General features: G+C 49.6%; 46 protein-coding genes and 5 pseudogenes (2 of these 51 running past the window's edge). 43 read left to right on the top strand and 8 right to left on the bottom strand.

Going from position 1 to position 57,671, the window contains the following annotated elements; all coding sequences use genetic code 11:
* Positions 1-1,448 carry the 3' portion of a peptide MFS transporter gene (locus tag GA003_14725; protein QXD27259.1) on the top strand. 43 nt of this gene lie to the left of the window's left edge, so the window shows 1,448 of its 1,491 coding nt (coding positions 44-1,491); its start codon lies off the left edge, out of view; the stop codon is at positions 1,446-1,448.
* A 292-nt stretch (positions 1,449-1,740) separates the two neighbouring features.
* On the opposite strand, the pseudogene GA003_14720 reads toward GA003_14725, so the two are convergent.
* Positions 1,741-3,516: pseudogene (locus tag GA003_14720) on the bottom strand (DUF885 domain-containing protein).
* 70 nt (positions 3,517-3,586) lie between these two features.
* Between GA003_14720 and GA003_14715 the strand changes: the two are divergent.
* From GA003_14715 to GA003_14665, 11 genes and pseudogenes are all read left to right on the top strand, one after another.
* Positions 3,587-4,315, top strand: a complete 729-nt coding sequence (locus tag GA003_14715) for a zinc-dependent peptidase (GenBank protein ID QXD27258.1) — start codon at positions 3,587-3,589, stop codon at positions 4,313-4,315.
* 43 nt (positions 4,316-4,358) lie between these two features.
* On the top strand, positions 4,359-5,429 hold the full coding sequence (locus tag GA003_14710; GenBank protein QXD27257.1) for a DUF4432 family protein: 1,071 nt from the start codon (positions 4,359-4,361) through the stop codon (positions 5,427-5,429).
* A gap of 13 nt (positions 5,430-5,442) precedes the next feature.
* A complete protein-coding gene (locus GA003_14705) occupies positions 5,443-6,747 on the top strand; it encodes an arylsulfatase (protein ID QXD30452.1) in 1,305 nt (434 codons plus the stop codon).
* 356 nt (positions 6,748-7,103) lie between these two features.
* Entirely contained in the window at positions 7,104-8,273 is a 1,170-nt protein-coding gene (locus GA003_14700) for an alkaline phosphatase D family protein (protein ID QXD30451.1), read from the top strand.
* A 14-nt stretch (positions 8,274-8,287) separates the two neighbouring features.
* Positions 8,288-9,052: pseudogene (locus tag GA003_14695) on the top strand (SDR family oxidoreductase).
* A 247-nt stretch (positions 9,053-9,299) separates the two neighbouring features.
* Positions 9,300-9,950: an energy transducer TonB gene (locus GA003_14690; protein QXD27256.1), complete on the top strand. Its 651-nt coding sequence runs from the start codon at positions 9,300-9,302 to the stop codon at positions 9,948-9,950.
* A gap of 273 nt (positions 9,951-10,223) precedes the next feature.
* On the top strand, positions 10,224-11,585 hold the full coding sequence (locus GA003_14685; protein ID QXD27255.1) for a twin-arginine translocation signal domain-containing protein: 1,362 nt from the start codon (positions 10,224-10,226) through the stop codon (positions 11,583-11,585).
* A 156-nt stretch (positions 11,586-11,741) separates the two neighbouring features.
* Positions 11,742-12,203: a DUF1585 domain-containing protein gene (locus tag GA003_14680; protein ID QXD27254.1), complete on the top strand. Its 462-nt coding sequence runs from the start codon at positions 11,742-11,744 to the stop codon at positions 12,201-12,203.
* A gap of 49 nt (positions 12,204-12,252) precedes the next feature.
* Positions 12,253-12,453: a twin-arginine translocation signal domain-containing protein gene (locus tag GA003_14675; protein QXD27253.1), complete on the top strand. Its 201-nt coding sequence runs from the start codon at positions 12,253-12,255 to the stop codon at positions 12,451-12,453.
* A gap of 227 nt (positions 12,454-12,680) precedes the next feature.
* A complete protein-coding gene (locus GA003_14670; GenBank protein ID QXD27252.1) occupies positions 12,681-13,391 on the top strand; it encodes a hypothetical protein in 711 nt (236 codons plus the stop codon).
* Between the two features lie 120 nt (positions 13,392-13,511).
* Positions 13,512-14,723: an epoxide hydrolase gene (locus tag GA003_14665; GenBank protein QXD30450.1), complete on the top strand. Its 1,212-nt coding sequence runs from the start codon at positions 13,512-13,514 to the stop codon at positions 14,721-14,723.
* 100 nt (positions 14,724-14,823) lie between these two features.
* On the opposite strand, the gene GA003_14660 is transcribed toward GA003_14665, so the two are convergent.
* Positions 14,824-15,828, bottom strand: coding sequence for a dihydrodipicolinate synthase family protein (locus tag GA003_14660; protein QXD27251.1), 1,005 nt, complete (start codon positions 15,826-15,828; stop codon positions 14,824-14,826).
* A gap of 821 nt (positions 15,829-16,649) precedes the next feature.
* Between GA003_14660 and GA003_14655 the strand changes: the two genes are divergently transcribed.
* The 5 genes from GA003_14655 to GA003_14635 all read left to right on the top strand — a co-directional run bounded on the left by GA003_14655 (position 16,650) and on the right by GA003_14635 (position 22,199).
* Entirely contained in the window at positions 16,650-18,395 is a 1,746-nt protein-coding gene (locus tag GA003_14655; protein QXD27250.1) for an arylsulfatase, read from the top strand.
* A 140-nt stretch (positions 18,396-18,535) separates the two neighbouring features.
* The gene (locus GA003_14650; protein QXD27249.1) at positions 18,536-19,306 is read left to right on the top strand and encodes an NIPSNAP family protein; all 771 of its coding nucleotides are present in this window, start codon (positions 18,536-18,538) and stop codon (positions 19,304-19,306) included.
* Between the two features lie 198 nt (positions 19,307-19,504).
* Positions 19,505-20,050 carry an ORF6N domain-containing protein gene (locus GA003_14645; GenBank protein ID QXD30449.1) on the top strand — a complete coding sequence of 182 codons (546 nt, stop codon included), beginning with the start codon at positions 19,505-19,507 and terminating at the stop codon, positions 20,048-20,050.
* Between the two features lie 195 nt (positions 20,051-20,245).
* Positions 20,246-20,446 (top strand): hypothetical protein, encoded by a 201-nt coding sequence (locus GA003_14640; GenBank protein ID QXD27248.1) that lies wholly within the window; start codon positions 20,246-20,248, stop codon positions 20,444-20,446.
* Between the two features lie 46 nt (positions 20,447-20,492).
* A complete protein-coding gene (locus tag GA003_14635) occupies positions 20,493-22,199 on the top strand; it encodes a sulfatase-like hydrolase/transferase (protein QXD27247.1) in 1,707 nt (568 codons plus the stop codon).
* Positions 22,200-22,261: 62 nt separating this feature from the next.
* On the opposite strand, the gene GA003_14630 is transcribed toward GA003_14635, so the two are convergent.
* Entirely contained in the window at positions 22,262-23,617 is a 1,356-nt protein-coding gene (locus tag GA003_14630; protein QXD27246.1) for an immunoglobulin domain-containing protein, read from the bottom strand.
* Positions 23,618-23,869: 252 nt separating this feature from the next.
* On the opposite strand from GA003_14630, the gene GA003_14625 reads away from it, so the two are divergent.
* From GA003_14625 to GA003_14585, 9 genes and pseudogenes are all read left to right on the top strand, one after another.
* Entirely contained in the window at positions 23,870-25,474 is a 1,605-nt protein-coding gene (locus tag GA003_14625) for a sulfatase (protein ID QXD27245.1), read from the top strand.
* Between the two features lie 18 nt (positions 25,475-25,492).
* Positions 25,493-26,272, top strand: a complete 780-nt coding sequence (locus GA003_14620) for a triose-phosphate isomerase (protein ID QXD27244.1) — start codon at positions 25,493-25,495, stop codon at positions 26,270-26,272.
* 211 nt (positions 26,273-26,483) lie between these two features.
* Positions 26,484-26,732 carry a DUF4032 domain-containing protein gene (locus tag GA003_14615; protein QXD27243.1) on the top strand — a complete coding sequence of 83 codons (249 nt, stop codon included), beginning with the start codon at positions 26,484-26,486 and terminating at the stop codon, positions 26,730-26,732.
* Between the two features lie 193 nt (positions 26,733-26,925).
* A pseudogene (locus GA003_14610) lies at positions 26,926-28,725 on the top strand (sulfatase).
* Positions 28,726-28,743: 18 nt separating this feature from the next.
* Entirely contained in the window at positions 28,744-30,117 is a 1,374-nt protein-coding gene (locus GA003_14605; GenBank protein QXD27242.1) for an FAD-dependent oxidoreductase, read from the top strand.
* 24 nt (positions 30,118-30,141) lie between these two features.
* Entirely contained in the window at positions 30,142-31,053 is a 912-nt protein-coding gene (locus tag GA003_14600) for a hypothetical protein (protein ID QXD27241.1), read from the top strand.
* 263 nt (positions 31,054-31,316) lie between these two features.
* Complete coding sequence (locus GA003_14595; protein ID QXD27240.1) at positions 31,317-31,481, top strand: hypothetical protein; 165 nt, start codon at positions 31,317-31,319, stop codon at positions 31,479-31,481.
* A 9-nt stretch (positions 31,482-31,490) separates the two neighbouring features.
* Positions 31,491-32,162 carry a Gfo/Idh/MocA family oxidoreductase gene (locus GA003_14590; protein QXD27239.1) on the top strand — a complete coding sequence of 224 codons (672 nt, stop codon included), beginning with the start codon at positions 31,491-31,493 and terminating at the stop codon, positions 32,160-32,162.
* A complete protein-coding gene (locus GA003_14585) occupies positions 32,065-32,784 on the top strand; it encodes a dienelactone hydrolase family protein (GenBank protein ID QXD27238.1) in 720 nt (239 codons plus the stop codon). Before GA003_14590 ends, GA003_14585 begins: the two co-directional genes overlap by 98 nt.
* Before the next feature lie 50 nt (positions 32,785-32,834).
* Here the strand turns inward: GA003_14585 and GA003_14580 are convergent, their stop codons facing one another.
* Entirely contained in the window at positions 32,835-33,614 is a 780-nt protein-coding gene (locus tag GA003_14580; GenBank protein QXD27237.1) for an SDR family oxidoreductase, read from the bottom strand.
* Between the two features lie 174 nt (positions 33,615-33,788).
* On the opposite strand from GA003_14580, the gene GA003_14575 reads away from it, so the two are divergent.
* Positions 33,789-35,393, top strand: a complete 1,605-nt coding sequence (locus GA003_14575; protein ID QXD27236.1) for a solute:sodium symporter family transporter — start codon at positions 33,789-33,791, stop codon at positions 35,391-35,393.
* A gap of 24 nt (positions 35,394-35,417) precedes the next feature.
* On the opposite strand, the gene GA003_14570 is transcribed toward GA003_14575, so the two are convergent.
* Entirely contained in the window at positions 35,418-36,800 is a 1,383-nt protein-coding gene (locus tag GA003_14570; protein QXD27235.1) for an amidohydrolase family protein, read from the bottom strand.
* A 168-nt stretch (positions 36,801-36,968) separates the two neighbouring features.
* On the opposite strand from GA003_14570, the gene GA003_14565 reads away from it, so the two are divergent.
* Entirely contained in the window at positions 36,969-37,574 is a 606-nt protein-coding gene (locus GA003_14565; GenBank protein ID QXD27234.1) for a methyltransferase domain-containing protein, read from the top strand.
* Positions 37,575-37,645: 71 nt separating this feature from the next.
* Positions 37,646-38,941, top strand: coding sequence for a Gfo/Idh/MocA family oxidoreductase (locus GA003_14560; protein QXD27233.1), 1,296 nt, complete (start codon positions 37,646-37,648; stop codon positions 38,939-38,941).
* Between the two features lie 224 nt (positions 38,942-39,165).
* On the opposite strand, the gene GA003_14555 is transcribed toward GA003_14560, so the two are convergent.
* Positions 39,166-40,083: a hypothetical protein gene (locus GA003_14555; protein QXD27232.1), complete on the bottom strand. Its 918-nt coding sequence runs from the start codon at positions 40,081-40,083 to the stop codon at positions 39,166-39,168.
* A gap of 81 nt (positions 40,084-40,164) precedes the next feature.
* The gene (locus GA003_14550; protein ID QXD27231.1) at positions 40,165-41,271 is read right to left on the bottom strand and encodes an aminotransferase class I/II-fold pyridoxal phosphate-dependent enzyme; all 1,107 of its coding nucleotides are present in this window, start codon (positions 41,269-41,271) and stop codon (positions 40,165-40,167) included.
* Positions 41,272-41,418: 147 nt separating this feature from the next.
* Here GA003_14550 and GA003_14545 point away from each other — a divergent pair.
* From GA003_14545 to GA003_14510, 8 genes and pseudogenes are all read left to right on the top strand, one after another.
* Positions 41,419-42,900 (top strand): annotated as a pseudogene (locus tag GA003_14545) (sulfatase).
* Positions 42,901-42,931: 31 nt separating this feature from the next.
* Positions 42,932-43,315, top strand: a complete 384-nt coding sequence (locus GA003_14540) for a hypothetical protein (GenBank protein ID QXD27230.1) — start codon at positions 42,932-42,934, stop codon at positions 43,313-43,315.
* A 147-nt stretch (positions 43,316-43,462) separates the two neighbouring features.
* A complete protein-coding gene (locus tag GA003_14535) occupies positions 43,463-43,951 on the top strand; it encodes a hypothetical protein (protein QXD27229.1) in 489 nt (162 codons plus the stop codon).
* A gap of 186 nt (positions 43,952-44,137) precedes the next feature.
* Positions 44,138-44,521, top strand: a complete 384-nt coding sequence (locus GA003_14530) for an SRPBCC domain-containing protein (protein QXD30448.1) — start codon at positions 44,138-44,140, stop codon at positions 44,519-44,521.
* Positions 44,522-44,559: 38 nt separating this feature from the next.
* Positions 44,560-45,969, top strand: coding sequence for a sulfatase (locus GA003_14525; GenBank protein ID QXD27228.1), 1,410 nt, complete (start codon positions 44,560-44,562; stop codon positions 45,967-45,969).
* Positions 45,970-46,022: 53 nt separating this feature from the next.
* Positions 46,023-48,251, top strand: coding sequence for a sulfatase-like hydrolase/transferase (locus GA003_14520; protein QXD27227.1), 2,229 nt, complete (start codon positions 46,023-46,025; stop codon positions 48,249-48,251).
* Between the two features lie 55 nt (positions 48,252-48,306).
* Positions 48,307-48,648, top strand: a pseudogene (locus tag GA003_14515) (peptidylprolyl isomerase).
* Positions 48,649-48,831: 183 nt separating this feature from the next.
* Positions 48,832-49,371, top strand: coding sequence for a peptidylprolyl isomerase (locus tag GA003_14510; GenBank protein ID QXD30447.1), 540 nt, complete (start codon positions 48,832-48,834; stop codon positions 49,369-49,371).
* Between the two features lie 361 nt (positions 49,372-49,732).
* On the opposite strand, the gene GA003_14505 is transcribed toward GA003_14510, so the two are convergent.
* Positions 49,733-51,220 (bottom strand): alpha/beta hydrolase, encoded by a 1,488-nt coding sequence (locus GA003_14505; protein QXD27226.1) that lies wholly within the window; start codon positions 51,218-51,220, stop codon positions 49,733-49,735.
* A 115-nt stretch (positions 51,221-51,335) separates the two neighbouring features.
* Here GA003_14505 and GA003_14500 point away from each other — a divergent pair, with 115 nt between their 5' ends.
* From GA003_14500 to GA003_14475, 6 genes are all read left to right on the top strand, one after another.
* A complete protein-coding gene (locus GA003_14500; GenBank protein ID QXD27225.1) occupies positions 51,336-52,445 on the top strand; it encodes a PHP domain-containing protein in 1,110 nt (369 codons plus the stop codon).
* 15 nt (positions 52,446-52,460) lie between these two features.
* The gene (locus tag GA003_14495; GenBank protein ID QXD27224.1) at positions 52,461-53,879 is read left to right on the top strand and encodes a sulfatase; all 1,419 of its coding nucleotides are present in this window, start codon (positions 52,461-52,463) and stop codon (positions 53,877-53,879) included.
* Positions 53,880-53,882: 3 nt separating this feature from the next.
* Positions 53,883-54,305 (top strand): GNAT family N-acetyltransferase, encoded by a 423-nt coding sequence (locus GA003_14490; GenBank protein QXD27223.1) that lies wholly within the window; start codon positions 53,883-53,885, stop codon positions 54,303-54,305.
* A 47-nt stretch (positions 54,306-54,352) separates the two neighbouring features.
* Positions 54,353-54,805, top strand: a complete 453-nt coding sequence (locus GA003_14485) for a cupin domain-containing protein (protein QXD27222.1) — start codon at positions 54,353-54,355, stop codon at positions 54,803-54,805.
* Between the two features lie 249 nt (positions 54,806-55,054).
* Positions 55,055-56,422, top strand: coding sequence for a Gfo/Idh/MocA family oxidoreductase (locus tag GA003_14480; protein ID QXD27221.1), 1,368 nt, complete (start codon positions 55,055-55,057; stop codon positions 56,420-56,422).
* An 18-nt stretch (positions 56,423-56,440) separates the two neighbouring features.
* On the top strand, positions 56,441-57,671 hold the 5' portion of the coding sequence (locus GA003_14475; GenBank protein ID QXD27220.1) for a glycosyl hydrolase 115 family protein. Its footprint extends 731 nt past the window's final position; the window shows 1,231 of its 1,962 coding nt (coding positions 1-1,231); it begins with the start codon at positions 56,441-56,443; its stop codon lies beyond the right edge, outside the window.

The raw sequence follows: 57,671 nt of genomic DNA, 5'->3' as shown, positions 1-57,671 counted from the left end.
CGAGCGGACTATCGACTTTATTTTTTACCGAACTGTGGGAGCGCTTCAGTTACTACGGCATGCGGGCACTGCTCGTGCTCTTTATGGTCGATGCGGTGCAGAATGGAGGCATGGGGCTCGATGACAAAACTGCCAGCTCTATTTACGGTTTGTATGCCGCTTTTGTCTATATGGCGGCTTTGCCCGGTGGTTGGATCGCCGATCGACTTCTGGGTGCCCAACGTTCTGTTTGGGTAGGAGGTTTAATTATTGCCGCAGGTCACTTTACTTTGGCTGTGCCATCCACACCGACCTTCTTTCTTGGTTTAGTTTTGGTTGTAATTGGAACGGGATTCCTAAAACCAAATATCAGTGCGATCGTTGGGCAGCTTTACCCTGAAGGGGGGGCACGTCGTGATGCCGGGTTCACTATCTTTTACATGGGGATCAATATGGGCGCGTTCTTAGGTCCTTTGATCTGTTCTTACCTCGGTGAACAAGTAAATTGGCACGCAGGTTTTGGTGCAGCTGGAGTAGGCATGGTGTTTGGTGTGATCCAATACAAATACTCAGTCGGGCGATTGGGCGATGCTGGACTCCATCCTTCGAAACCCAAGGGAGCAGCTTCGAGTGGAATGGATAAAGCTTGGTATCCAGTTATCGGTGGGTTTGGTCTTGTATTCATTCTGGTATTACTGGGTATCACCGGTGCCGTTCAATTCAACGCGCTCGCGCTCGCAAAAAATACAACCTACCTGATCGTTGGTTTAGCATTTACGTTTTTTATCTATGTATTTGCTTTTGGAAACCTGACGAAAATCGAACGCAACCACTCCATCGTCATCGTAGTCTTGTTTATTTCATCTGCCTTATTCTGGTCGGGGTTTGAACAGGCGGGATCTTCTCTGAATCTTTTTGCGGATCGTCACACTGACCGGATGTTATTCGGATGGGAAATTCCGGCGGGTTGGTTTCAGTCATTGAATCCATTTTATATCGTGGTGCTGGCTCCGATCTTCGCAGCCTGTTGGGTACGGCTTGCCAAGAAGCAACTCGATCCATCCATGCCAGCTAAGTTCGCCTTGGGACTTGTGATTCTTGGCCTTGGTTTTCTTGTTATGGTCGGAGCAGCCAAGTTAGTCGTAGCTGGCAATCAAGCAGCCCCATACTGGCTCATTCTGACTTACCTGTTACATACCATGGGAGAACTTTGCATCAGCCCGGTTGGGTTAAGCTCAGTGACCAAGCTCGCTCCAAAACGATTCGTCGGTCAGATGATGGGTATCTGGTTTTTGGCGACGTCGCTGGGTAATTTGATGGCCGGTCTGTTGGCAGGCCGTTTCAATCCCGAATCTTTGAATGAGATGCCCGGGTTGTTTATGCAGATTGTCATGACCACGGTGGGCGGTGGAATCATTCTACTTATCTTTACGAAGCCGATTAAGAAACTGATTGGGAAGTTGGAGTAGAGATTTTCTGAGGTTATTCAAAACTGTAGGAGTAGCTTGTTATGCCGGTGTCACTTCGTTCGAAACTGCGCTTCGCTTGTTGAGGTGTCGTCATGATGTTTCTCGGTAACGCCCCGATTTCATCTTTTGGAAATGGTAGGGCTCGATCGCCGTTTCGAGCTAAGCGACACCAACACGAGCCGTTTCATTGTGAAAAGCGGACAGCCCGGCGGTCCGTCCCTACCATTCTAGCTTTTAAAGGTAGTGCCATTCACTGCGTCCCCGCATTGCCGATTTCGAAGTCCAGTTTTTCCTACAACTCCAAATCAAACAACAGCGACCTCACGTACTGCGTTGGGATCGATCCAAACGAGAGTACACGATCTTGATAGGTTTTGAGATCGAAAGCACCTCCCCAACGTTGTTCTGCTTCAGCGCGAAGATCGACGTGTTCAAGGTAACCGACGAAGTAAGTAGACAGCTGTGCGGAGGTAAGTTGAGCGCGGCGCCATTTACCATCCGCTTCCCGCTCTTCCTGGAAGGCATCTTCAACGAGCATCCGCATGCCTTCTTCTTTAGAGATTCCATCGACGTGGACGGCTTGATCAAGGAGGGCATTCGTCACGTCGCGCAGATACCACTTTAATACGATCAGTCGCATCAATAGATCACCTTCCAGGAAGCCTTCCTCGCACATCATCCATTCGGAATAGACGGCCCAGCCTTCAACGAAAACGCCGGATGAAAGAACGGCTCTTAGAGTTCTCGGATTGCGATTGGCATGGGCCAGTTGAACAAAATGTCCGGGCATGGCCTCGTGTACCGTTAGATTGTGCAGCGACCGGTGATTGTATTCTCGCAGGTGCGATTCGACTTGCGCCACCGTCCAGGAAGCGGGTGGGGGAGCCACGGCGTAGAAAGTCTTTAGATTGGTTTCAAGTGGCCCTGGCGAATCGCAATACGCTAACGAGACACCCCGTTGGAATTCCGGCATGATGATCACTTCCATCGGATCCTCGGGCAGTGAAATAATATCTTTCTTCTTCAAAAAGTCGGCGGTCAGTTTCACTGAATGATGGATGGCATCGACGACGCCTTCAGCGGATGGGCGATCCTGGTAAGCCATTTCCAGGCAGGATCGAATGATGGCTTTTTTATAGGCCTTGGATGGTCTTGTTGGAAACTCAGTATAGGGAAAGCGATCCGCGTAAATTTCTTTGGACAGATCTTACATGCGCTCATGCAGATCATTCATGAAGGCCAGACCACGGTCTCGAATTTGCTCTCTTGTCAGTGATGATTGCAGGGTCCAGGCCAGTTTCTGATCAAAGAGATCTTTGCCTATCCGGAATTCGCCTTTTGCTTGAGGCAGCAGGTCATCCTCTAACCAGCGTTGATGTTCCTCCATCGCTGTGGTGGCAGTTTTGATGGCTTTGGTGAGTCGTCCTCTGTCTGCCTGATTCAGCTGATCCATTTCAGGTTCGATGGTGTTTTTAATAATGCTTAAGAGACCACGATTTTGACCGATGGCGGTTTCGGCATGGATCTTTGGTACGCGGTGTGGTTGAAGTTCCGTTCGAGTCTGAGCATAAAGGGTCGGCAGCTTTTCCAAACGAGCCGTGGCGGACCTGAGGCGATCGGGCAGCAGAGCGAAGTCTCGTGCCATCAAACTGTAGATAGATCCACCAGCTAACCCCGAATAAACGAGCGGATTCCAGGCCCACTCCTCCAGCTCTTGCTGGCTCCACAGGGCAGCTTTCAGACGATGCTCGAGAAGCGCTCGATCGATCTGTTCATCTCGTGAGAGTTTAGACGGTTTTAATGAAGCAAGTTCAGTTTGAATCTCTTGGTAGAAGGCGGCTAAACGGTTGCGACCCTCCGCACTCACGTCATTGATTTCGCTATCAAGTCTATGATCTCCTCTTCTAGTGGCACTGACTGGCGAGAGTTGGGCTGATTCTTCAAAGTAGCGATCGACGATACCGGTAAAGCGATGATTCGAATCTTGAGCCATGATCTGTAAGGAGCTCCATAATAGGATTCCGGTTGTGAGTGAGCCTAGTCGAATGGAGGTCTTGATATTTGACATTCCGTGCACAGTATTCCACAGGCTGTAGCATGACGAGTACTATAAAGCAGAACGGTAATTCATATTATTGATGATGAAGATAAAAAATGTGTCGCTGCTGCTTGGTGTAATGGTGGGTGTATTATTACAGTCGTCGAAAAGTGCGCAGGCTGAAGCTCTGCAGGTCGAAGGTTATTCGTCTCAGGTGGTCGAAGGTTGGACGGTCTATGTGAGCGATGAACTCCGAGATCAGCGACCTGAGGAAACGAAGCGCGCGATGGAACTTCTAAAAGGGCAGTGTCGTAAGGTGATCAATGTGGTCCCAGTCGCTACGGTTTCAGAATTACAGAAAGTGCGACTCTGGGTATCCTTGCCAGCTGGCGAACGGCGACCACGTGCAGAATTTCACCCGAGTAAGGATTGGTTGATCGACAATGGTATGCTCCCGGAAAAGGAAAAGGGGGTGGAGTTTACGAACACCGCCATTTTGGAGAAAGAGATTATTCGTATGCCGATGTTGCTGCTGCATGAGTTGTCTCATGCCTATCACAATCTGCTATTAGGTTTTGATCATCCGGGGATTTTGGCGCTCTATGAGAAAGCCAAAGCGAAAGGAAGCTATGATCGAGTCAGGCGCCGCAATCGTGAACCGCAGAAGGCCTACGCCATTACTAATCACAAGGAGTACTTTGCTGAATGCACCGAAGCCTTCTTTGGCGAGAACGACTTCTATCCTTTTAATTCAAGAGAGCTCAAAGAGCACGATCCTGAGATGTATGATCTGTTGACGGAGATCTGGATAGCTTCCAACAATGAGTAGGAGCATGAAAGCGATTGTTGGGATATTAATTAGTATAATTGTAATGAGTATTTCCAGTTCAGGAGATGAAAGCCGCCCTGTTGTAAAAATGGAGAGCGATAAGGCGGAACTTGTAATTGACTTGGGAGGTGGATCGATTTCTGAGTATCGATTAAAGACGAACGTTTTGAATCCGCTGCAGTGGGATTCCTGGTCATTTAGTCCAACGCCTGAGGCAGAACCTCCTATAGAACCTCGCTCTATGGGACACTTCCTTTGTCTGGATCGTTGGGGCTCTGCATCCGATACGGAAAAAGTGCATGGTATGCATCAGCACGGAGAAGCCGCACAAGTCTGGTGGGCAGTGTCGCACGAAATGGAATCGGCGACGGGTAAGTTAAATACGCGTGTGAAGGCTCAACTTCCTATGGCCGGCATCAAAGTGGAACGGTCGATTCACATGCACCAAGGCTCGGCTGTAGTGATGGTTGAAGAATTCGTGACTAACGAGAATCCTATAGGTCGAATCTACAACATAGTCCAGCACCCGACCATCGGTCCTCCTTTTCTCAATAAGGGAACCATTGTAGATTCTAATGGTACCCGTGGTTTCATGCAGGAGCGTCCCTTACCCAATCCCGAAGACCCGGAAGTACGCTGGCCCAAGGCACTTCAAATGAACGGGACAAAAGTTGACCTTCGCTATCTGAAAGATGATCCTTCGCCCAACGTCGTTTCGTTCATCGTCGAGGACGAATACGGCTGGGTCACCGCAACCAGCCCCGATACAGGACTTTTGCTCGGCTACATCTGGAAAACCTCCGACTATCCCTGGCTCAACATCTGGCGACACGTCAAAGATGGAAAGCCTTTTGCTCGTGGCTTGGAATTTGGCACCTCCGGTCTTCACAAACCTGGTCACGACCTGGTAGCCAAAGGCCGCATCTTCGACCAGGCTCTCTACCGCTACATCGACGCCGACGAGACCCAGACCTTTCGCTACGCTATGTTCCTGGCTGAGATCCCAGACCACTTCGCTGGAGTCAAATCAGTGAGTTACTCAGATTCTAAGATTACCGTGGTGGAAACGGCCTCGGAACGGCAGGTTTCTGTGAAAGCCTTCCAGCTCTTTTAATGGAGAATCAAAAATCCCAACACCCCATATTGATCGTCTGGCCCACGAAGGTATTTCTTTTACGGATGCTCATACAGCGGCGGCGGTTTGCGGTCCCAGCCGTTATGGATTGCTAACAGGGCGTTACCCTTGGCGAAGAGGGAAAGGGGGAACCAGTAACGGCGCGAAGTTTCGTGACCTTTATGTGGAAGAAGGGCGACTTACCCTGGCTTCTTTACTGAAGCAAAAGAAGTATAACACGGCTCAACTTGGTAAATGGGGGCTTCGACATAATTACTCGGATGCCGTTCATTCGGGCAGGGAACCGGGAGCCCTCGACGCCTACGATTTTGAGAACAAACGACTACTGGGTTCTCAGTTGGTGGGCTTCGATTATTCGTGGTGTATCACCTATCTGAAAAAAGAAGACAGCAACTTCAAAACCCAATTTGAAAACGGCAGTCCGCTTGACCCAACACTCGCCGATACCGATCCCTACCGGTGGCTCCCTGACAACGCTGAGAAGGTGGTTGAGTATTTGGAAGTCTATGCCGGGGAAAAGGAAAACTCAAAGTTCGGTATCGATGCCGACCAGCCATTCTTTATTTATTGGGATCCTCCCAGTCCGCACGATCCTGTGGTGCCTAACGAAGCCTTTATCGGGAAATCCGGTGCCGCTGCTTATGGCGACTTTGTTTTTGAAATCGATCACTATATCGGTGACATGTTGGATGCACTCGATCGATTCAACCTGGCCGACCAGACCTTGGTCATCTTCGCATCCGATAACGGTCCGGATGTTTCATCCTATGAACGGATTCAAAGCCACAATCACTTCAGCATGGGTAATCGTCGCGGCATCAAAACCGATGTCTTGGAAAGCGGACATCGCTTGCCATTGCTTGTTCGCTGGCCCGGAGTCATCGGACTCGATCAAACAAGTGACCAACTTGTTTCCCTGACCGATTGGTTTGCCACCCTCGCAGAAATTACCGGACAAAAAATTCCCAACAACGCGGGTGAAGATAGTCTTAGTTTCCTTCCGCTCTTGCTCAAGGGGCGCCTCGATAAACCCTACCGCACAAGTGTCATTCATCATACTCCAGGTGGTGAATTTGCCATCCGTCACAACGACTGGGTCTTTGTGGATCATGGGCCTCCCGAGGCCGACGAATCGGAATGGTTTCGGGAGCAACTTAAAGTAGAGTCACATGATTATCCAGGCCAGTTATATAACCTGAAAACCGATCCTACACAGTCGATTGATCTGTATGGAAAATACCTCGAGAAAGCTCGGGAGTTACAGGCGCTTTTGAGAGAGATTAAAGCGAATGGCTAAGAGTTTCTCTGAAAGATAATCTGCCAAGTTAAGTAGGATGTGTTCAACAAAACTTGCTTCGGCAGGCTGATAGATTCAGATATCAGATTATGAAATGCTACCCCGTGTTATTTGCCCTCTCGTTTCTCTCATCGATTACTGCAGTTTATGCCCAACCTTTTTTGGGTAATGGAATCAAGATCGGTGAGACGAGCACTGACTCAACCATCGTTTGGCTGAGGTTAACGGATCGAGCGGAGCCCAAGTGGAATGGGTTGAATTGGATCGGTGTGGATGATCGTGATTTTGACGTCGGCAAATTAGGTGAAAAACAATTCCCTAAAGGGGCTACGATTTCTGATATGGAAGGTAGCCTCATGGGTTTGGAGGGAAGTGTTCGAGTCAGTTGGTGGCCGGAAGGGCAGCAGACGAATATCCGCCGGACAAGCTGGTTACCCGTTGATCCAAACCAAGACTTTACTCGGCAAGTTCTGATCGAAAATCTGGAACCCAATCGTCGCTACGAATTAGCCGTGGAAAGTCGATCAGTCGAAGGAAAGCCAGGCCAGTCTCTTGGTGGTTCGTTTAAGACGGCTTTGGGAGCTTCTGGCGGGGGTGCTTTTCGTTTTGTAATATCGACCTGTCAAAGCTGGAAAACCCGTGACAAAGGAACGGCTGGGCTGCAGATCTATGATCATATGCTGGCGCTTGATCCGGCTTTCTTTGTGCACTTGGGTGACATTGTTTACTACGACAAGCGCAGCGCTGGTGGCGACGTCGATGCCCGGACACCAGAGCTGGCCCGCTTTCATTGGAACCGCTGGTATGGTTGCACCGATGTTTTGGATTTTCACAGGCAGATCCCCAGCTTCTTTATCAAGGACGATCATGATACAGTCACAAACGACAGTGCTCCTGGTAGGCGAGTCGGTGATCTCACATGGAATGCCGGACTTTCTATTTTTCGCGAACAGGCGCCCATGGGTGAGCGCACCTATCGCAGTCGCCGATGGAGCGAAGACTTGCAGTTTTGGATTGTTGAAGGTCGTGATTTTCGTAGCCCCAACGATATGCCGGATGGTAAGGACAAATCCATCTGGGGACCTGAGCAGAAAGCTTGGTTTAAACAAGAGGTGCTTGCATCGGACGCTCCCTTCAAAATCTTGTTCTCACCTACACCGGTGGTTGGACCTGACCGCAAAAACAAAAAGGATAATCATTCCAATGCGAATTGGTCTTTTGAAGGAGATGAAATCCGCCAGTTTTGTGAAGAGAATAATGTAATTGTTATCTGCGGAGATCGTCACTGGCAGTATCACAGTATTGATGATGTCACGGGGGTGCATGAGTTCTCCTCGGGGGCTACTTCCAAAGCGCATGCAGGAGGATTCAGTTTGGATCTGAAAACGGATGAGCATAAATATCTGGCTATCATTGGTGGATTTTTAAGTGGTGAGATTCACTCCGGTCAGGATGGGGATAAATTGACCATGAGGCACCATCGGGTCGATGGAAGTATTGCCTATGAATACAGCTACTCCAATTAAGCTTAAGATTAGACATGGGTAATCGGCTTAAAGATCGCGTCATCATTCTAACAGGTGCAACCAGTGGTATGGGGAAGGACATGGCGCTGAGATTTGCTGCAGAAGGCGCTCAGCTGGTTCTCAATGGGCGAAGTGATGCAAAGGCGAAAAGTGTGATGGAGGAGTTGTCACCTTATTAGGAGCAAATTGCCTGGCACATCGGTGACATCAGCGAATATGAAACCAACGAGTCCTTGGTTGATCTAGCTCTCGAACGATTTGGCAGCTTGGATACGATTGTTTGCAACGCAGGCACCTTGGGCATCGGCTCAGTCACCGAATTGTCTCAGGAAACCTGGCAGAACACCTTGAATTCCAATGTATCAGCTTTGTTCTATTTGAGTAAGTGTGCGATACCTCAGATGGAAAAGAATGTCTCCGGTGTCGTTTTGGCCAATGCATCGCTCGCCGCGTTTAAAGCCTACCCCAAGCACCCTGCCTACTGTGCCTCCAAAGCAGCCCAGGTAGCATTGGTCCGTCAACTGGCGTCGGAATATGGCCCGAGCATACGAGCCAATGCTCTCTGTCCTGGACCCGTTGATACACCTATGATCTGGGACTCGGCAAAAGCCTTTGAAGAAGGGGAGAAGGCCGTGGAAGAGGCTAGGGAAGCCACCGCCTTGAAACGACTTGGACAACCGAAGGACATCTCGGAGTTGGCTCTCTTTCTGATCTCCAACGAATCCTCCTGGATGACCGGTTCAGCGGTGACTATCGATGGAGGCATTTCGATCAACTAAAGGGATCTCTCTCTTAGCTCATCGCATTCCGTTTTCCTGGGGGTTGTTTCATTTTGCTGGTCAGTTTTTTACACGAGACGCCCAAGAGTCGAAGCGCGTAGTCAGTTATTATACAGCTTATGCAACAATTGCGTGACAGAAACCGATAATTCTTGATTCCTACGGTTTTTTTAAGAACGTGGCCTGATTGCTGCTCAACCCCCTCTCAGTTACCCCATGGTCAATCCCAACTTATTGAACATGGAACATGAAAATCATAACTGAAAAACCAACCATCCTCAGCCGGGCTATTCCTTTGATTAGTTCGGTCGCAATTACAGGGGGACTGTTCGTCACCCTTCCGCTTATGCAGTGGGCGAGTGATCTGCGCCAAAATCCTGATCAGGCAAACCTTACAACAATCGCCGTAGCGGTTCCTCCGGCTCCTCCTGAGCTACCTCCTCCACCTGAAGAAGAAATTGAAGAGGAAGAAATAGAATTGGAAGCCGAGGTTCAAAGAATCTCACTCGACCAAATCAACATGGCACTCAATGCCGGTATGGGGGGGATGAGTGCTGGATCGTTGACGACGCAATCGTTTCAGTTGCCGGATAACCTTGACGATATGGTCTTTGAAATCGCTGACCTGGATGAAAAGCCCGAGCCTCTTTATCGCATCGCGCCCAAATATCCATTTAATCTCAAACGTTCGGGTATCCAGGGCCGTGTGTTTCTGCTCTTTGTCGTTAACGAGGATGGCATAGTTGAAAACGCTCGTGTGACCGAGTCGCCTCATCCTGAATTTTCTAAAGCCGCACTCGATGCGATTAAGATCTGGAAATTTCATCCAGGTAAAAAAGGCGGGAAGCCGGTTAAGACTCGGATTCGGATTCCCTTGGCTTTTTCTTTGCGCGGTTAAGCAATACAATAAGTCTTTCTTTCAATAATACCAAATTGAACCTGAGGTCGATGTGGCCTCAGGTTTAATTGTATTCGGGCCTAGCTGCCCTTGGTACTATTGAACTGAACTTCGTATAGTGAAGTGATGTGTTCTGATGTGTATCCATACTCTGGATATGTTAACGGATACTCGATTATATCAACTTGATGGTGAGAATGCTTATTTGATCGGGATCCTTCCTTTTTGGGATTTTTGCTCGGTTTTAGTTTCAGCGTGCCTATAGTATGAATTATGAAATCCCCACATTCTCAATTCGATCGTAGGAGTGCTCTCAAAGCACTAGGTCTTGGCTCCGCCGCAGGGGCTCTTGGAGCTTTTGGAAATCAGGCCCATGCAAACAGTCACGCATCGGAACCTCATCCCAAAGTGGGTGGTATGGATCCCGTTAAAATCACCAAGGTTCGGTCCATCCTAACCGCTCCCTATGGTATCAATTTGGTTATTGTGAAAGTGGAGACCGACCAGCCCGGACTTTATGGGTTAGGTTGCGCCACATTTACGCAACGAGCTCACACCGTGGTTGCTGCGATTGATGAGTACCTGGATCCCTTTTTTAAAGGCAAAAGGGTGAACACCATCGAGGACAATTGGCAGATGGCTTACCAGAGTTCCTATTGGAGAAATGGGCCCGTGCTGAACAATGCATTGAGTGGGGTCGACCAGGCGCTTTGGGATATCAAGGGCAAGATGGCCGGGATGCCGGTCTACGAATTGTTGGGAGGTAAATGCCGTTTTGCGGTCGACGCCTATGGTCATGCGTCCGGCGATACACCGGAGGCCGTGGTAGATCGCGTTCAGTGGTTTAAAGAAAAAGGCTACCGGAATATTCGCATCCAGTTGGGCGGATACGGATCAACCCATCTTTCCGATAATCCCCCTTATAAGAAGGCAGGCTTTGGAGATCCCGATGATAGAACTATAACGCCCCAGGTATATAAGAGAGGCACCATCGAGATCTTTAAGAAAGCCCGAGAGCGCTTTGGTGATGATGTGGAATTACTCCACGATATGCACGAGCGTCTTCAGCCCATGGAGGCCATCGACATGATCCGGAGGGTAGAAGAATATCGACCTTTCTTTATAGAGGACCCGGTATCTCCGGAAAACATTGGTTGGTTCGAACGGCTCCGTGAGCAATGCAACGTACCCATCGCGATGGGGGAATTATTTAACAGTCCCCACGAATGGCTCATCCCTATGACTGAGCGTTTGTACGATTACATCCGCATTCATATTTCTCAGATCGGTGGTATCACGCCTGCGATGAAAGTGGCTCGCCTCGGCGAGTGGTTCAACGTGCGCACAGCCTGGCATGGTCCCGGGGATACTTCGCCCGTGGGTCACGCGGCTAATTGCCATATCGACCTCGCAGTCTGGAATTTTGGGGTTCAGGAAATGGGCCTCTTTAAAGAAGCCGCCTACGAAGTATTCCCTGGCATGCCGACCATGAAGGAAGGTTTTATTTACGTGAACGAAGTTCCTGGGTTGGGCATCGATATCGATGAAAAACTGGCGGCCAAGTATCCGCCCATAGTCTATAACTACAATTGGACTCAACTACGGGGGATCGACGGCACTCCGACGCGGCCGTAACTGGAAGAAAACTGGGATCCCAAAAAAAAGTTCAGGTTTTTTTAGGGGTCATCGCTTCGCCATGCGTTTTGGTTAGTTAAGCCGGACTCAAGGGCGATGGATTCTACCATTGCTAGCTAATCTGGCCTACGATAACGTACCTACACTCAAACCCGCATGCCTCAGTTTAATAAAAAAGAAAACGATTGGTTTCTGGAGGAACTGTACCCCCATGAGGCGATCTTGAGGGCTTGGCTGGCGAGTCGATTCTCCACGATCCCCGACTTTGAGGATATAATCCAGGAGGCCTATATTCGCACGGTGAAGCGCTGGCGGACCCAAGACTTCTTTGGCGAGGGCAAACGGAAGAAGGTCTGGGACATCGATGTCTCCGGAGCGTTTCATAAGGGACCCGCGTTTGGCGACTATCATGAACTGCGGGACTTGGTCGCTCAGCGAGAGGACGATTTCGCCCGTGGCTTCGTCGAGCACTTGATCGGGTATGCACTGGGTCGGCCCTTTGGATTTACCGATGAAGATCTGGCCATCGAAATCGTCAGTTCTGCGAAGAAAGATGATTATGCAGTAAGCGCTTTCATCCATGCGCTGGTCCGGAGCGAAGCCTTTCAGAAAAAGTAGTACCCGAAGCTGAATCAGCATCCCTTTACTGAGCTAAAAAAATCTAAACATGAACCACCGCATCACCCGCAGATCGTTTGTCAAAACCACCGGAGTAGCCGTCGGCCTTGCGCCATTCGCGTCCTTGATGAGGGCCAATACAGGATACCCGGATGCGGGAGCCGATCTCAAGGGAGTAAATGACGTCAGGTCTGTACTTTTGACAAGAGGAGATCGTCAGCGAGTGACAATCAAAATTAAACTTCTCTAGAATCCCTTCATGGAAGGCAGAGTGTCGACGGATTGGGCGTTAGTCCCCTTTGGTTGTCCCGAATGGGTTCTAGCAAGCATCAATGAATGACGCTGCTTTGATCTCTCCTAGCGATTAGAGTTAAAAAAATTAACCTTTTTCGGGTTGAAGAATAGTTGGCGGTATTCAATATCTAGACTCTCAATCAGTAAACAGTCTCAAAAAAACAAATATTAGGAGGTAACATAATGCGTTCAATTACAGCTTTCTTCATTACCGTTTTACTCGCGTTCACCGCCATGCACGCCATGGCAAACAGTAATACAAATCCATCCGGCACTTGGAAGATCAGTCTTGTTGGTCCCAATGGGCAAACCTACTATCCTGAGGCCACTGTTAAGGAAAACGGCAGCAACCTGGGTGGATCTTATTATTCTCCGACCTATGACCAGACGCTCGAATTGCAAGACGTGCGACTGGAGTCCAATAATACGCTCCATTTCACGGTGAGCACTCAGGGCTTAACCGTTGCGTATGCGGGAAACGTCGAAGGTAACAAGTTGAGCGGTTCAGCTCGCCTTGACTACCAGGGGCAGCAGTATGACGCAGGCTTTACCGCAGTGCGCGAGGCACAAGGTGGCGGACTGACCGGTACCTGGAATTCGAAAACTGAACGGCAGGGACAAACCGGCACTGCCACTCTGATCCTGACGGCTGGAAGTGATGGAAAAATTTCCGGCACGATTGAAGCGCGGAGAGGCCCCAGTGAGATCAAAGACGGCAATTTGGATGACGGTGTGTTTACTTTCTCCACTGAAGGACAATATCAAGGCTATGATTATGTTGCTAATTACCGGGGGCTTGTTGAAGGAGATGAAATAAAAGGGGAACTGATTATCACCGCCGCGTCTGTTGGCCAAACTAGGAAGTTTTCCTGGACTGCCAAAAAAGCTGATTAACCCCAGTCCCAAAAGACGAGTAATTATACAGCCAAACCGACCGAGGCAGCGAAAGGGGTCAAACGCAATAACCGTCTAATCGACTTCTAATTTCTGGAGATTATGATAAAGCTATCGGTCATGATCACAAATAGACGGATTTGGCTTTTGCTGTTTTTGGCATGTGGAAACCTTGTTTCCGCTCAGGACACATCCATTCGGCCCTTTGCGATCCACGTCGAGGATGCTGTGCTAAAAGACCTCCAGGACCGATTGATTCGAACACGGTTTCCGGATCAGGTTGAAAACAGCGGTTGGGATTATGGAACGGACAAGTCCTACCTGAAAGAACTGGTTGAGTATTGGAAAGACGAATACGATTGGAGACAGCAGGAACGGCTACTCAACGAATTGGACCACTTTAAAACCAAGATCGATGGACTGGATATTCACTTTATCCACCAGCGTTCAAAACATGAGAACGCCTTGCCCTTGGTGATCACCCATGGGTGGCCGGGATCCGTGATGGAGTTTCAGGAGATTATCGGACCTTTAACCGATCCGGAAGCGCATGGAGGAAACGCCGAGGACGCCTTCCACGTGATCTGTCCTTCCATGCCTGGATTCGGATTTTCCGACAAGCCGAGTGTTCCGGGTTACAGCGTGCGTAAAATGGGAGAAACCGTGGGAACATTGATGGCTCGCTTAGGCTACCAGCGCTACGGTGCACAAGGCGGAGATTGGGGTGCCGGTGTTACTTCCTGGCTAGGTGAAAATTGTTCAGAGCAGGTGGTCGGCATTCATATTAATTTTGCCAGAAGCCGCCCACCCCAAGGCGTCGAGGATCCATTCGAAGGAGTCCCTGATTGGGAGATCAAGCGAATGAACGATCGTGAGGAAGCAATGAAAAACCATTGGGCCTACGCTGACATTCAGGGAACGCGGCCGCAAACGCTGGGCTACGGGCTCAATGATTCTCCGGTGGGATTGGCCGCGTGGATCACCGACAAGTGGTACGTGTGGAGCGACCATGACGGCCATATTGAAAATGCGTTTACCAAAGACCAACTCCTGACGAACATCATGATCTACTGGACCACCGGAACGATCAATTCCTCCACCCGCATTTACTACGAGACACGCCGGGACAATTGGAAGCGAGGCCGCGTCGAGGTACCGACCGCCGCTGCCATTTTTCCTCAAGAAATACGATTGCCCATTCGAAAATGGGTGGAGGCAGGTTACAATCTCCAGCAATGGACCGAGATGCCGCAAGGTGGCCACTTCGCCGCCGTCGAGGAACCGGAGTTATTAGTCGAGGACCTCAGGAAGTTTTTTAGAACACTACGGTAAATGAATCTACCGGGCGGGTAGAAGCCGATTGGGGCCAGACGCAGCTTACTTTCTGAACGATCGAACAGCCGAAGCGAACTAGGGACCTCTGATCTCTGCCCTACAAAAGCCCACCCCGCACCAGGGCCTGGTCGATTCTGGAACGTTCACCAGCGTCGAGAGGTTCATAGGGAGATCGCACAAAGCCATGCTTTTGACGGCCGAGCTTTTTGAGCGCATACATCATGCGAACATGGGCGTTCTGTCCCGGACGATAGAAAACCTGCGTTAAGGGAAATATCTGATCATTGATTTTTCTAGCTGCATTTAAGTCTGAACGGTGGACGGCTTCAGCAAGGGCCACGTGAAGATCAGCAGTAATACTTCCCATGCCGGATAAAATTCCGTCAGCACCGATAGCCAAATCGGCAAGTAACCACCTACTATGGGTGGACCAAACTGCAATATTGCGTTTCAGACCCCGCAATGCCCGAAGGTTGCTCTCAAAAGTCGAGGGGTCTCTGCTACCTTCTTTGACTCCGACTACGGGAAACGTTTTTGCCAAGCGAACGAGAACGTCCGTTTCATACCGGGTTTGATAAATGACTACCGGTAAATCACTCGCCGAGCAGGCCTCCTCGAATCGCATTTTAGCAGCGTCCCAGTTAAAACCTTGCTCATTGGAAGGAGGCATAATCGTCATCGCCTGGGCACCCTCCTTCTGAGCATCCTTAGCCAGAGGTGCAAGCTTGTGAATGGTGTCAGATTCCCTAACAGCTGCCAAAACGGGAACCCTGTTATCGACTGCCGCCAATGCTACACCTAGTAACTTTCGGCGTTCCTCCCGGGTCAATGTTTTGTCGAGCCCCGAACCTCCGTTTACCATAATCGCGGTTACACCCTCTACATCTGCCAGGGAGCTGATGTGTCGATTGAAGTCCTGATAGTCGATCTTACCGTCTTTATCAAACGAGGTAAGTGCAGCAGGGATTATAGCTTTGCGGGGAATGGATTGCCCACCTGATGAGTCTGCCCGTTGGTCTGATGGAGTTGAAGAAGCCTGGTCTGGTAATAACGCGAACATACCAGCTCCCATCGACGAAAGAATAAATTGTTTTCGGTTCATAAGTACCAATTGATTTTTCATTAGATACCTAAAACATTCCAGCTTCAACTACGATAGGTTTTTCAAGAATGACTGATAGAGAACAGTTAAAGGGGAGCAAAAGGGGACGGACCTAGTATTTAAGTAAACAACAAAGAGGAGCCTAGGGGGACCAAAAGGGTCGGCCCTTACTTCTGTTATTCTCACTTCGTTCGTTGAGGTGTCGGCATAAAAAGCCTCGGTACACTCTACGAGTTACGCAGCACACGTCCCACTGCGCTTGCCAGCTTCCTACGTCGCCTTTTGCAAGGCTTACCACTTCGCCCTATAAGCTACGAGGCACACGTCAACCGTCGCTCTCGAGCTTCCTACGTCGCCTATAACAAGGCTATGAAGGACGCGATGGTCGACATGATGAAGGGCATGAGGAGGGACACAGTAGTATTTTTGAGAGTATCGGGTTCATTAGTTTATCCAATAAGACGACTGATATGTTTCTTCGTTTGTTCTACCATGTAGCAAGGTAATGAGAGCAGCTGACAGTCTTTTTCGTATTCTGTTTCCAGCGTGAGTAAGCTCGGTAAATCGCTGTTGAAGCGAATAGCGACGGCTGGCTTTTTCTCCTTAATAAATTGATGGAGGGACTTGAGATGACCGGAACGGACCTTTTATCATCGAAACCTCACGGAAATTTGTTTTAGGGTCCTCGGCTTACAACGGAAGTACGTGATGATTTTGGGCTCCAGCAGATCTAGCTTGGCTTCGACGAACTCACGACATGGGAAAAAAGAGAGCATCATTCTCCAAGCTTACATCCAATCAGCATTCCTTTAACGAATATTATGAGAAAGTTGACGCTATTCATTTTAATCAACGCTCTGAGTTGTTTCGCGATAGAGCATCCAAACGTCATAATCCTCATTACCGACGATCAAGGCTACGGTGACCTTTCATGCCACGGGCATCCCATCCTTGAGACACCTGCCTTCGATGCGCTACACCGGGAGAGCGTTCGCTTGGATAATTTTCACGTCGCACCTGTCTGCACGCCGACTCGAAGCGAACTTATGACCGGTCTGTATGCGATCCGCAACAAAGCAAGCACGGTGCCATCCGCCCGCAATTGGATGAGACGCGACATCGTAACCATGCCAGAGATATTTCAGGCCAATGGATACGCGACAGGATTATTTGGTAAGTGGGGTCTTGGAGACGCCTATCCCAACCGGCCAATGGATCGCGGTTTCACGCATTCCATTTGGCACAAAGGCTGGGGATTGGCATCGGAAAATGAATACGACAACGATTATTACTATACCCGGTACTTAGACGGGACTGAGGTCAAGTATTCCGACCGTTTTTGCGCCAACCTTTGGTTTGATGAAGCGATGGAATGGATGGACCAGAAAATGGAAGCCAAACAACCTTTTTTCACCTACATCGCTCTGAATACACCTCACAGTCCTTTTCATCCACTTCAAGAGGATTATGAGAAATACAAAGGTAAGGTCGACGACGAGAGAATTGCCAAATTCTACGGGCTCATCGCCAACGCGGATGAGAATTTTGGAAGACTGGAGGATTGGCTCGAAGGAAGAGACGCAAAAGAAGACACGATTGTCATCTTTATGAATGACAATGGAACCGCCTTAGGCGCTGACATCTTCAACGCTGGTATGAGGGGCAGAAAAGGGTCTGGCTATGAAGGCGGCCATCGAGCGTTCTGTTTTCTTCGCTGGCCCAATGGCGACCTGGGTTCACCGAGAACGATAGGAACGGTTTCTCACATCGTTGATCTTGTTCCGACATTCGTCGATTTGTTGAATTTCAAATTGCCAGCTACTGCAGAGCCATTTGATGGATACTCTCTTGTGCCCGTCTTCAAAGACGCAGCTGCTTTAGAAGATAGAAAGGCAATTGTTCAATTCGGGGGCAGAACGAAGCCGGAGAAGTACTTCAGGAGTTCAGTGATGTGGAAAGACTGGCGTCTGCAAGGTGATTCAGAACTCTATAACCTGGATGCAGATCCTGGTCAGACGGTAAATGTCTTCGCCAAGCATCCTGACATCGTTCGCGAGCTGAAGGGACATTACGATGCCTATTGGGCTTCCATAGAAGAATCTATCGATGTGATAGAACCTATTATTGTCGGCAATCCGGCAGAGCCCATCACCAACCTTACCTGCAGCAATTGGTTCGATGTGGATTTCGATAACCGCGACAAAGTTGCCGGGGCAGACTCTATGGGTGGACCTTGGTATATTGAAGTAGAAAGAGGCGGCAATTATCGTGTGCAACTTAGTCGCTGGCCTTTTTACATGAATCGTCCTCTTTCGGCAATCGGTCCTGGAGAAACAATCGGGGGAATGCCCATCGATCCGGGTGTAGCCTTGCCCATCGCTTCAGGAACGCTTAGCTTGAATGGGGGAGACAGGATTGTGGCTATGCCTGAGGACGAAGGTACTCTGATCGAATTCACTATTGAGATACCTGCAGGCAAACACACGCTTCAAGCTTGGTTCCACGATGCCTCAGGTAAACCGCTTTCTGGAGCCTTTTACGCAACCTTGGCACTACTACCAAATTAGATTTCAAATGGGGAAGGATCTCCCGAGTCGCTTTACGAGCGATGAGGGACAGGCCTGGCGCTACCTTAAAAAATCGTTTTTGGATAACTTAGCGGTTCAAATTTGCTCGCAATATTGGCGACGTAATCTTCCATGGTATCATGAAACTCATTTCTCTCTTCTCGTTTATCGTCCTGTTACTTAATCTCATCTCTTTGACGTCTGTTCAGGCTCATGACACGCGTGTTTACGAATTGCGAACCTACTATGCGAATGAGGGCAAACTAGACGACTTGGTAGCTCGGTTCCGGGATCATACCACCGCATTGTTTGCGAAGCACGGCATAGAGAATGTCGGATACTGGGTTCCAAAAGACAATCCGGAGAACAAGTTGATCTACATTATCGCTTTCCCGAGTAGGCTGGATCAGGAGTCGATGTGGAAATCCTTTCAAGCCGATCCCGATTGGAAGGCGGCTGCCAAGGCATCGTCAGTAAACGGAAGGCTGATCAAAAAGATAGACGCTGTGTTTATGCAGACGACCGGATATTCAATGCCGATCAAGAAAATCCAGGCCTCTCCTGAGCGTCTATTCGAGCTTCGGACCTATATCTGCAACGAGGGCATGCGGCGTCATCTGGATGCTCGTTTTCAAGACCATACGATTGGTCTATTTGAGAAACATGGAATTGAGAATATCGCCTATTTCCATCCGATGCCTGATCAGGAGGGCGGAACAAGCACGTTAATCTATATTGTGGCTCACGAAAGTGAAGAAGGGCGCGAAGTGGCCTTCGCAGGTCAGCGGGCAGATGAAGACTGGAAGACGGCTGCCGCTGCGTCCGTAGAGCGTGCGGGTGGCAGAATGGTGATCGAAGGAGGAGTGACAGGCGAGTTGATCGTTCCGACTGACTTTTCCGCCATGAAGTGACGGGCGCTCTAGGTATTTTCGAAACGCTTCAAATAAAGCAATCTTCCCCCATTCCCCATCTCAGCGCTTCAATTTTGTGTGGACAGTTTAAGATCACAATTTGTGACCTTAAAATCTTTTAAGAACATGAGCTTGAGCGATAGCAGTACGAGACAGTAAACTAATGGTGTGGGATCTAAGAAGAAGTCCTCTCAGCTTTTGCAGACCTATCAACAACCTGAAATCTACACCGTTCGTGGACTACCTGTTGTAATAGATAGCGATCTCGCAAACGTCTATGGCGTTCGAACCGGAGCGTTCAATCAGGCGGTTAAAAGGAACATTCAAAGATTCCCGAAGGAGTTTGCGTTTCAACTTACCCATGAACAGTTTAGAAACTTGATATCACAATCTGTGACATCAAGTCGTCACGGTGGAAGGCGCACGCCACCATGGGTATTTACAGAGCATGGTGCTCTTATGGCCGCTACCATTTTAAATTCAAATGAGGCGGTTGCAATGAGTGTTTATGTGATCCGTACCTTTGTTGAGATGAGGGAGCAAATAACCGCCAACGCCGCGATTCTCAATAGATTGGCCGAGGTTGAAAAAACGTTGTTGGAGCATGACAATACTCTTTGGGACATATACCAGAAACTATTACCGTTGATTGCGCCTTCTACTGACGAACGTAATAAACGGATTGGGTTTCGGACTAAAGAACCTAAAGCGAAGTACAAACGCAAAGCGTCACAAAAGAAATAGATACTTTGAGAACTTACTTTAATACTCGTAACGTTCGCAGGAGCCTAACCTTCTCTAGCCTTGCTCCTTTCACTCGCCTCGAATCAAATAGGATACATTGCATTTTCAATCAGAGATAACCACCCGAACCAGATTTCTCCATGTGTGACGAACTTACCAATAAGGATGTAGAACAATACCTTCGATGCCGCCGGTGTGACTGCGGAAATCGAAGTCTACGAGGGCACACTGCACGGCTGGTGTCCGCCAGATCCTGCGGCCTTCCACGAGGCACAGGCCGAAGATGACATGGGGATTGTCAGGCGGGGAAAGATTGCCAGGCCCGAGCCTCAAGGCTTTGCAGTCGCCGATTCGGCTCGGCCGACGCCTTTGATTGTCCCCGATTTATTGATTTGATAGCTATGATCTTAGTGGACTGAATCCGATCCATAAAGTTATCCCTATGAAGTATCTTCTAATTCTCAGTCTTTTCCTGGGTTCGATCGTGGTAGCCGATGATCGACCGAATATTATTCTCATACTCATCGACGACCAGGATTGGTCCAGTATCGGGGCCTTCGGTGGTGACACTTATACTCCTCACCTGGATAGAATGGCGACAGAAGGGATGAAGTTCACCCAGGCCTATGTAAGTAGTGGAGTATGCACACCCTCTCGTTACAGTTTTGCCACCGGACGTTACGCAGGGAATTCCTACAGTAAGCATTATGAAGAAGCTGTTGGTGGTCCTGATCAGCAAGGTCATCCCAGCTTCAACCTGGCGATTGAGCCCGATGGCATGAATGTCGGGAAGGTGTTAAGCGATGCAGGTTATCAAACCGGTTGGGTGGGCAAGTACCACATCGAGTCGGAGGAGGATTTTCCGGAATTCTATCAAGGAAAGGATGGGTTTCGAAAGTTCCCGAAACGAGGATTGGAAGATAACGCGGAAACAACGGCGATATTTGCTCACAATGAACAAATCATGCGCCGCTATATCCGGAGTTTGGGATTTTCATGGGTAAAGCATACTTATCGCGGCAACATGGGTTCGCCTTACAATCATCACAATCCAGAGTGGACCACGGAAGCGGCTTTGGAATTTATCGAAGAGAACCAAGGCCGTCCGTTCTATTTACATTATTGCACAACACTCCTGCATGGAGGCGAAGGGTCATGGCGCAAGTCGATGGACTTTCCTACTTCCTCGGGCGAGGGAAGCTTATCTTCACTACCCCAAGTAATGACGCCCCGGAAGGAATTGTTGGCGCAAGTAGAGGCAGCCGGGTTTGATCCCAATAGTAAGACCGCCGGAGAGGCGTGGATAGACGATGCCATTGGTGCTGTATTCAAAAAGCTGAAACAGCTCGGCATCGATGATAATACGCTGGTCCTGTTTGCTCCCGATCATGGACGACGTGGTAAAGGATCCGTTTACGCCGCTGATGGACTTAACGTTCCAATGATTGCTCGCTGGCCTGCAAAAACTCCTGCCAACGCGGTAAGCCATGAAATGGTTCAGAATGTGGATTGGGTACCGACCGTTTTCGATGCGGCCGGAGTTCGTGCCCCGGATGCCTATCGTATGGATGGAAACAGTTTCCTTCCGATTTTGCGTGGGGAAGAAAACGCAAAAGGCCGTGATCATGTATATCTGGAAATGGGCTATGCACGAGGCGTAGCGACCAAGCGCTGGAAATACGCAGCCGTGCGCTATACCGAGGAGCAGATCAAAGTGATCAAGCAATCCAGTTTAGAAAATCTACCAAGAGCCTTATCCTATATTGGTCGCCTGGGTATTGGTGTGCGTGGTGCGGATCGTCCAGGGTTTTGGGATGGCGACCAGCTTTACGATCTGAAGGCCGATCCGGAGGAACTTAATAATCTGGCTGAAGATCTTCGCTATCGTTCCCAGCTAAATACCATGCGTAGGCTGTTAAAAGCGGACCTTGTGAAAATGGGTCGGCCCTTCGGAGAATTTGTTCCCGGAGGGAACGCCCGGCCGGGTGGAATGGTGGATGAGCAAATTGCGCTTGTGAAAACCTTAAAGATACAGGGCAAAACAGTGACCCTTCCAGAAGCAGCCAAGTTGCCCCACGAGAAAACCGATAGCAGAGCCTCTCGAAAGGCCGAACGCGAACGGCGGAAAGCAGCCCGTTCTGCTAATTGAGTTATTCAACTCTCATGCGATCCTTGCGTAGTCCTGCTCCCTTGGACGGTCTCGGAACCAGCTCAGGGTTTGGGGTGGGCGAGTAGCCATTCAATGACTCTGACCGGGAATTCGCTTATATTTTGTCCGGCTGTGATACTTGGGCTGTGACCTCCGTTATTGATCGTCCAAAGCTCCACCGCACCTCCTGGAGGATAGTCCGTAAATTTCGTAACCGTGGTGTCGAGCCCCCCTAGGTTAAAATCCAGATCCAGGCTTGCTGTCGCATCACTTATCAAATTTTCGCAGCCGTTGTAGGTTCCCCAGGTTTGGATGGTTTGCAGTGCGCCAGGGTAGGGGGATCGCCCCGTGCTTCCACCATTGTAACGAATCACGAAGTCGGCGGTGCCATGGATCTGGAGAATGTTAACGGGTTCGGATGGCGTGCAATCATCCGCATTTCTAAAGGTGGCCCCTGCGAGGCTGGCAATACCTGCAACGAGGTTGGGGTACTCACAGGCCATGCGGTAGGACATAAATCCACCGTTTGAATGCCCTGCAAAATAAATGCGATTGGGATCCACCGACAGCGTATTCATCGCCTCGACAACGAATGAATGGAGGAAGGCGACGTCGTCGGCCTCTGAGTTAACAAAGTTGCAGCAGGCATCGGTAGCATCCCAGAAATTATTCCCGCCCGGCCCCCTGATTCCATCGGGCGAGGCGTAAATGAGGTCATAGTTCGCTGCCTGGGCGTGAATCTTCATGTAGCCATTGATGTAATTCGGAAACTCCGAATAGCCATGTAGCATTACGATCATGGGCAGTAAGGATTCCCCATCATAACCGGGAGGCAATGTGATCGGAACCGATCGGGGCTGTGGATTCCGAAGCCGGTAAAATGCATGATCTTCACTCGCGGGATTGATTTTACTTGGACTGGATTCGCTAACTGATTCCCAGGAATCCTCTGTCAGATCATCGGACATTTCCAGCACGCCTTCCCCTTCCCAGGACAAGGTCAAGTCGCCATTCTCGGATGCCAAGGTCATGCTGGGATCGAAGGGCGGATCGATATCGATGATTGCGGATAGGCCAGCCCGGTTACTCGTGGTAGACCCTGTGGGATCGGTAGCTACCACATCGTACCAACCGACGTCTTCCTTCTGAATATTCGTTAGCTGCAGTTGTCCATCCGTTTCGCCTTCCAGGTTGATTCCATTCTTGCGCCATTGAAAGCTAATGGGATTGGAGTCGTCGGCCGTCACCGAAAAAGTAACAGATGATCCTTCAGGTATTCGCTGTGAAATCGGTTGGGTACTGATACTAGGTTGGGCATAGAGCAGTGGCGCCCAAACCAGGAGGATCAGGAAATGGAGGCTCTTCCGCGAGGGACTTAATAATTTCGGACAATGGTTACCCATATTAGATGTATTCAAGATACAGACTGTTTACTCCCAAATTCCAAGGCTCTTTGTTCGGTTGATTGGGTGCCCCATTTGCCTGATCTCATCTGCAGGCTGTGCGCGGCGGAAACTGGAAACTCGTCTTCCCGCGTACCAGCGAAACACCAGGTGTCGGGTGGCTCAACTACCATATCGATCCCGTTACGGATATACGGTTCTTCTATTTCGGAATGGACCTTTAAAACCACACTTGCCGCATTCCAGAGAAAGCTAGAACTTAGTCCTATGCGATTCGCTGTATTGATTCTCCTAACGTTTCTGTTTTGTTCACCTCTCAGGTTGTTGGCTGAAAGCAAGCCGAACATCCTCTTCTTCTTCGCCGATGACTGGGGGAGGTATGCGAGCATTTATGCCGATCCCGATAAGCCCTCCATGAACGATGTGATCGAGACACCCCATATCGATCGTATTGGCCGTGAAGGCTTGGTGTTTGAAAATGCCTTTGTCCCGGTCGCGTCCTGTAATCCTTGCCGGTCTTCCTTGGCGACGGGCCGTTATTTCTGGAATTGTGGTTCAGGCGCCTTCCTGAATGCGGGCGGCAGTAGCTGGACGGCAGACAACAATCCATTCTCCAGACTGCCTAAATTTGTGGATGGCCTGACCGATTCTGGCTACCACACAGCGCGCTCCGGAAAGACCTTTGCTTTCACTCCGACCAAGACGTCTGGCAAACAACGATCTCTGCCGGTCCACCAGGACAAGTTTCCCAGATACGGATTGTATGTGGGGGAGGCCACCGATGAAGCCGAAAGGCAGAAACGCCATGACTATGTGATTGAGCGCACCCGCCATGAAATAAAGAAAGCACTCCTGGGCACACCCGAAGGGAAACCCTTCTTCTTTGTGTTCGGTCCGATCAATGTGCACCGTCCCTATGTTGCCGATTCAGGAGAGAACCTGTGGGGCATCAACCCGGATGATCTGAAAGGGCTCATTCCTAAATTTCTGCCCGATGTGGATGACATTCGGCGCGACTTTGCCGACTATCTGGGAGAAGTCCTGGCCTTGGACCTGATGCTCGGTGTAATGCTGGAAGAATTGGAGGCATCGGGTGAACTGGATAACACTTTGATCATACTCTCAGGCGATCATGGCATCCCTGGAGTTCCGCGCGGTAAAACCGAGTGTTACGATCTGGGGATCCAGGCACCCTTACTCATGCGATGGCCGGGGCATATAAGGCCGGGCCGCACGGTAGAGGACTTTGTCAGCCTGATGGACCTGGGGCCAACCCTGCTTGAGCTGGCAGGAGCAGACATTCCCGAAAGTATGACGGGCCGCAGTTTTTTCGAACAAATCAAGAGCCAGGAAAGTGGCTGGGTGGATCCCACCCGAGACCACGTCATTATAGGTCGGGAGCGCCATTACCACAGTGCACGAGACGGTAATCTACCATACCCCATGCGAGCCTTGCGCAATAAAGACTACCTCTATATCAAAAACTTTAAGCCTAACCGCTGGCCACTGGGAGATCCCTTTAGCTGGAATACCGATCAGAAGCCCTCCTACGACGAGCTGCATACGCAGACGGCCGTTACTACGACCGATCTGGATGCCAGCCTGACCAAAGCCTACCTGTTCACCTATCCGGATGATCACTTCGAACTCGCCTTCGGTAAACGGCCAGCTGAAGAACTCTACGATATAAAAAACGACCCCGACCAACTGAACAACCTCGCTGAGGATCCTTCAAAAGCTAACGTATTGAAAAAACTGAGACAGCGAGTGGATGCAGTGATGCTCGCCACCAACGATCCCCGGTTGACGGACAGCTTTGATTACCTCCCGTACTCCGACCCAAGCAAACCTCGCGTCAGAGTGCGTCGTTAACGCCCAAAACCAACAAACATGCCTATAAGACCTCACCTTGCCGTTGCCAATTGGAAGATGGCCATGACCCTGGACCAGTGTCGTGCTTTCGCCCAGGAATTTGAAGAAGAAATGGGAGACCTGATTGGTAAGATGCAGGTAATTCTTTGTGCTCCGGCTACTGCCATGTCGACCTTGGCTGAAGCGCTCCAGGATCTTCCGATGGTTGATCCTGGAGCTCAGAACTCCTCAGCCTTTCCCGATCCGGAACACAGCGGTGAAATTTCTGCTGAACTTCTAGCCGACGCCGGATGCGTTTGGTGTATGGTAGGTCACTGGGAAATGAAGGTGCGGATGAACAAGTCGGACGAGGAGTTAAACCGCGAGCTGCATGCCGTATTCAAGAGCGGCATGCGTCCGATCATCCTGGTGGGCGAATCGGAGACCGATAAGGGCACTCCAGCTAACGACCTGGTCGATCGTATGGAAACCATGCTTGCCGGAGTCACCGCCGAACAGATTGCCACCGCCATGATGGTATACGAACCGGAGTGGGCTATCGGCGCTGACGAACCGGCTCCTCCTGAATACATCGCTGAGCGTGCAACCTTTATGCGGAATTGGATGATCGAGCGATTCGGAGAAGAAGCGATTCAACCTATCCCCATGATCTATGGCGGAGCGGTCTTCCCCGACAATGCGGCCTGGTTGCTATCGACCCCCGATATCGATGGTTTAGGCGCTGGACGAAAAAGTCGTGACGCTAAGGAGTTCGCCAGTATTGCAAAAATTGTGGGTAAGGCTTTTGATCTGATTTGAGGCCTTTGTGTGTTTAGACGGCCGTCTTTCCCTATTCTTTTCCAAGTCGCCAAGCATCTATGAAACTTTTTTGCATTATCCTTTAGAGGAATCCCGCCTCTCATTCGTCTTACTATTAGAAGGTAGTTCCTTCATGTTGTTCTAGTTTGTAGAGTGAAAATCAAAAGCCCTCAACTGTAGGGGTACAGGGAGGGCTTTTGCTTCTTTTAACATGATGACTTTAAATTCCAGTTCCCATGACAAAAGTGAGATTGTTAAGCGCTCCAGTCTATATCAGGAATTTCTGGCAGAGAGAGAAGAGGTATTAAGACACAAGTGGTTGGAATCTGAGCGCATGGGTGAAGACATCGGCTTTGAAGCTGCACTGCTTGATTGGGTTCGCAACCACCGGATAAGTTGGCGTAACGCTCGAAATCTCAATCCATCAGGCTCCCGGAAGACGTTCGGGGGAGAGGAATAGAAAGGTGACTATTATCCAAAGACATCCGCCTTCACTCGTTTCGGCGAGACACGGTAGGTAACACTTCTATAGTTTTCATTTAATAACCTTTTCCCTTCACATTTGACCATCTTTCCTGCGAGGATAACAACGATTAACCATAACCCTACATTCCCACTCATTGAAATCGGTGACATACATAACAGGGCTTTTAATCCTTCTCGTTGGCATTTTTTCGGCCCAATCAGTGCAAGCGGCCAGTGCAGAGCGACCCAGTGTGCTATTTCTAAATATCGACGATTGGAACGACTGGAATAGCGTACTCGATGGCCACCCGCAAGCGATCACGCCGAACCTCGAAGGCTTTGAATCTCGCAGCATTACCTTCACTCGGGCCATTTGTTCCTCGCCCGTTTGCTTTCCCTCCCGGACTTCAATCTTCTCGGGTCTGCATCCCGTGCGAATGGGAGCGAAGTCCAATTGGAATTGGGGTAGACCTTGGCGAAGCTATGTCCCCGATGCAATCACCCTGCCCAAATTCTTAAGCGCAGGCGGATGGAAGAGTGTTGGGATCGGAAAGAATTTTCACAACGGCGACCAAGCCGAGTTCGACGAGTACACACGCCGCAGCAAAGAGCCAAAGCCAATCCCGGAAACCTACCGTAACCTCAATCCATCCGGCAGATGGGGCGTGGCATCCGTTCCCACTCATGAGATGCCCGACTACCTATCGGTTAGCCAAGAGATCGAGGCTCTTGAATCGAATCGCGTCGGGCTCTTCCTCGCCCTTGGAATCTATCGTCCCCACGTGCCTTGGGTCGTGCCTCAGGAATACTTCGATCGCCATCCGCTCGAAAGCCTGCTTATGCCCGAACGCCAGGAGGATGATTTGGCCGATCTGCCAGAACGTTTCACAACCATGGCTCGCGCCCCCGCCAAGTTCGGTCCCGGATATCACGAGATGCTCGTGGCCAAGGGCTATGACCGGGAAAAGGTCCGGGCCTACCTCGCCTGCGTCAGTTTTGTTGACGAACAGGTTGGCCGCATTCTCTAAGCCTGGTATGCAAGCCCTCACGCTGAGAGCGGCTATGTCATCCTTTGGAGCGACCATGGCTATCAGCTGAGCGAAAAAGAAGGCTGGTCGAAAATGAAGCCTTGGTACGACTCCGCGCGAGTAAACCTTATGATCGCTGGTCCGGGTCTTGCCGAAGGGGCATTTTGCAACAAGGCCGTATCCTTGTTGGACCTCTATCCCACCTTGGTCGACCTTTTGAATCTCCCCGCACCACCGCAGTCGCTCGACGGCAACAGTCTGGTTCCCTTGCTCCAAAATCCCCAGGCCGATTGGGACAAGCCCGTCCTCATGTCGAGCGAAGAGGAGGGGATCCGCTACGACGTGGTTTTGAGCAATGACTATCGCATGACTCGTTTCGCGACCGGAGAGACCGAACTCTACCATCTCGACAGCGACCCACACGAATTCACCAACTTAGCCGACAAACCTGAATACGAAGGCGTCATCGCAAAACTGGGCGAACACCTTAGCCTTAGACAGTCTGAACCCAACGCCGAGGGCTGGTTGGAAGCGGAGAACCTACCTCATCAAACCTCGTCCGACTTCGGGCAGCGCGGCAACTTTCACTACCCGCTGGACCACTCCGAAGCATCCCAGGGGAAAGCCGTATGCGCCGACCTGAACAAGGGTGCCGGTAGCTATATTGATTTTGTATTGGATATTCAAAAGCCCGGAGCTTACGAGCTGGCGGCGACCCTCTCAGTGGGTGGGACGACGTCTGTGCTGGTTGACACTGTGGAGAACGCCGCCGCTCAGGCGGACACCGGATATCCAATGAAAACAGTCGGCACGGTTGAGCCCGCCAGCGGTGGCCTCAAAGACGTTTCGGTCGGGGTGGTTAGGTTTGATCAACCAGGACTCAAGCTCATCCGCCTTATGTCCAGGGTCCCGAAACAACAATTGCAGATCGATCGATTTAAGCTAAGCATGCATCAGTAATCTTAATTTTTATACCCTATGGATCGTCGTCAGTTTATTAAACGCCAGATAGCAGGCACTGCCATTTTAGCAGCCTCCGGCCTGGTGCATAAAGCAAGTGCTCAGAATCTGCCTTCTGTGGATCCGAAAAGCCCGGATGTTCTGGATGTGGATGTGTTGGTCGTGGGTGGTGGCTCTGCCGGTCATGTGGCCGCTATTCAAGCGGGCCGTCTGGGAGCGAAAACCGTGTTGCTGGAGCGCAACTCGCAACTGGGTGGAACCACCACTACGGGTGGGGTTAATTTTCCCGGTCTTTTTCATGCCTGGGGAAAGCAATACATTGCTGGAATCGGTTGGGAGCTGGTTGCGAAATCGGTGGAGATCGATGGGAAAGAACTTCCGAATTTTTCCAAAGTACCAAAAAGTCATCCACAGCACCAAGTTCGCATTAACGCACACCTGTATGCCTTGCTCGCGGAGGAGGCCTGTTTGGAAGCCGGAGTTTCGCTGGCTTACTATCAATTCCCTCAAAAGATCGAGAAAACCGAAGGTGGCTGGCTGGTTGATGTAGTGGGGCAAGGGGTACAGTACCAATTGCGCTGTCGCCAAATCATTGACTGCACGGGTAGTGCTTCGGTTGTCGACATGCTGGGCCTTGAGCGAATGTGGAGCGATGTTCGCCAGCCAGGAACGCAAATGGTTGTCTTCAAGGGCTTTGACCATGAGGTCATTAAAGAGAACGCGGCTCTCATCCAGAAAATGTATGATGAGGCTATCGAAGACGGCAGGCTTCAGAAAGGGGATACCTGGAGAGGCAATGCGATGGCGCCGATCAGGGGAGGGAGTGGCAGCAACCACATCTTCGGCGCCGACTCCTCCACCGCCGCCACACAAACCCAAACCAATTTGGCCGGTCGTAAGCACGTCCTGCGCATGCTCAAGTTCATGAAGACTATACCCGGGGGCGAAAACGCAACCATCGATAGGATGATGAACGAAACCGCCAGCCGTGAAACCTACCGCATTGTAGGAGAGAAGACGGTGACGGTGAACGATTACACCTCGGGCAGAGTTTTTGATGACGCCCTGAGTTATTCCTTCTACCCGATCGATTTACACGACGAGCATGGGGTGAAACCTAAGCCGCTTTCTCACGGTACGGTGCCGACTATTCCGAGAGGGGCCCTCATTCCGAAGGGCTCGAAAAATATTATGGTGGCCGGGCGCTGCCTATCGAGTGATCGATTGGCCAACTCGGCGGCACGTGTCCAGGCCTCCTGTATGGGGATGGGGCAGGCGGCAGCCGTCGCGGCAGTTTTGGCAGCGAGCAAGAAAACCTCACCTGCAAACGTGGCTCTTGCGGATATCCGTCAGAATTTAAAAGCTCATAACGCGGTGGTACCGCTCGTCTAAGAAGAGGTCGTTCTCCGCAATCGTTTGAACACGAAGCATAAAATCGTAATCCTGCTGGCGGCGATGACCTTTGTGGTCACATCCGTATCCGGCTTGCTGGCCTTTTTTCAGCCGTTTTCGATTTTGGTGGTCGGGCTGCATGCGCTTATGGGATTCGTTCTGATTGGTCTGGTGGTTGGCCATGTGAAACAAAACTTCAGAGGCATGCGGAGAAGCTTTAAAGCTCGGTATGTCATCCCTTCTCTGCTCATTACGGTTTTGTTGGTTACGCTTTTTTTGAGACGCCCTAAACCGATCCAGATGATTCAGGGCTTAAGTCAGAATGTGGGAGCCGCCCTCGATCGTTTTGAAATGAGAGACGATGGGATGCTCTATAACTACACACCCGCTCCCAACTACAAGCTCCAGCTGGATGTCAGGGCCGGCGACGGTTATGATGGCGAGGCTCCCCCCAGCATAGCCATCTGGCTCGAAAACCAATCGTCTTATCACATAAAGACGCTCCATAGCAGTGAATCGATCGAAGAGCTTCCTTACTGGGGGTGGAAAGTAGAAGAGTATGAAGACGCGAAACTGGAATGGGAGGAAGCCAAAGAATTGGGAGAAGATGAATTCCATGCCATGGCACGTGCGACACCCAACAGTTCCTTTGATCCTGCCGATTACATTTTACCCGAGAGAAATACGGAACCGTTCTACCTGGTCATTGAAGTTAATGAAGCTGAAGACGGCAATGAGTTCCATGCCGATCAACCCTCAGTGATCTACAAAGTGGAGATCGACAACCAGTTTCCCAAGTCCTTTCAGGTACTCGATATCGTAGGCTATTCCAAATACGATCCCGATGAAGAAGCCTGGTATGCCTACTATCCTGACGGAACCCTGACCAGTTCCCTGAAGCTGATCGATAGCGCGCTTCTAACGATTGAGCGCTGAGTGTATTAATTCGTGTTTTCATCGCTTCAACTTTCAGGGGTTAAGATGCGATTCCCCTCATTCGTTTCACTATTTTCTATTCAGTTCACGGGCGATGGTTGATTTCATATTGCCTACAACCGAGAATCGAAGTTTATATTTAAGAGGTCTATGAGAACTGAACACTTCTAAATAGATCGAGGAAGGTAAATGAGGATTTGTATCTTTGTTTAGCTCTATCAGTCATTAATAAGCCCTAGATATACCCCATGAAAAATAAGCACATGAATCGGCGAACTTTTATAGCTGCGGCTGCGGCCTCAGCACCGGCCTTTACCTTTAGCACTTCTGCCTGGTCTCAGGTCCTTGGAGCCAATGAGCGCGTGCGCTTTGCCTCGATTGGTTGTGGGGGTCGAGGAAGGGTCGTAAGCTACAATATGATTCAATAGGGGGGTGAGTTGGTCGCCCTCTGTGATCTAAATCCAGCCAAGATTGATGAAGTAGCGGCGTTCCTGGCTCCGTATTATAAGAAGAAACCCAAGGCCATGAGTAGGATGAGTCAGGTGTTTGATGACGCCAGTATCGATGCGGTCATTATTGCCACGCCGGATCACTGGCATGGCCCGGCCGCGATTTTGGCTATGCAGGCCGGGAAAGATGTCTATGTAGAGAAACCTCACGCGCACAATATTTGGGAAAGCCAGCAAATGGCCAAAGTTGCAAAAATGACGAATCGTATCCTTCAGGTGGGTACGCGAAATCGTAGTGCTCCCTATAATCATGCCGCACTCGATTACATTAGAGGAGGAAAGCTGGGGGACATACGGCTTGTGAAAGTGTACAACCTGAAACCGAGAGGTCCGTTTACCCTGGGTGATGCAGGCGATCAACCACGAGACTTTGACTGGAACGAATGGCATGGACCGGCGGAGTTCCGTGATTGGCATCGCAATATCTATAAAGGTGGATGGCATCATTTCTGGAATTACTCAGGGGGTGATTTGGCAGATGATGGAGCGCATCAAAGGCTTTGTGATTGCCATTTCGGATGCCGATCAAACCCCGGAGATGGTGGCTGGATTGGCTCCCGGGTTACCATCAAAGAATCAGTTTGCCCGACGCTTAGCTGAGCAGGGTTATGAGGTCGTTGTGCCTGCTTTGATCAGTCGCGATGATACCTGGTCGGGGAACGAATCGCTCAACTACTTCACCAACCAACCTCATCGAGAGTGGATTTACCGCCAGGCCTTTGAGATGGGACGTCATCTAATGGGTTACGAGCTGCAAAAAATCCTTGGATTAGTGGATTGGTATTCGGCAGGATCCGTTGGGAGCGATCTCAATATTGGTGTCTTCGGTTATGGAGAAGGAGGCATGCTGGCCTTGTATAGTGGTGCTTTGGATACGCGCATTGATTCCACCCTGGTCGGTGGCTACTTCGGGAAACGAGAAGGCCTTTGGCAGGAACCGATTTATCGAAATGTCATGGGTTTGCTCAAGGAGTTTGGCGACGCCGAGTTGGCGGCCATGATGGCTCCAAGACCTTTTATGGTCGAACGAGGCCACTATGATCAGGTGGCGCCGGATGAGTGGGTTGCTTACGAATACGCCAAGGTTCGTCGCCTTTACGCTGAACTAGGTATTCCTGAGCGTACGGACATCGAATTCTTTAACGGTCCGCATACCATTAATGGGGAGGGCACCTTTCGTTTTCTCCACGAGCACTTAGATTGGACGGAGCCTAAATTCTGAGAAGCTGTATTAAAAGTGGAAATTGCCAGATGGTGCAAGTCACGATCGAATCAGTCTTCTGGTGTTTGTTTGGTTAACGCCGCTTCCAGGTCGGCGGTCATGTCGCGTTTGATGGTGGTGGCGATGGCGATTTCTGAAACGGTGGTTCGATGGGGTAGGGATACAGTCATGAGAACAGCGGCGGATACATCTTCCGGTTGGATCATAGTTTGCCGATCTTCCTCGTTGGGTACCCGGGCCCGTTTTTTCAGGATGGGTGTATCCACCTCGGCAGGGCACACTGTCAGGCAACGAATACCGAATGGCTTCACCTCCTGTTGCAGCACGTTCATATAGGCTTTAGCTGCAGTCTTAGCTGAGCTGTAGGCGGCACCTGCGACCGGGCTTGGTGTGATGGCGGCCATCGAACAAATCAAAACCACATCGCCACTCTTTTTTTCGATCATGGGATCGAGAAGTTGTTGGGTGAGCATAGCCGGGCCCATGGTGTTGACGTCCATGACTGCTCGCCACTCTTCGGCTCCGACATAGCGCGCGCTGCGGACCTTTGAGCTGAATCCTGCATTGTTGACGAGTATGTCGACACCGCCATCGTCGAGAACGTCTTGGGCAAGCGCTTCGATGGAATCTGGATCGGCCATGTCGGATAACAGGAACCTCGCTTTGCCGCCCTCGGCTTCAATTTGCTTTACCGTGTCTTCCAACGGCGCGGCGCGCCGACCACAAATGGTCACTTCGACTCCTGCTTTAGCCAGGTCGATGGCGATGGCCTGGCCAATGCCGGTGCCTCCTCCTGTTACGAGTGCTTTCTTTTCGTTTAATTGGGGCATAGGATGATCTTAATTTGAAATTGGGTGTGAAGATACAGGTAGTTTTAAAACTTGGGCAATGCGTAAGAGGGGATGTTAGCTGGTTTCACTGGACGGTCATGAAATGCGCGTCCTTGACCGGCCAACCCTCTGGAGGGTAGACATTGCTGAAACCCCAGACTCTCTAACCAAACTATGACTATACTTACCTTCTTATTTTTTACCGGGCTTGTTGGCTTTATTACCTGGCGGTTGACTCGCAAGGATGACCACGGGACCTCTACAGGTTACTTCCTTGCTGGGCGGACGCTGACTGGCGGTTTTATTGCCGGTTCACTCATGCTGACAAATCTATCCACCGAGCAGATGGTGGGTTTGAATGGAGCCGCTTTCACGGACGGTGTTGCCGTCATGGCCTGGGAAGTGATTGCTGGGGCCTCTTTGGTTTTGATGGCTCTCTACTTTCTGCCCAAGTACTTGCGGAGTGGCATTGCCACCATTCCAGAGTTTCTGGAGCGGAGGTTTGATGGGACTACCCGGTCCATCACGAGTGTGATCTTCATCATAGCTTATGCGGGTATTCTATTACCCATCATTCTCTATACCGGTGCTACCGGACTTGCCGGGATTCTGGACCTGAAGGAGCTTACTGGAATTCAAAATGATTCGACCATTCTGTGGATGACCGTGTGGTTCATTGGAATCGTGGGATCCATTTATGCGATTTTTGGTGGTTTACGTACGGTTGCGGTCTCGGATACGATCAATGGTTTCGGATTACTGGTCGGTGGAATTATGATCGCTGTCTTTGGACTCTATGCAGTGAATGATGGCGGCATCTTCCAGGCGCTTGGAGAAATGAAAGAGGCCCATCCGGAGAAGTTTAACAGTATCGGGGGGAGCGAATCTTCTGTTCCGTTCAGTACCTTGTTCACCGGAGTCCTTTTGCTAAATCTCTTTTACTGGACGACGAATCAGCAAATCATTCAACGGACCTTTGGCGCGACGTCTCTGAAGGAAGGTCAAAAGGGAGTCCTGATTGCTGGTATCCTGAAGGTCATTGCTCCCATCATTTTGGTACTTCCTGGAATCATCGCATTTCACCTGTATTCTGATCAGGTGGGTTTCCGAGCGGATGAAGCTTATGGTACCTTGGTCCGGGACGTATTGCCATCCTGGTTGGCTGGATTCTTTGCTGCCGTCATGGTGGGTGCCATCTTGAGTTCCTTTAACTCAGCCCTGAACAGCACCGCTACTTTGTTTTCATTGGGAGTCTACAAGCATTGGATCAAACACGATGAAGCCAACGAAGATAAAGTCATACGGAATGGAAAGCTCGTTGGAACTTTTATGGCTATCCTTGCCATGTGCACTGCGCCACTGTTGGCAGGGCAGGAGAGTATCTTCGGTTACCTGCAAAAGATGAATGGTCTCTACTTCATTCCTATATTCTCTGTGGTACTTGCCGGCTTCCTTTTCAAACGAGCTTCTGCTTTGGCGGCAAACATTGCTCTGGTTGCGGGATGCTCCATGCTCATTCTGGGTTACTTCGTGCCACCTTTTACGGGGCTTGCGCAAAAGGTTCATGACTTTCATTTCCTCGGACTTGTATTCGGGGCTCTGATGCTCTTCCAGTTTATCATGAGTAAAGCGAAACCACTTCCACAGGATTGGGAACACACGCATTCCGGTGATGTGGACCTCACGCCCTGGAAGTATGCCAAACCAGTCGGTATCGGTATCGTGGTCTTCGTGCTTGTCCTATACTTTTCAATGGCGGACTTCTCTGTATTGGCCTGATTTTTCGAATCAATTGGTCTGTGCCTAGGGAGTCGTATCGGCTGCCTGCTTGATCCGAGCTACGCGGGATGAGACTTCCGTTTTGATCGCTTTAAGATCGTGGGTTAGCAATTTGCCTGATTGGGTTTTTTGTTTCCCGCGAACCCAGACGCTTTCGACGTCCGAGGCGCTGGTCGCCATGGCGAGGGTTGCGTAGGGATCGAAAATGGGAGTGGAAGGTTCAATAATGAGAAAGTCGGCCAGTTTGCCTGCTTCCAAACTTCCGACCCGATCGTCAACCTTCAGGACTTCTGCTGTTTTCAGTGTGTGCAGGCGGAGGATATCGTAGCAGGACATGGCATCCGCACTGGAGTCTCGCATCCTCAGAGCGTACATACCCATCCGCATGTTTTGAAATGGATCGCAGATATCTGCGCTGGCGGCCCCATCGACGCCCATTCCTACTGCTAAGCCGGCGTCCAGATATTTGGTGATGTCTGCCAATCCCGATGCCAGTCGCCCGTTGGAAAGAGGGTTCCAAACCATTTTGGCGCCAGCATCGATGGAGCTAGTCAAGATGTTGTCCGTCACATGGATGAAATGGGCGTATACAAGCCCATCCCAGAGACCGTCTTTTGCGAAATAGTCATTGAACTTGGCCTGGCCATCTCCCAGCGATTGAGCTTTCTCCTCCAGGTAGTGAACCTGCATGTCGAGTCCGAGTTCTTTGGCGACGGCAATCTCCTCTTTGTGACGATCGAGACTGAAGTACATCCCGGTTCCATGAATGCCGAAGTCCAGGCAAGGGTGGGGGGTAGTCAGTGCTTCGGTATCGTCTATCAGATCAATCAGTTTAGCTTTTCTGACGATTTGGGAATCTTCATTGGCGTCCAGAATATAGGAAAATAGAAAGTGCTGACCGGCATCCATTTCCGCTTCAAATTGTTCCATGTAGTCCTCATAGGTCGGCGCAACGTTTTGTGAATGATTCAAAGTAGTGGTGATGCCATGCATCAGTTGGTCCAGTGCACCGTATAAGGTGAAGTAGTACATGTCCCTCTTTTGGAAATGCTCTCCGTAGGTCCAGTGAAGGTTCTCGAGCCAACCATATAACTCTTTATCTGAGGCGATTCCTCTGAAGGCGCTTTGCCACAGATGATTGTGGCCTGACAGGAAGCCAGGAATGACGATCTTTCCTGTCGCATCTACGACCTTGTCATCGGTGGCTGGTTTTGGCTCGCCGGCTAAGACTGAAATGAGGGTACCATCGTCACCGATGTGGAGGAATCCGTCTACAGGTTCGGCTTCACCGTCGGCCAGCGTTAGGATTATATTTGAGCGTATCCAGGTGTCGCCCGACCCAGGCAAGCAGACGGAAACAATCAGGCTGAGAAATAACAGGATGCGCAAAGTTCGACTAAGGTTCATGTCTTGCCATCAAGCAGGGGGAGTGCCGAATCGGGCGAATAGTATCAGAAGATCTGATATCTTGGATCTTTTACCATGAAAACTGAGCGAGCTCTGAACTATACTACGCCTAATTGTAATAAAACTTTTGTCCTGCTCCTCAGACGCTCTACTATCTCTCCCACAACTATGAGTGAAGATCACACGCCAAAAGACGCTGCTTATTGGCAGGCTATCTACGACGAGAATGATTTGGGGTGGGACAAGGGTGTCCCGGCTCCGTCCTTTGTAAGCTTCCTGAAAGAGCAACCGTTTGGCAAAGGCAGTCGGGTCCTGGTGCCTGGCTGTGGCTTGGGGCATGAAGTATTTTTTCTGGCTCGTCTTGGCTACGAAGTTACGGCTGTGGATTTTGCGCAGGGAGCCATAGAAGGGCTTCGCTCCAGAATGGGGGACTTACCTGTCAGCGCATTGCAGCGGGATATTTTCAGTCTGCCTGAAGATCATGCTAACTCCTTTGATGTGGTTCTGGAGCATACTTGTTTTTGTGCTATTCCATTGGAAATGCGACCTGGCTATGCCGAAGTGATGCAGAAGTTGTTGAAGCAGGATGGTCGACTGGTCGGGTTATTTTATGAAACCGATGCTGAAGAGGGACCTCCTTTCCGAACGACCAAGGAAGATATCATGCATCACTTTGAAAAGTATTTTGAGATCACGCGAATCGAACGTCCCATCGACTCTTTTGAGGGTCGGATTGGGAAGGAGTGGTTCGTGGAGATGAAGAAGCGAAACTGAGGTTACTTTTTTTAGTTCACTCATAGCGCTACTGGGTGTTGTATAAGGAGGAAGCGAGTTTCGTGTCTCTTATGAATTCCTCCCGTAGATCATTCTTAAAAACATCAGCTGCCTTTTCATCGGGGCTGTTGATCGTTCCTTCTTCTGTTTTGGGAGATGATGAACGTCCTGCTCCTAGTGAACGCATAACGTTGGCATGCATAGGTACCGGGAATATGGGCACGAACAATCTGAAAGCTTTTCTGCAGGATGAACGGGTTCAGGTGGTGGCGATTTGTGATGTGGATGAAAAGCACCGCGCCAATGCCATTGAAATTGCCGGTTTAAAACCATCCGACGGTTATGGAGATTTTCGGCAGGTGCTTGCGCGTGAAGATATCGATGCCGTCATGATTGCCACGCCTGATCACTGGCACTCATACATCACCATTGCAGCTGCCAATGCAGGGAAAGACATCTATTGTGAGAAACCCCTGGCGGCCAGTATACGGGAGGGGCGTGTGGTGAGTGACGTCGTCCAAAAGAACAAACGGGTGCTGCAATGTGGAACCTGGCGTCGATCCGGACTCTATACCCGCTGGGCCTGTGAGTTGGTTCAAAATGAATATATTGGCGAACTGAAATCCATCGAAGTAGGGGTGCTTGGGGAGTTTCGTATCCGTGGTGGGTTTACAGGTTTGGAATTACCCGAGACGGTGCCTGATCATTTTGACTATGAGATGTGGAAAGGGCCAACCGCCGATGCGCCTTATACTCCCGCGAGGTGCCACTTCAATTTTCGTTGGATCGACCAGTATGCGCCTGGGTACATTACCGATTGGGGTGTCCACTTCCTGGATGTGGCTCAATGGGGAAATGATAGCGATCATACCACACCCATCGCGGTAAAAGCGACTGAGGTGGGCAGGAGATATAAAGGTATCTACGATGCTCCTGAATCATTCAGAATTGAATACCTCTACAAGAATGGTGTGAAGATGACGATGTTCTCTACGGATGATCCTGAGAAACTCGGCATTAAACTTATAGGTACCGACGGTTGGGTGTTTACTCAGGACAAAGTTTTTAAGACTTGCCCGGAGAATTTACGCACTACCCGGATTCAAAACAGCGACAAGCGCCTCTACGTTTCCACAAATCACCATCGGAACTTCATCGATTCTGTAAAAAGCCGTCACGCAACTGCTGCACCGGTGGAGGTAGCACATCGTTCTGCCACTTGTTGTCACATGGGAGCCATCGCCGCTGAGCAAATGGGTACAGACCTGGCTTTTGATCCTGTTGCAGAAAAGTTTACCAACAATGAGTTGGGCAACAGCCTGTTGAAGCGACCAATGCGTGATGAGTGGTCGATTTATTCAGACTGAATGAGTAGCGACGCTGAATACAGCGTGGACCATTCGGCAAAGGGTATCCACTATCACACGAACGTGCCTACAGTTAGTTAGAGCCTAATCACCAAGCGTTCTGCTCAGGAAACATACGGTCCACAGTGTCTCCACTGTGGCTACAAGTGAGTAGCAACCTTGGTTCACGACTCAAGGGAGAAGGCCTGGCAACGGCCACGAATGATCACTATATTCAGGCTGATCTAGTTCGGTTGAACGTCTGACGTTTCTTCTTGGATCACTTCGATCTCACCCATTTCTACTCGCGAGTTATCGTCTAGACGCTTGCGGGTTAGCTTTTTGAAATTCTTACCGAAGAAGTCACCTGCAACCAGATTCATATCTTTGATGGCGGCCTGATAGGATTGACCAGCGGAACGAATATTGTAGCGCGTGGACCAGAGCAGCTTTTTCTCACCCGTCTTTGTGAGCAGTTGATAATCGTAGGCCAATACAACTACGAAATACCGGGCTTCGCGAAGCATCTGTTCAGACTCATAGTTCGCGTTCAGGTGATCTGGCTTCTCGGAGATATCATCAATGCCCAGCATCCATGCTTTTTCCTTCCGCGTCATGCTGTTACCTGAGTTGAATCCATCGGTCAGACTTGAAGTACCTGCTATGGTATCGATGGCGTCGAAGAGAGCGGTTACGTCTGCTGCAGATGCGGATGAAACATCCACCTGACTCACGTCTTGTCCCAAAACGCTTTCTTCGCTTGTGATTCCAAGTAGTTCCATCATATCATCTTCAAAGGTTGTCGCTCCATAGTTCACAACGAGGAGAAGATCGCCCTCACCCAGTACCGGATCGGGATAGAAATTCTGCTTTGCCAGATGTTGGGCCAGGTCTGTAGCTATTTCGACAAAGGTCATTTCTTGAGCGCCAGCATCTAAGGATTTTCCCATGTAGCGACGCCCCTCCATGAACTGATAGCTCTGGATTCGACTATTTGGGTTTCTCGACCTTTCTTTGAGGTACTCTTCAGAAGCCCACGCTTTTACGCTAACGAAATTTGCTGCTTCGAGTGATATAAAACTCAATGAAATGAGCAGACAGGTAACTAAACATGGACGGTAGAGGGATTTAGAGAGGGGATGGGGAATAATGGATTGTTTCATGGATTTTGGGGATGAAACCGAAATCAACCTTATCCGCCGATGTTGGTCCTGGCAATTTTAAATGAAGTCAAAGGTAGACCCTTAACTATTGTCGACCTGAGCCAACACGCTCGGTAAGACCTCTGAAAACATTTTACGTTCCTCAGGTGATCCCACCGTAATACGAATGCAACGGTCGAGTGGGGGAGCTCCCGGTTTGCGAATGAATACGCCTTGCAGAGCCAGAGCATCGAGGATTGTTTGAGCTCGGGGTTGGTTTTCGCAATCGAACGTTACAAAATTGGTTGCGGATGGTAATGTGGGTATGCCCAGGCTTTGAGCAAGTGCCTCATACTCATTGCGGCCTCTCTCAACTTCTTCCACCACACTGGTTACAAATCCCGGATCCTGGAGTGAACCCAACGCACCCGCTTGAGCTACCAGGTTGACATTGAAGTGTAGGCGAACTTTGTCGAAGGCGGTTATGATTTCAGGTGATGCGATTGTGTATCCCACTCTTGCACCCGCCATGCCATAGGCCTTCGAGAATGTTCGCATGATCATGATCCGTGGATCGAGATCTTCAATTGGGAAGGCGGTACCTTCCGGGGCAAATTCGATGTATGCTTCATCAAGTATGAGGGCGCAGTTTTCAGGTAACCGTTGCACAAAAGGATTAAGGTCATCAGCGCTAAACCAAGTCCCGGCTGGATTATCTGGGTTGGCCAGATAGACGAGCTTGGCACTCTCCTGATGGGCAGCATTAATTAAGGCTTCGAGGTCATTGTAGCCTGTGTCAAGGTAAGGTACGGTTTTGCACTGAGCTCCAAATCCAGAAACGTGGTAGTGAAATGTCGGGTACGATCCAAATGAGCCTACGCCGGTGTCTCCAGCCCCAAGGAATACCCTCACAGCCAAACCAAGCAAATCATCTATCCCGGCTCCTACACAGATTTCTCCAACCGTGAGTCCGTGATGTTCTGCCAGGGCTTCTTTTAGGTCATGACTTTCCGGATCGTTGTAATGCGAGATTCGATTGAGTGCTACATTCATGGCCTGTGCAGCCTTTGGTGAAATCCCAAACGCACTTTCATTGGCGCCGACCCTCACCCTAATCGGGACGCCGACCTGCCGTTCTATCGCCTCAGGAGCTACAAAAGGAATAGTGGCTGGTAAAGAGTCAACGAGCTGTGTGAATTGGGGCGTCATATCCGAGCGAACGTAGACACCCTTGGTTCCTGATCAATCGTAATTTCCTTATTCGGTTTTGATGCGAAGGATTTCTACATTTTTATTGAGGAACTAGAAGCATCGACAAGAATGAATCGATCCTCAACGATGCATCTTTTGATCCTTATGAGCGCCAAGCGAATTCTACTTTTTCTTCTCACCGTATTTATTTCGATGCTGTCTCTTGTATCTACCAAGGCAGCCATCGAGAACGTGGTTTTCATTCTTAGCGATGATCACCGCTATGATCTCATGGGATTCATGGAGCAGGCCCCGGATTGGTTGGAAACGCCCAACCTGGATCGTCTGGCCTCGGAAGGAGCGCATTTAAAGAATGCCTTTGTTACCACTTCATTATGCTCACCCAGTCGCGCCTCCATCCTGACCTGTCAGTATATGCATCGTCACCGTGTGGTTGATAATCAATGAGCGGTTCCTGAGGGCACCGTGTTTTTCCCTCAATACCTGCAGGAGGCAGGTGTGCAAACTGCCTTTGTAGGCAAGTGGCACATGGGGCATGACGATGATTCGCCACGGGATGGCTTTGATCACTGGGTCAGCTTCATTGGACAGGGGAAATACTTTAATCCAACTTTGAATATCAATGGGAGGCGCCAAGACTTTGAAGGATACAACGCCGATATCCTAACCACGCAGGCGCTAAACTGGTTGGATAATGAAAAGAAGGATGATCAACCTTTCTTCCTCTATCTGTCTTATAAGGCGGTTCATTATCCCTTCCAACCTCCCGAACGACATGCCGGACGTTATCATGGGAAAGCGATTCCTTATCCGGAAACCATGGCTAATACCGAACGCAACTATCGCACGGCTCCTCATTGGGTGAGGGAACGAAGATACTCCATTCATCGAATCGATCACATGGAGACAGGCGCATTCGATAACGATCCCGTTCCTGATTTCGATGACTTGTATTGGGACTTTTGTGAAGCCGTACATGGGCTCGATGAAAACGTCGGTCGAGTCCTTGATCACTTGGATGAAGCCGGACTCACCGACAGCACCCTCGTCCTATACATGGAGGATAACGGATTTCATCTGGGAGAGCACGGGTTTTATGATAAACGCGACGCCTATGAACCATCGATTCGTGTGCCGATGCTGGCTCGAGCACCTGGAGTTATCGATGCAGGGAGTGTAGTTACCAGTATGGTACAGAATATCGACATCGCCTCTACGGTGTTAGATGCCATGGGAGTGGCCTCACCACGGAATTTTCCCAAAGCTCGCCAGATGGATGGGCAGAGTTTTATTCCGCTCTTACAGGGTAAGAATACAAAGTGGCGCGACCACATCCTTTACGAATATCACTGGGAGTGGAATTTTCCCGCTACCCCGACGCTATTTTCCATACGTACCGATCGCTACAAATACGTCTACCATCATGGCGTGTGGGATATCGATGCATTCTATGATTTAAAAACGGATCCCATCGAACGTCATAACCTGATTAATGTTCCTTCTTATCAGGAAGAGATTGTTCGATTGCGCGATCAACTTTTTGAAGAGCTTGAAGCATCGGGAGCTCTTGAAGTTCCTTTTAGAAGACCGGCAGGTGATCGATTGTATCAGAGGAAGTTGAAGTAGCTCCGTTTGGAGCATACGGAGGAGCTTATACGTGAATCGAAACCCAGTACCGTCGAGCGACAAGAAGCGTAGTAGTGGTCGAAAAATACTTTTGGTATTGTTGGCTGCTCTGTGGATAGTTGGCGGATATTTTTTTCTCTATTTGGTTATTGGGGGAGCGTTTCGCTCAGTCGCGCATGAATCACAACGTAAAGCGATTCAATGCAACTTTCGACAGATCGTGTCTGCAGCGGATCAATATTTTTTGGACAACGGTTTAACAGAGGTGCATGTCGAAGACCTCGTCGGTGAGGATAAATACATCCAAGTAGTTGAATCAGTTGCTGGGGAATCTTATGACGGATTAGTTATTCGTTTGGGAAAGGAGCTAACGGTTGAAGACGAAAGAGGAGAAATTCATCGATTTCAAAATTAGCATGCTTGGATGCCTTTTTTGGTCCCTGGCTTTGTTATTGGTGGCTATCTCTTTGCCAGGAGTTGATAGAGCTTTTTTATCAGCGTAGGTTTTTCTTTGAGTTTGTCTTATTTCGATCACTTTCTAAAACTCGAAATCTGTATTGTGGTGGAATTTAAATTACAGCCTCGAAGCTTGTCACTGAAATTGACCTATGTATTGGTTCTTTTATTTTTAGCTCATTGCTTCGTTATAGTTGCGCATAAGCGTGAAGGGAATACCCATTTTCAATGGGCTCTTTTGGGAATAATTTTTCCTTTCTTAGCATTAGACGAAGCGTCATCTATTCACGAAACAATTGGCTACTTGGTATTTGTCTCAAATATACCCATATTAATTTATCCACCTTGGGTGCTTCCCCACAGTATTCTTTTGATTTTTGGTGGGGTCATTTACTTTCCTTTTCTCAAGAATTTACCTGATCGGTTTCGGAAATTGTTTGTATTGGCTGGAGGTACTTTTGTTTTAGGTGCACTTGGTTTTGAGATCATTTTTGGAAAGCTTTATAACATTTACCACGATGACTATGTATCCGTTGCCATTTTTGCGACGGTGGAAGAGCTGTTGGAGTTTGGTGGATTAATTATATTTATCTAAGCACTACTGAGCTATCTACACGTGCAGTTTTCATCCCCGCGATTTGTCGTTTCAGAATAATATCTATTTCAGCGTGTAAGTTTATTAGGCCAGCCTCCTAGGCTTCCTTTATCCCTTTAAGTAGTTGCCTTATTTTCTCTGCCAGTTCGAACCCATCCAAAGATTCATTTATTATGACTATTACAACTGATCGCACTTATTGAGTATTCCCCTGAACAAGTTTATGGTGCCTGGGTTTCTGGGGAGACGGTGGTTCCTCCTGTTACTCGTATTGAAAAAGAGGTGCGTGTGGGTGGCCATTATCGACTCTACATTGAGACCCCCGAGTATACAGGGATGATGCTGGCTGAGTACAAAGAAATCGTCCCCAACGAGAAACTCGTTTATTCTTGGGAGTGGAACGATGACGGTGAAGAGACTTTGGTCACTGTTAACTTTGATCCGGCGGGCAATGGTTGCAAAGTCAGCTTGACTCACGGTGAATTCCAAAAGCAGGAAAGCTTCGATAATCACTCTTTTGGTTGGGGAAACTACTTCGACGGGCTGGAGAAGAAGCTCAGTGGAAACTAGATTGCGCTTAAGAAGAGCAGGCCCCATCCTCTTTTCTTATGCGTCTACCTCTATTACTTAGTCTGCTCCTTCTTTGGAGTGCATCATCACTATCGGCTACCCGGCCCAACATAGTCCTTCTTCTTGCCGATGATCTTGGTTGGACGGGGTTGAGTTCGTTCGGAAGCGACTACTACGAAACCCCCAATCTCGATCAATTGGCTGAGAATGGGGTAAAGTTTACCAATGCTTATTCGGCGTGCACCGTGTGTTCACCGACACGTGGCAGTTTGATGACCGGCATGTATCCGGCTCGTCTGCGTCTCACAGATTTTATAGCCGGGCAAAATCGCCCTTATGCCAAAATGACTATCCCGGATTGGACTAAGGGACTGGAAAAGAGTCGCATGACGATTGCGGAAGCGTTGAAAGCTGGAGGCTACCGAACCATCCATGTTGGCAAATGGCATTTGGATTTCCCTGGTCAGTCGGATCCTGGTTCAACCACCCACGGATTCGACGTAGCACACGACAAGCCGAGTGGATCCAGGGGATATTATCTTAACGACAAGCAAGTTAAGGAGCTGAACCTCGAAAGTAACTATACAACTGATTATCTCACCGACAAAGTTGTCGAGGAAATAGGAAAAAGTAAGGATGAGCCATTCTTTCTCTACTTTGCTTACAATACGCCTCACACGCCCATCCAGGGAAGGGAGGACATTGTTAAGTATTTCGAAAGCAAACGAGACGAATCCAAGATTCATAAGAACCCTATCTACGCTGCCATGGTAAAGAGCCTCGATATGAGTGTCGGTCGAGTAATGGAGGCGCTCAAAGCTAACGGGGTCGCTGATAACACTTTGGTTTTCTTTATCTCTGATAACGGAGGCCTCACCCAGCGTTACAATAAGCACGATAAATTTACGGAGAATCTTCCTCTCAGGCGTGGAAAAGGCTCGGCTTACGAGGGCGGTGTGCGGGTGCCGGCCATCGCTTATTGGCCGGGCGTCACTCCGGCTGGACTTGTTTCCGAGACTCCCATTATTACCACAGACATGTATCCCACTTTTCTTGAAGCTGCTGGAGTGTCAGGCGACTCTCAGCATAATTCAAATGTGGATGGGAGTAGTCTGGTGTCTGTATTCAAAAGTCCGGCACAGTCTATTGATCGTGATCTCTACTGGCACTACCCGCATTATCATGCTGGGGGAGATGGTCCCTACAGTGCTGTGAAATCTGGTGATTGGCGTCTGGTTGAATTCCATGAAGATGGTAAGCTGGAGCTCTTTAATCTTCGTCACAACCTCAGCGAGTCGGTGAACCTTGCAGCTCGTTATCCTGAGAAACTAGCTGAACTAAAAGAAAAACTATACCAATGGCGTGGTTCCATCGACGCTCAGATGCCCATGCCGAATCCCAATTTTGATGCGGAACGGCAAACACAGGTGGTTAGGAGCGGTCGCTAGTTTTCCAAGTTGCTCTAAGCTTTCTGGTACCCTTATCTTTTCTTTTTTACCCTATGAAACCTAAGACTCTAGTCCTTATCTGTGCTTCAATGGCGATTGCAGCTTCCTTGGCAAACGCTTCAACGAAACGGCCCAATATCCTCTACTTTTATGTCGATGACATGGGTTGGGGCTCCATTGCTCCTAACGGACAAGCAGAGCGCAAAGCCAAAGGCTTGCCTCATTTGATTACGCCGACCTTGGATCGCCTGGCCGCCGAAGGAGTTAATTTCAGTCGTGGATACGGTTGCACGGTCTGTTCGCCAGCTCGTTCTTCCCAGCAAACCGGATTCCACCAGGGTCACACCTTCGCGGATCAAAATAATCCCGATAATGCCATGAAGGCGATCCGCACGGAAGACATCACGATGGGTGATGTGTTATCGAAGGCGGGGTATGTGACTGGCTACTGGGGAAAGTGGGGCTATGGAGGATCGAAAGATCAACCCAACCCAGAAATCTTAAATATCCAGACTTTGCCCACCTCGCACGGTTACCAACATGTCCTGGCTGAACTTCATCACGTACGTGCTCACACCTTCTTTCAGCCAACCTTGTGGAAGGCGCCGGCTGCTCCTGGATCACGAGGCGGAATGGAACTCGTTCCCAATGCCATGGAGCGTTATATGAATCGCGATGACTACCCAAATGAGCCAGCCCTCCAGAATCATCCCGAGTATCCGGAGACTGCTTACTGCGATGACATGTATGCCATGGCTGCGATGGATTTTGTGCGCGTCCAGTCACAGAACTACAATACAACCGGTCAGCCTTTCTTTGGACTGCTAGCTGTTCAAGTTCCGCACTCACCATTCGATGAAGTCGAAGAACTTCCTGAGTGGAACACCGTTTATCGCAAAAAATCGTTTTGGAAAGGCTTGGAGCCGCAAGCCAAACAATGGGCGGCTATGATTAGTCGGGTCGATGGACACTTTAAGAATATCATAGCTGCACTCGAGGATCCCAATAGTGATGGAGATACGTCCGATTCGGTCATCGATGATACCTTCATCATTTTTCAATCCGACAATGGAGGTCCTGGGGGGAGAAGCCGCGGGGCATTTGATGCCAACGGTGGATTGCGTGAAGTTAAAGGCAGAATCGAAGAGGGTGGTATTCGAACACCCCTGATGATTCGGCTGGCCAAAAATTTCTCCGAAAATTCCAAGCTCAAGGCAGGAACGAGCACGGATATCATCCTCGATGTTACGGACATGTTGCCTACGTTCTGCGATCTGGCAGGCGTTGAAACTCCATTGGGCGTAGATGGAGTATCCCTGGCTCCTACCTTAACGGGCAAAGGGCATCAGCGCTCGCGTGAGTTCCTCATTCACGAAGCAGGTAACGGTCAGTCGATCATTCGTGGAAAGGACAAGCTCATCCGTCGTAAGGATGAAACCTATGAACTCTATGACCTCGCGTCCGATCATGCTGAAGCAAAGGACCTAGCATCCAAGCACCCAAGCTTGGTCGCCGAGCTCAAGGCACTCATGCTCGGTGAGCGGGTGGACGAACCCAAAGGGTTTTCGAATACTTACCACCACTGGACAGGTTCCAATGCTTCATTGGCTCACGAGGCCGATAACTGGTCCGATTATGTTTATGCCAACGAAGGTATAACATACACAAGTGACGATGGAGCTCCCCAAGTTTCCTGGACCGCTCATCTGATCAATTCTGGTGGTGAAGCAAATCATGCCGTGGCCAACAAGGATCTGGAGTTTTTGGCCCTTCATATCGGGGGAGAGCAAGCTGCTCAGTCACTCGTGCTTGATCCTTATATCAAGCTAACCGGACGCAACGAGATCCGGATTGCAAAACACGGTTCGCTCACGGTTAACCAAGGTAAGGTTTCTTCCATGCGATGGATCGAAATTGCCGACGGGGGTAGTCTGAAAGGCAACGGAGAAGTTGCAGGCGACGTCTATAACGCTGGTACGATAACCTCCACGGATCAACTGCAGCTAAGTGCAGATTTCCGTGCGGCTAAAAAGTCGACCTTGAGCCTTGTCGTGTCCGATGAGGCTTCTTTGCAAGTGGCTGGTGAGGCTCATTTGGATGGAGACCTTTCCATTACTTTAGCACGACGTTTCAAACCCAAGAAAGGGGACGTCTACACCATTTTAACCGCTGCCAAAATTTCTGGAAAATTTGGCAACGCACAAAAAGAAATCATCGCGGACAATGGTAAGCGGTTCAAATTGGGTTATAGCAAGTCATCTGTGACCTTAACGGTCCTCTAAGCTAAACAACATTCTTATTGCCGAAAGCGAAGGGCTTCCCTTTGCTTCGCTGCTTATGAAAATTTCTATCCTTAAGACCCTTTCCGTTCTCGCCGCACTCTCTCTTGTATTGGTTGTTGGCTGTAAAAAGAAGCCGACCACCTTGGTCGCGGTTATGGAAACCAACCACGGCACGGTAGTCATGGAGTTGTTTGAAGAACTGGCTCCCATCACCGTGGACAATTTTGTGGGATTGGCCGAAGGCACCAAGACCTGGAAGACCATCGAAGGTATGGATTCAAATGAACCTTATTACGACGGCCTGACTTTCCATAGAATTATCAAAGACTTTATGATTCAAGGAGGTTGTCCGCAGGGAACCGGTACTGGTGGACCTGGTTATCAGTTTCAGGATGAAACCTATGCGGGTAAGATGGTTCCTCTTTCAGGGAAGATTGAAGACCAGGAAACTGCCAGTGTTGTTTTTAATTCCTTGATGCTTCCGCACATTAAAGAAAACCAAGGATCCAGCCCCATCCCTGCTGTTGCGGAATTGTTTAATACGATGAATACACAACGGTCTTTCCAGCCTATAGTAGGGATGACGGTTGAACAGGTTCAGGAGATGCTGGGGAGTACAGAGCCTCTTGAGCGATTTGAGAATGAGCTGGTACCTGTTATAGGCGAGATTACTGATGTGGCTATTGCCAACTCTGTATTCCAAATCTTGATCTCCCCTCATCTTCAAGAGCATCAAGGCAACAGCCCGGTTGCTGAAATCCAAGCCCTTTACGAAGAAATCGTAGCGGCCAACGGATTGGACCCACTCGTTGGAAAAACGGTTGAGGAGTTACAAGCTTTAGTTGGCAGTGAGGAAAAGGTTGAGATTCCAACCCTTTTGGCGCCTGTCGATTATGGAACCCTTTGCATGGCAAATTCTGGACCCAATACCAATGGCTCACAGTTCTTTATCGTGACCAACAAAAACGGTGCCCACCACCTGGATGGTAAGCACACGGTATTCGGAAAGGTGATTGAAGGCATGGAGATTGTACATGCGATTGAGGATGTTGAGAAAGGTGCTCAAGATCGACCTGTAGAAGAGGTTCAGATTATTTCCATTCGTTCGGAGATGCGCTAGGGTGAAGTCTGAATTCGGCATCACTTTGGCAACGGTAAAGGATGTTGCTCAAGTCGCGCCTCTCTACGACGCCTATCGTTTTACGAGCAGGAGTGACCTCGACTTGCTTCTAAGTTCCTGACATGACCTATCAACAGGAAGGCCGTACTATGAAAGCTCCCAAGGCTAAGTGATGAGGTTGGCCAGTGGTGCTTGCGTCAAACATTGTCATCGATCCGGAAGAAAAGATGCAGTTTAGCTCCCTCCTTGATTCGATGAACTTCGATGCCAAACTAGTGGCTCTTCGTGCCAAACTGGACGAGTTGATGGCGGCGGAGTCGTAAGGTTGAAAGTTATTTTGAAGGAGCTAGCAGCTGTCGAATCAAGAACTCCCTTTCAACGTCCGATCAAAAAAACTCACCAGGATCTCCATAGCCGGATCAAAGAACGGATCCGAGCTCCAGAAGGGGTGGGGTGCTTTTTTGATGACATGAGATTCGTTGTAGATTCCCAGTGTATTCAGTTTTTGGATGATCTCTGGATAGCGTGTTCCAGGTGAATCAAATTCCCCATCCATGAAGCACATGGGAGGGGTGGCTTTTGAGACGTGGAAAACAGGAGACGCATTGTGATAATTGTGGGGCACAGATTCTGGTTTGCCATCGAGAAAGGTATAGCCTCTGCGTCGTGGATCAGACGCCATAGAATCCAAGGTGCGTTCAGTTCGATAATCCATGCCCCCGGCCATAACGACGCAGGCTTGGATATTGCTCAGTTGGTTTTCGTTTCCACCGAGTCCATTCAAGTAGCTAGCCGGACCACTGGTGCCCAGTAAGCCGGAGAGGTGACCTCCTGCGGATCCGCCGACCGAGCCAATTTGATTAGGATCGATTTTATATTTCCTTGCATTCGCTCGCGCCCAGCGAACCGCAGCCTTGCAGTCTTGGATGGCGGCAGGGAAAGGGGATTCACCTGAGAGGCGGTAGAAGATGTTCAAGGTCACATAGCCCTTATCTGCCAGATCCATCGCCATGGCAGTGTAGCTACTTGGGTCTCCTTTGTAATGTCCGCCTCCGTGAATAAATATGACGGCTGGTAATCGTCCTGATACGGATTTCGGTTTATAGAGATCCAAGGTTAACTCGCGATCACCGTATGCGGCATAAACGAGATCTTCATGCGCCTCTATTCCTTTTGGGAGCTTGGGGACGATACGTGTCATCTTGACCACAGGAGGAGTCCCCTTCGGTGCAGCCTTCTCTTTGCCGTAAACTTCAATCCAATCGAGACGGGAAGAGAATTTGCTTCCGTTGCCGGCTTGCTGATCGGTGAAACCGATTTGCTCGACTTCCGACAGGTCGGGTATCTTCACCTTCTCCTCGGCTACACACTTGATCACACTAAAGTGACGCCAAGAAAGGTCGCTGATTTTGAATGAGTGTTCGTGCCAGGTATTCTCTTCTCCCTGATCTGATTGCTCACTAATAAACCACCGTTCACCCGGTAGCTTGAGAAGCAGATGAAGTTTGTGCCCTCCGCTTTGTCGTGTGCGCCAGGTTACCTTTGCAGTGTTGGAGGACAGGTCGACTAGCTTGCCCTGTTTTTTCAAAGACAATCCCCAGGGCATTGTGCACTTCCCTGACCAAACGTAGAAAGGGTCATTCTCGATGTTGTCGTGGTTCGACTTCTTGATTCCCAACCTCCCCGGTCCATGTGTCTCCATTCGAAGGTCGGGATTGTCCACGTGAGCGGGAGTAATCGGCAGAGCGAAAGGGATCTCCTTCCAGTCCTCCCGGAAGTAGAGTGGATCAGCTGCGTTAAGACCGACGGTTAAAAGAAATAGGATAATGAGTGCTCGGGGTAGATGCATGATTAATAGTGTGCTGGAATTTCAGGAGGTGAAAAGAGTGAATTTTTATTCCCGCTCCTTCACACTTGTTTCTGCATGCCAGACACTCCACACTGAGTGCCTTTATTCTACGCCTATGACTAAAGTTCTATCTCTGCTTACCCTTCTTGGATTGTCTGTGGCCAGTGCGCATACGAGCCTCGACGATACTCGAAAGCTCTACTTCCCGGATGTGCCGGGTTACAAAACGCTCAAATGCGATTTCCATATGCACACGGTCTTTTCCGATGGCAATGTGTGGCCGAGCATTCGGGTGGAGGAGGCGTTGAAGGACAACCTCGATGCCATTTCCATCACGGATCATTTGGAGAAATTAAAGCACGGCGCCGATATCCCGATGCCGAATCGCAACCGTTCCCACGAGGAAGCGGTGTTAGCGGCAAAGGGAACAGACCTGATTGTGGTTCAGGGCACGGAGATCACCCGCTCTATGCCTCCTGGACACGCCAATGCTATCTTTATCACTGATACGAACAAGGTTCTCTTGGATGAGCCTATCGACGCATACAAAGCAGCGAAAGAGCAGGGCGGATTTATATTCTGGAATCACCCGACCTGGATTGGTCAGAACTACGATGCGGTGGTAGAGTTGACACCCATGCATGAGCAACTCATCGCGGACGGTTTACTCGATGGCATCGAAGTGGTAAACGAAGATACCTATTCCGATGAAGCATTGCAAATTGCACTCGATAACAACCTGACCATTATTGGCACCTCTGATATTCATGGTCTGATTGACTGGCAGTACAATGTCCCTGCCGGTGGACATCGCCCATTGACGCTCGTACTAGCCAAAGAACGGTCTGCTGAATCCATTAAGGAGGCACTCAATGCTCGCCGAACGGTAGCATTGATTGATGATAGCCTCATCGGACGTGCTGAGCGTGTGGTCCCTCTGGTCGAAGCTTCTTTGATTCCTCATAAAGCGGCTTACCGGAACAAGTCTTCGGTGCTTGCTGTTACGTTGCGCAATGCAACCAGTGTGAGTTACACGCTTGAAAATACTTCACTCTACGACTTCTACACCCATACGGATGTGGTGACTATTCCTGCCATGAAGGATACAACCATCCAAGTAAAGACGCTTGAACGAATGGAAGAAGTCGAACTCACTTTCCGAGCACTCAATGTTGTAACTGCTCCCGACGAGCACCCCGAAATCTCTATCTCCATTTCTGTCTAACCCGAATAGATAATTATGCGTATCCTTTTGATTGTCCTGTCATTTGTTGGCTTATCGCTTTCAGCAGTAGCCCAGCCTAACGTTCTCCTGATTTGCATCGATGACCTAAGGCCGGAGCTCAAAAGCTTTGGTGCCGAATATATTCACTCGCCCCATATCGACAAGCTAGCCGCAACCGGTCGTCCGTTTTTCAAACACTATGTTCAGGCTCCGACCTGTGGAGCTTCGCGTTACACGCTGCTGACCGGGCGTTACGGTTCGGGATCGAATAGCGATCTATTTAGTCGTGCCGAGCATATCGCTAAAGCGGACGATAAAGTCGTTCCCAGCATGCCGGCCTGGTTTCGCCAAAATGGATATACCACGGTTTCGGTTGGCAAGGTCAGTCATCACCCAGGTGGCCGAGGTGGCCCTGACTGGAATGATCCAGCCCTACCTGAGATGCCCAATTCCTGGGATCGACACATCAGTCCCGATGGCCCCTGGCAACACCCACGTGGATCGATGCACGGTCTATCGAATGGAGAAATTCGAGGAGATGCCTCTCAGATGGATGTGCATCAATCGACACCCGGGCCTGACACCATTTACCCGGATGGATTGATTGTTGAGGAAGGGCTCAAGCAGATGGAATCATTGGCCTCTGCCGACAAACCATTCTTCCTGGCCGTAGGCATTATCCGTCCGCACCTTCCATTTGGTGCTCCAGCTAAATACATGGAGTATTACAAGGACGCGACTTTGCCGGAGATTGCACATCCGCAGAAACCAGAAGGGCGCCGTACGACCTGGCACAAGTCAGGTGAGTACATGAAATACAATAAGTGGGGTAAGAATCCGAACGAAGACCCTGACTTTGCCATCGAAACACGAAAGCATTACGCTGCCTGTGTGAGCTACGCCGATGCGCTTGTGGGCAAACTCATTGATCGAATTGAATCACTCGGTATTCGCGATAACACCATAATCGCGCTCTGGGGTGACCATGGATGGCACCTGGGCGAGCATGCGATCTGGGGTAAACACGCACTCTTTGAAGAATCGCTTCATTCTCCACTTATCATTTCTGCTCCTGGTATGAAGCGAGCCGGTGAACCGACATCCTCCATGGTAGAAACGCTCGATGTATTTCCTACGCTGTGCGAGTTGACCGGGCTGGAGCCGCCTAGTGGTCTACATGGTGCCTCTCTGAAGTCATTACTCGATAACCCGGATGCCGAAGGTCGTCCTGCAGTTGCTTACTTCCATCGTGGCGGTCGTACCATTCGAACCGATACGCATCGATTCATTGAAGGCAAAGATGGTTATCATGAATTGTACGATCACCGATTGCCCGATGCGGAAACGGTCAACCTGGCCGGCGCTAATAGCCTGTTAATTCAAGAATTGATTGCTCAATTGGATGAGCGTCTGAAGAATGCGGACATCTATTGAGCTGTGGCTATTGAAATAAAGCCCATTGCAGAGTTTCTCAACAACAAGGCTGTTTTAGAGCGCGTACCCAAAGAACTGCTACTCATGGCCGAAAAACGTCTTCCCTGGACAGGTTACCTGGGATTCGAAGACGATGAGCTGATCGGCATGTGCAGCTTTAAAGACGAACCTACAAAAGAAGGCACCGTCGAAATCGGCTACTTCACATTTCCCGAAAACGAAGGCCGTGGCTATGCTAGTGCTATGGCTCGCGGTTTAGTTACTTTGGCTGAGGCTTCTGATGGAGTAAAACATGTCCTCGCTCATACGCTCAAAGGGGAAAATGCATCAACTTCGATTCTGAAAAAGCTCAATTTTGAATTCAAAGGCGATGTGATAGATCCTGAGGATGGATCCGTATGGAGATGGGTTAAGGGAGTTGATTAATAAGATTTTTAATCGAAAAAGTGTGATAAATTATTACTTTTAAACCTATGTCTGATCTAAATCCTGTCTTTCGACCCGAAAATGAATCCCGCCGCATACATGCATTCGGAGATGAAATGATATTGCACCTCAGCTCTGAAGACACAGGTGGCAAATTTTCCATGTGGACCAATGTAACTCCTCCAGGTGGCGGGCCTCCTCCGTATCGGCATGAAGAGGAAGACGAATGGTTCTGGCCCTTATCCGGTCCGGCAGAATTTTTGAAAGATGGCGAGTGGGTTCAGGTTCCAGCCAAGACGGCGGTCTTTATGCCACGCGGATCGGTTCACTCATTTCGTAATCCCAATGACCAACCATTGGAGATGTTGAATCAGACCATGCCGGGAGGATTCGATAAGTTCTTCGCTGAGTGCGCCGAGGAGTTTGCTAAGGGTGGTCCGCCCGATATGGAAAAAATCGTCGAGATCAGTGCGAAGTACAAGATCTTTTATGAAATGTAATTAAATTTAGTTTTTAAACAGCCACTTCTCTCAAGGAAACGAAGGAAACAAAGAGGAAACATATTTTATTATGCGATTCTTTGCCTCCAACTCACTGCGTTTTCTGCTGTTAGAAAATTACGTCGCTGTTAGCATTCTTCGTTACCTTCGTTACCTTCGTTGCCTTCTGTTCAAAAATTGTTTTCGTATCCTGCTTCTTTCAAATCTCCAGACTTGTCACTCATTCCCTCCCCTGAATAACTTCATATCATGAACAGACGCCAGTTTCTCAAAGCTACTTCCGCGGCCTTCGCATTTTCCACCTTACCGACTCTCAGCAGTCTGGGATCCGATTTCATGGATGTCAAAAAGCGGGTGGCGGTGATTGGCCCCGGTTGGTATGGGAAGTTGGACTTATTCCGATTGATTCAAGTTGCTCCTGTTGAAGTGGTATCGATCTGCGATGTGGATGCAAACATGGCAAACGATGCTGCAGATCAAATTGCCGGTCGCCAGTTGTCAGGGAAACGTCCACGCATTTATTCCGATTACCGGAAACTGCTGAAGGAAAAAGATTTTGATCTGGTTCTTATTGATACGCCCGACCACTGGCATGCTCTGCCCATGATTGAGGCGGTAAAGTCTGGAGCTGATGTCTATGTTCAAAAACCGACCGGTGTGGATGTGGTAGAAAGTCAGGCCATGCTGGCGGCTGCGCGAAAATACAACCAGGTGGTTCAAGTAGGAACTCAGCGTCGAAGTACTCCTCATTTAATCGAAGCGAAAAACCGCGTGATTAAAGAAGGGTTACTGGGTGAAATATCGCACGCAGATATTTGCTGCTATTATCACATGCGTCGGCGTACGACCAAGGAGCAGGCTCCTGACATTCAAGCGCCCAAACATCTGGATTGGGATATGTGGACCGGACCCGCTCCCATGCAGCCATTTAATATCATCATCCATCCTGGTGGTTGGAGAGCCTATATGGAATACAGCAACGGTATAGTGGGAGACATGTGTGTGCACATGCTGGATATGGTGCGTTGGATGCTCGATCTGGGAATGCCAACTTCCGTAAACTCGATTGGAGGCATTTACTATGACAAAGCTGCCCGGGCTACAACGCCTGACACGCAAACCGCTACCTTCAAATTTCCTGAGTTAAATGTAGTTTGGAATCACCGCAGTTGGGGTGATGCTCCCGACCCTGAATATCCATGGGCTGGAATTATCTACGGCGAAAAGGGCACGCTGAAGCTCAGTGTGCATAAGTATGAATTCATTCCTCACCGTTCTAAGAAACCAACTTTGAGTGGGACTCCGCTTTTTGAGTTTGAGCAGTATCCAGTCGACCGGACAGAAAAGCGTTTGGAGAAGCACGTCGCTTCGGCAGTTCGTTGGCACATGTTGGATTTCTTAAAGGCCGTTGAAAGCCGTGGGCGACCAGTAGCAGACATTGAGGAGGGACATATCTCTTCGATTGCTTGTATTCTGGCCAACCATTCCATGGATCTGGGGCGTTCGCTTGAATGGGACAACAAGGCTGGAAAGGTAGTGGGTGATGACGAAGCAAACGGCTTGCTGGCGCGTCCGTATCGCAAGCCTTGGAAACACCCGCATCCAGATAGAGTTTAGGAATCTGCTTTGAGTCCTGTGAAATCCTTTCGATTATTCCAGGAGGGGGTATGGACCCTTTGCCTCTGTGCTCTATTATTGGAGACACGGTTGGAGGCCGACACTCGGATACTATTAAGTTCGGAAGCGTCGGACGTAGTGAGGGTTGCCGCGGAAGAATTGAAGGTGGATATTGAACGGGTTTATTCAGATGAATCGGTTTCAATCGGATTTTATTCTGAATTAAAGGACGAGCGTTTTGAGGGAAACACTCTTGTTTTAGGTGCGGATCATTCTTTTTCGGAAAGCTACTCTGAATCTCCATTGAAGCCAGAGACCTTTGTACTTCGATCTGGGGAGGATAGTAATCTGTACATTCTGGGAGGTGATGACCGCGGAGTACTTTACGGAGTATATGAGTTTTCAGAACAGGTAGTTGGCATTGATCCGCTAGAGTATTGGACGGGGAAAATCCCAACGTCCCAGAAACTCCTCAAGATTCCTACACTGGATCATCGCGAGCAGCCACCGGCCTTCAAGCTGCGTGGTTACTTTGATAACGACAACGACATGCTCGCCAATTGGAGAGGCCGGAAGCTGATTGTTGAGTTTGATATCTGGAAGGAGATGATCGATTCACTCGCCCGGCTTCGGTATAACTACATCGACATTCATGATCTTTTGGGACGCCCCGAGTATTACCTGCGCGAGTATTACACCGAGATGACTGACTACCACACCGATCTGGAGTTGGTGGATCAGGTCATCGATTACGCGCACAGCAAGGGGATGCTCGTTCAGATTCCGATGCATCTGGGGTGGGAGTTTATGCATCTGGAGATGGATGAAGTGTGTATCACCTCGCACTTCGATCGCTGGATGGAGATCTATAGCTACTACCTGCGCGAAACTCCGCTCGGGAAAGGAGACCTGTTCCTGGCACGTCCACGTCACCCGATCTACGATTGGGCATACTCATGCCCTGAAGAGGAAGCGATAGGTCTATATCCTGGGCCATTGATGGAGGCTGTATTTAGTGGGCTGGGAAAATTGATTCAGAAATATCGACCGGGTGGAGTTCTTGTGTGCGACCTCTGGCAGGAAGGCCTCGACATGTGGCACAGCAATCAATTTAATATTCAACGGGAGGCTCAGATGTTATGGGCCGATGATGGATTTGCTCAATTTCCGGAATGGCCTCAGCGGCTCAAGGCTTATGATTTCGGCATCTATGTTCATGCCGGAGTTTGGAAAAACCAAGTAGTGCAGG

It is taken from the genome of Opitutia bacterium ISCC 52, from assembly GCA_014529675.2.
GTDB lineage: Bacteria > Verrucomicrobiota > Verrucomicrobiia > Opitutales > UBA2995 > UBA2995.
Note: the sequence above shows the minus strand (reverse complement) of the source record. Positions and strands in the feature narration are given on the sequence as shown.

What these genes read in the sequence shown, in the direction of transcription:
- GA003_14715 (QXD27258.1), top strand. Translation starts at nt 3,587, where the DNA reads ATGATGAAGATAAAAAATGTGTCGCTGCTGCTTGGTGTAATGGTGGGT.
- GA003_14710 (QXD27257.1), top strand. Translation starts at nt 4,359, where the DNA reads ATGAGTATTTCCAGTTCAGGAGATGAAAGCCGCCCTGTTGTAAAAATG.
- GA003_14700 (QXD30451.1), top strand. Translation starts at nt 7,104, where the DNA reads ATGGGTTTGGAGGGAAGTGTTCGAGTCAGTTGGTGGCCGGAAGGGCAG.
- GA003_14690 (QXD27256.1), top strand. Translation starts at nt 9,300, where the DNA reads ATGAAAATCATAACTGAAAAACCAACCATCCTCAGCCGGGCTATTCCT.
- GA003_14685 (QXD27255.1), top strand. Translation starts at nt 10,224, where the DNA reads ATGAAATCCCCACATTCTCAATTCGATCGTAGGAGTGCTCTCAAAGCA.
- GA003_14680 (QXD27254.1), top strand. Translation starts at nt 11,742, where the DNA reads ATGCCTCAGTTTAATAAAAAAGAAAACGATTGGTTTCTGGAGGAACTG.
- GA003_14675 (QXD27253.1), top strand. Translation starts at nt 12,253, where the DNA reads ATGAACCACCGCATCACCCGCAGATCGTTTGTCAAAACCACCGGAGTA.
- GA003_14670 (QXD27252.1), top strand. Translation starts at nt 12,681, where the DNA reads ATGCGTTCAATTACAGCTTTCTTCATTACCGTTTTACTCGCGTTCACC.
- GA003_14665 (QXD30450.1), top strand. Translation starts at nt 13,512, where the DNA reads ATGATCACAAATAGACGGATTTGGCTTTTGCTGTTTTTGGCATGTGGA.
- GA003_14660 (QXD27251.1), bottom strand. Translation starts at nt 15,828, where the DNA reads ATGAACCGAAAACAATTTATTCTTTCGTCGATGGGAGCTGGTATGTTC.
- GA003_14655 (QXD27250.1), top strand. Translation starts at nt 16,650, where the DNA reads ATGAGAAAGTTGACGCTATTCATTTTAATCAACGCTCTGAGTTGTTTC.
- GA003_14650 (QXD27249.1), top strand. Translation starts at nt 18,536, where the DNA reads ATGAAACTCATTTCTCTCTTCTCGTTTATCGTCCTGTTACTTAATCTC.
- GA003_14635 (QXD27247.1), top strand. Translation starts at nt 20,493, where the DNA reads ATGAAGTATCTTCTAATTCTCAGTCTTTTCCTGGGTTCGATCGTGGTA.
- GA003_14625 (QXD27245.1), top strand. Translation starts at nt 23,870, where the DNA reads ATGCGATTCGCTGTATTGATTCTCCTAACGTTTCTGTTTTGTTCACCT.
- GA003_14620 (QXD27244.1), top strand. Translation starts at nt 25,493, where the DNA reads ATGCCTATAAGACCTCACCTTGCCGTTGCCAATTGGAAGATGGCCATG.
- GA003_14615 (QXD27243.1), top strand. Translation starts at nt 26,484, where the DNA reads ATGATGACTTTAAATTCCAGTTCCCATGACAAAAGTGAGATTGTTAAG.
- GA003_14605 (QXD27242.1), top strand. Translation starts at nt 28,744, where the DNA reads ATGGATCGTCGTCAGTTTATTAAACGCCAGATAGCAGGCACTGCCATT.
- GA003_14595 (QXD27240.1), top strand. Translation starts at nt 31,317, where the DNA reads ATGAATCGGCGAACTTTTATAGCTGCGGCTGCGGCCTCAGCACCGGCC.
- GA003_14580 (QXD27237.1), bottom strand. Translation starts at nt 33,614, where the DNA reads ATGCCCCAATTAAACGAAAAGAAAGCACTCGTAACAGGAGGAGGCACC.
- GA003_14575 (QXD27236.1), top strand. Translation starts at nt 33,789, where the DNA reads ATGACTATACTTACCTTCTTATTTTTTACCGGGCTTGTTGGCTTTATT.
- GA003_14570 (QXD27235.1), bottom strand. Translation starts at nt 36,800, where the DNA reads ATGAACCTTAGTCGAACTTTGCGCATCCTGTTATTTCTCAGCCTGATT.
- GA003_14565 (QXD27234.1), top strand. Translation starts at nt 36,969, where the DNA reads ATGAGTGAAGATCACACGCCAAAAGACGCTGCTTATTGGCAGGCTATC.
- GA003_14560 (QXD27233.1), top strand. Translation starts at nt 37,646, where the DNA reads ATGAATTCCTCCCGTAGATCATTCTTAAAAACATCAGCTGCCTTTTCA.
- GA003_14555 (QXD27232.1), bottom strand. Translation starts at nt 40,083, where the DNA reads ATGAAACAATCCATTATTCCCCATCCCCTCTCTAAATCCCTCTACCGT.
- GA003_14550 (QXD27231.1), bottom strand. Translation starts at nt 41,271, where the DNA reads ATGACGCCCCAATTCACACAGCTCGTTGACTCTTTACCAGCCACTATT.
- GA003_14525 (QXD27228.1), top strand. Translation starts at nt 44,560, where the DNA reads ATGCGTCTACCTCTATTACTTAGTCTGCTCCTTCTTTGGAGTGCATCA.
- GA003_14520 (QXD27227.1), top strand. Translation starts at nt 46,023, where the DNA reads ATGAAACCTAAGACTCTAGTCCTTATCTGTGCTTCAATGGCGATTGCA.
- GA003_14510 (QXD30447.1), top strand. Translation starts at nt 48,832, where the DNA reads ATGACGGTTGAACAGGTTCAGGAGATGCTGGGGAGTACAGAGCCTCTT.
- GA003_14505 (QXD27226.1), bottom strand. Translation starts at nt 51,220, where the DNA reads ATGCATCTACCCCGAGCACTCATTATCCTATTTCTTTTAACCGTCGGT.
- GA003_14500 (QXD27225.1), top strand. Translation starts at nt 51,336, where the DNA reads ATGACTAAAGTTCTATCTCTGCTTACCCTTCTTGGATTGTCTGTGGCC.
- GA003_14495 (QXD27224.1), top strand. Translation starts at nt 52,461, where the DNA reads ATGCGTATCCTTTTGATTGTCCTGTCATTTGTTGGCTTATCGCTTTCA.
- GA003_14485 (QXD27222.1), top strand. Translation starts at nt 54,353, where the DNA reads ATGTCTGATCTAAATCCTGTCTTTCGACCCGAAAATGAATCCCGCCGC.
- GA003_14480 (QXD27221.1), top strand. Translation starts at nt 55,055, where the DNA reads ATGAACAGACGCCAGTTTCTCAAAGCTACTTCCGCGGCCTTCGCATTT.